This window comes from Desulfonatronum parangueonense (genome assembly GCF_054656975.1).
This window is the reverse complement of the sequence record NZ_BAAHXH010000003.1, coordinates 2,735,371-2,793,041: the sequence shown is the minus strand read 5'-3', so window position 1 is coordinate 2,793,041 and position 57,671 is coordinate 2,735,371. Positions and strand designations below refer to the sequence as shown.

The window sequence follows — 57,671 nt, the reverse complement described above, 5'->3', positions numbered from 1 at the left end:
TTCTTCTCCACTTGGAATCGGATCAGAAAGGCAGCCGGAATCCCCGACGTTCGCCTGCATGATCTCCGGCACAGCTACGCTTCTTTTCTGGTGAACAGCGGCAGATCCCTCTACGAAGTGCAGAAGCTACTGGGGCATTCGCAGATATCAACAACGCAAAGGTATGCACATCTTACATACGGCACATTGTCCGAAGCAACGAAGATTATGGACACGCTGGTGGGTATATGATGGGTGAATATTTGGGGTGAACTATACGAGATAATTCACTTTCGTTTGTTAATACCCACCCTACGCTGGTGGGTATATGGTGGGTGGAGATCGTGCTACTGAAGGGGCAGGATAAATATTATTAAATTCCGAGATGTTATGATTTTGCAGTGAAAGTATGTGCCCAAGTTTGGTGGGTCGAGCAGTGGGTGATGAAGGTGGATATCTACGATACCAGCCGACATCACCCTTTTTTGTTAACAAATCGATGGCGGGCCGGGTTGTATGTGGGTCCGCTAACAAGGAGGTTGATGATATGAACGAGAAGCAGTTGTATACGCTGAAGGAAATCGCCGATGAGTTGCAGGTGAATTACAAGACTGTAATCTTTTGCAAAAATCAATTTCACGATTTCATAATGGTCAAGAATGAAGGACGAACTCCGAAGTATCCCCACGAATATTTGGACTTTTTCAGGTTGGCATTTGCCTTGAAAGACGAAGGATACAACATCCACGACATAAGACGACTATTATCGGGAACGCACCCCAAACCTCCCGATTTAAATGGATGGCTTGAGGGATGGGTGCAGCGGCTTAACCCGGGATGGACGGATGGACGGATGGATGGACGGATGGAGAAATGGACGGATGGATTGATGGATGGACGGATGGAGAAATGGACGGATGGACGGATGGATGGAGGGACTGACGGAGGGATGGATGGCCAGAGTGGTGAAAGGCAGATTGGGGAAGTCCTCGTAAACCAGCTCAACGACGCTACACCGACATGCACCTCACCTCCCTCGGCTCCCCGTCAATCACATACAGACCTCCTCGAAACCATCCAAAACCAGATCGAATCATCCCTCGCCCGCCTCGAATCCCGGCTGCTCTCCGAATTCTCCGAGATCATCCCCCAGGTCAATTCCGCGCTGACGCAATACTATAAGGTTGCCGTCGAGCTTCAGGCCAGAATCGAGAAGGTGGAATCCGAACTTGGCATCGTAGCCCAGACCACTGGAACGGAGTTGGACCTCGAAAAGATCCAGGTGAAACTGGAGCATGTCGATGTTGATGCCGCCGGTGATGCCGGTGATGCCTCCGGTGATGCTGGTGGTGCCGGCCCGAAACGCAAAAGGATCAGAACCTTCAAAGACCCAAAGGAATATTCCGATAGCCCTGACCTGGACCTTGTGAAAAAATCAATCCACGAGGGCAAGCCCGAGAGGGAAGCCGTAACTCACTGGATACAGGCCATGCAGGCTAAACACCCCGAACTGACCTTTGCCGACATGGTCAGGATTCTCGACAGTGCCGGTGTGCCGACATTGACTGCCAGGAAAGGCTGGAATCGGGGAACTCTGAGGAGCTTGATTATGGCGCGGTAGCAGTCAGAACCAGACTGACCAGCGGGGCAGGGCAGGAGCCGGGGACAAAATGGATGCCCTGGCTTCGGAGCGGTGAGGTGCGGAATGGACTGGAAAGACAATGCCGGGGCGGTTATCTGCCTCGGTTTTTTTTTTAGCAGTCGCCATTATCGCGCCAAGGAAGGACCTCTACGCTCTGAGGGTACTCCGACAATCGAATCCTTCTTTAACATACTGTAATAAAATAAGAATAATCCATAAGCCAAAAAATTTTAACATATGGGTTGACATATGAAATACATATGTTATCTTGCCGAGACGTTTTCACCCCAAACCAACATCGGGAGAACAGCATGCAAAAAAAACTGCCCAAGAATTTTCCAGACCTTCTGAGGAGGACACGTGAGAAGTATGATCTGGAACTTGATGATGTAGCACGCATGTTACAGGTATCACAAAATACATTGAACCGCTGGGAGAAAGGGATTGTAATTCCGACAGGTGATAACAGAAAAAGGGTGGAGTTGTGGATTATCTTGGCGAATGAACCTCATGTAGAGAATATCATCCATAACATGCTGAAGGAACCAAGTGGAGTGTTGAACCTCGGAGGTTTCTTTGGAACCATGGCCGGAGTATCAAACATGGTTGACAGAATGTGCAAGGGGGTTTTGGAAGGAATGGTTGCCCCCGAAGGGGCGCTGATGAAGGCGCTACACGAGTTTCACAAAGGATGGGAACCAAAAAAGAAGAAGCTAGAAGAACTCTGTTTATGAATACTTTTCACGGTGGGCTGGGCATCCACTCAACATCTAACAAGGAGGAACACATGGAAATGATAGCAGAAGGTGCGAAGGTGCTCACAATGGAGCACCCCTCATGGGACGAGTTTATAGATAATCTGAAAGATGTGGCCATGAGCAATCACATCTTCGACGATTACGAATGCTCCCCTAGTACCACTGACTTGGACATTACTCGAACCCTTTTGAAAAAAATGGAAGGTATCGATGTCTGCGGAACTTTGGATTACATAAGGGAAGGCGGCTCTTACTGCGATTGTGAACTACTTATCAGACAGGGAATCGGACGATGCGGCAAGTTTACAGACAAGGTTGATCGCGGAAAGCACAAAGTTGCCGACCGGCCTGTTGAGGAGAGGAAGACGGGAAACGCAGAAATAACAGACAACCAAGGAGGTTCGATGGAAGAAATTGAAACACAGGCGGAAAGTGCTGAATGTGCGGGCTTGGAAGCCCCGGCAAAAGATTTGCAGTCAAAAGAGGAGCCCACGAACGTCGAAGCGGTGCAAGCGAATATCTCAGCTGTGGAAAAAATCGCCCATGATCCACAGCTTGTCAAAATACGCATCAACTTGGTCAACGAACTGGGCGTGGAGGGGGAACGTGGCAATATCGGGATTTGCGCCATGGTTGCGGACAGCCGCCTGATGAAGCATGGAAGTGCCGGTACTGGACCGCTCGGCCTGATCTTGGACGGACCATCAGGTACTGGTAAAACGCATACTAAGGATAAGACGCTCGAACTCTACACCAAGGGCGTGGATTACGAAGAGCTCACCAGTGCCACTCCCCGGAGCTTTTTTAACTTGGAGGACACGCTCCAGCATATGGTGCTCGATATTACGGAAGCAGACTTCTTGAAGTCCGATAAGAAACTGGTGTGCGTTATCCGGCAGTTTCATTCCGCTGGGAGGATATCCCATCAAAGGGCAACTGGTTCTGATGAGGGTCTAACCACAGAGAGACCTTCTGCTCGTGGGTCAATAGCCCTAATGACTTCGACTACGGAAGGCTCTGTTGAACCGCAGTATGATAATAGGTCAATCGTGATACACACCGACACATCAAGGCAGCAAGGCCGAGCAATATCAAACAGGCAAGCCTTGGCCGTTGCCGGGTTGGCTAATAATGTGCCTGAAGAGACGATCACGGCTTGGAAGGAGTTTCACGCATGCTTGGAATCCTTTGACGTTATTATTCCTTTCGCCCCTAGGATCAATGAGTTTATAGTGGATCAGGTTCATTCCACGTCGGTCAACAGAACCCTCGCGCAGTTGTACTCGGCCATCATGGCCACAACCATAGCTCACCAGTTTCAGCGCTTCCAGGACGAGCAAGGCCGCCTGATTGCGGAAATCGCCGACTATGCCATTGTCCAGCAGCTGCTCAATACTGCTTTCATTGAAAGCATGGCCGGCGGCAGTGCCGCACAAACCGACCCCAAGATTCAGGCGATCAGGGCTGCTCAAATGATCAGACCGGGAGACCTGGCCGCTGAACTTGGATTAGCCAAAAGTGCCATAACGAAATGGCTCCACACGGATACCGGAAAACATGCCGTCGAATGGTGCGACGAACATGGCCACCGATTTGAAACTCGGGAAGCCTTGAATACGGCAAAACATCGCGGCACTGCCTATCTGCGGGCCTTGGGTGGGTTTGGACTGCCCTCCGCTTATGAGGTCTCAGGAGATCCCGAGTGGCAGGTCGGCGGGCGGCTCTACAATCTTTACGACCTGGAACTGAACGGACCAAGATCATAAAGCTGAAAGGCATCAGTGATCACACCAAGTACAGGTCTGATGAAATGACGTGATAATGCCCTGGGGGTGCGCCGACCACCCCCGGGCACTTCTCAAAGCGCTCAGGCCGGTGAACAGGTGAACACCTACCATCAAGGCGCGCATTTACAGGCTTCGCGCCGTTTACTCCATGGTCATCGCAACCGCAACAGGTGAACACGTCCATGGTCAGCAGGGTCATCCAGAATTTTTAGCAACCCTCGAATATCACAACCGAATTATTTCAAATCAGCAGCCGCATGTGGCGCGTGTTCACCTGTTCACCCCAGTTCAGAGATCTTTGCGACCTGCGCTTGCGTCTGCTCGGAGTACGGAAATCTCCACGCCAAAAAATAAAACCCGTATATGGAGGTGGTCGAGATCAGCAGGAAGCCGAAAGCTCCAACCGAGGATACCGCCCCAGATCAGGGAAACAGGTGAACACCACAGCTCAGCCCTTAATTTCACTGGCTTCAGGTGTTCCCGAGGCAATAGAAACACGAGTAAGCAGGTGAACACGCCAAGCCTAAGGCATTGCCACCATGCGATGACGCAACCGCTTAATATCACAATAAAAGCCTGGAAGGCGAAATGCCATGAAGGAGAGGTGTTCACCTGTTACCCTGATCTGGAGGGTGTACTCCCCATTGGCCCAGTGAAGGACCGATCGAAGAAAGTCTAAACCTTATGTTCGGCCTTGATTTGCTGCTTGGACGGTGACAACAAGGGCCACATACTTGCGGTTGGTGGTTGCGGGGGCCTGGGCCTCGGTCATGAAGGGTCGGAAGCACATGGCGGCTCAGCCACTCTTTCATAACCTCGGCTTCTGGCTTGTTCGATCCGTCAATGAGCGCGAACACGTCTGCCCTGGAAATAATCAGGCAACCCTTCTTGAATCTGGAAATATCTAGAACCGGGTTTGATGCGGTTCTAGCCAGTAACCCCTTTAATAATTATGAGTTACCTTTCTGCGATCAGGGCAAAGGTCACGAACAGCATCGTACGCATCCGGGTACTCAAGCTTATCGGTCACTTCCTTGGCAATGAACCAAGGCTCGTTGTTGATCATCAGAACGGTCAGGTTTCCGAACAGCTCGTTCGAGAAACTGTGAACCTTGTTTTCGGCCACAGGCTGGAGGATGGCCATGGGGTAGGTTCCATAGTCCTGGATCGAGGGGACTACTTGGGTAGTGATCCAGTCCCAAAATGCTTCTGCCTCTGGCATGCCCGAGTTCCTGAGCAGGCTGAAAAGGTCTGTCCTATTGATCAAAGTTACGCCTGCCGGACTGTTTTTCAATATCGCCGCTCCGGCGATACTACCATATAACTCATTAACATCTTGATGTTTAATAAAATGATTCGGGCATCACTTTTCAGGGCGTTGGAACTCTCAATGTACTTGAGAAGCTTTATTCATGCCCACCAATGAACATGGTGTTCCCTTGATAATTCTCAGTGGTCAATTTTCCAAAAGTCTTGTGCCCAAAATTCTGAACTTCCTGTTCCACCTTGAGTTGTTCTTCAGTAGGTGGCGACGGGCCAAGCAGTTGTGCTGGTAGATGATTACTGGGGGGGGCTGGGCTTGGGTCATGAAGGGCCAAGCACATGGCGGTTCAGCCATTCTTTCGTCACTTTGCTTCCGGATTGATCGATCCGTCAATGAGCGCGAACACGTCAGCCCGAGAAATAATCAGGCAACCGGTTTTGAAATTAGAGATTTTTAAGGTCGCATCTGATGCGCCCTTAGCCAGTAAACCATTTAAATACTTGTGAGTTATCTTCCTGCGATCATGGCAAAGATCGAACAGCACCGAAAGCCCTGGGGTACTCAAGCTTGTCGGTCAGCTCTTTGGCGATGAACCAAGGCTCATTTTCAATCATCAGAACAGTCAGGTTTCCGAACAAATCGTTTGAGAAACTGTGGACCTTGTTCTCAGCTTCGATCTGGACCTATGAGTGTGATGTGTCGGAAACAGCTAAATGCCCCTCTCTTACAATCCATTGACAGCCATACATTTGTCCCATATCGGTCACTTCATAAACTTCTAAATTCATTAACAGGAGACAAACAATGGATGTTGAAAAGCTGTTGATTACGGTAATGGAAAAGTATCCAGGCAAAGATCCTGATCAGCACCTATCAACCATAATGGGAATTGGGGACAGTTAAATTATTGACAACTTCCTCAAACACCGACAATCATCCTTCCTGTCACCCTCAGCTCAACCTCTTCGCCCTTCACCACGGAGGTAAATCATGGCCCGAACATCCCGCATGCTCCGACCCGACAAGCCCACAGTTTACCATGTAATCTCCCGCTCCACTTTGCCCGGCTTTCCTCTGTCCGATGCGGACAAGGACCATCTTGTTCACTTGCTGCAAAAATACGCGACCATGTTCTTCGTGGACATCCTCGGCTATTGCATGATGGGCAATCACATTCATCTAGCCTTGCGGGTGCATCCGGAAACCGGCGTTGATGATCACGATGTGCGAGAACGATATCATGCTGAACGCGGCGAAGCGGCTCATCTTTCGGAAGCCGATTTGCCTGCGTACCGCAAGCGTTTGTGTTCGCTGTCGGAATTCATGCGTATGTTCAAGCAAAGCTTTGGCCGATACTACAACAAGAAACACAGGAGAAAGGGCTATTTCTGGGGAGACCGCTACAAGAGCGTGATCGTGCAAGAAGGATCAACGCTGGTAAATCTGCTGGCCTACATCGACCAGAATCCGGTTCGGGCCGGTATCGTGAACAAGCCCGAGAACTACCGTTGGTCCGGCCTTGGGTATCTGGTGCAGACCGGAAACAGGCATAACCTCCTTGATCTGGACCTGGGCCTGAAGGAGTGGAACGAACTTGATCCCAAAGAGATCATCCGCAAGTACCGACAGTTCGTGTATGAGACCGGCGCAATGGACACCGGCAAAGGCAAGCAGATGAAGAGGGAAGTGGTCGAAAAGGAGCGCAAGAAGAACTACCGCCTGAGCCGAGTGGACGTCTTCCGCCATCGTTGCCGGTATTTCACGGATAGCGGGATCATCGGCTCAAAAGAGTTCGTGTCCGAGGTGTTCGACGGGGTGAAGCACCTGTTGGATTCCAAGGATGAACGGAGGTTTACGCCGGTTGGGGGAGTGGAGGGGGTGTATTCGATGAAGCGTTTGGCTAACGCCGTTATCGGTTAATTGTTATTTGTTATCAGGTTGTTATGGCCTCTCACTCGCTCGAAGACTCGCTTGAGCCCGCAAAGGCCGCGGAGGTGAAGCCTTTGTTAACCAGGCGGTGAGTGGAGGCGATCTTGCATCGGCTCTTTTGATCCACTACGTTGCCTCCCATGAGCGAGATCAACAAAAAGCACGACACCTTCTTCCGGGAAACCATGAGCCACAAGGAGGTCGCCTGTAATGTCCAATAAAACGCCGCACACTTACCAGTGACCAAAAGTCATGAGTGGTGCCAGGTTTATTTTGTTGACTCGCGCTGCCTCCCCCGCTAATCATCACTTCACCCCTCAATCACCCCGACCAAGGAGCCTCTGATGGGCCGAATCCCTCGCTTCGTCCGCTATGATCAGCCGACCGTCTATCACATTATGTCTCGTACTGCCCTGGACGGCTTTCCCTTGCAGGACGTCGAGAAAGACCGCCTGATGGCCACTGTCGCCAAGCTGTGCAAGGTCTACTTTGTTGATCTGCTTGGCTTTTGCCTCATGGGCAACCACTTTCATCTGGTTGTCCGAATGAATCCTTCAGATTGGCTCTCCAACGAAGATATCGCCAAACGCTACAAGCTGCTCTATGGCGATAACGCCACCATCATTCCCTGCCAGGTCGATGAATTCCGAGACCGTCTCACTAATCTTGGCGCTTTCGTGAAGGACATCAAGCAAGGCTTTTCCAAGTATTACAACAAACGCAAGAAACGGCGGGGCACGTTTTGGGGAGAACGCTTCAAGAGCGTGATCGTCCAGGAAGGTGAAACACTGGTGAACCTGCTTGCCTACGTGGACCTGAACCCGATCCGCGCCGGAATCGTGGACAAGCCCGAGGACTACCGTTGGAGCACCCTGGGCTATCTGGTGCAGCGCGGCAACAAAGACGGCCTAATTGATCTGAACCTTGGCATGCACGAGTGGAATGAGTTCAATCTCAGCGAGATTATTCGGAAATACAGGCAGTTCGTTTACGAAACCGGGGCCATGGACGCAGGCAAAGGCAAGCGCCTTGATCCTGAACTGGTCAAACGCGAGCGCAAGAAAGGCTACAGACTCAGCCGCACCGACGTTTTCCGCCATCGTTGCCGATATTTTACCGACTCCGGCATCATCGGCTCAAAAGAGTTCGTGTCCGAGGTGTTCGACGGGGTGAAGCACCTGCTGGATTCCAAGGATGAGCGCAGGTTTACGCCGGTTGGGGGAGTGGAGGGAGTGTTTTCGATGAAACGATTGGCTAACGCTGTTATTAGCTAATGTTTTTTGTTTTTAGTTAGTTGAAAGGTTTTGTAGGAAAGTAATGAGTACGTAAATTTGACAAAATATTTCACCTGGTGATATATTTTTTCTGTGGGCACGATATTCAGGACGCGAACATTTTCCCGTTGGATGCGCAATGCGGACCTGACAGATTCGATGCTTTGTCAAGCAGTATCAGAGATATCGCGGGGTTTGCTTGAAGCAAGTTTGGGCGGAAATTTAGTAAAGAAACGTATCGCTCTACCTGGACGGGGAAAACGGGGCAGCACGAGAACTATTGTTGCCACAAATCATGAAAATCGCTGGATATTCTTATATGGTTTTGAAAAGAGCGATCGTTCCAATCTCAACAAGTCTGAACTCAAAGCTCTTCAGGAATTGGCTAGCGAGTATTTATCTTTAACTGCCCAGCAATTGCAATTGGCTGTCAAACAAAGGAAGTTATCCGAGGTTGTTTATGAAGACAACAAAGCAGAAAAGCAGAATTCTTGAAGAAGTTCATGAGATGGCGAGCGACTTGAATGAAATCGGCTTGATCGATAAACGCCGCATGCGCGAATTCGACGCCTTGTGCAATTTGCACGTTGCGAAAATGTCGCCGCAAAAAATCAAAGAGGTCCGCGAAAGAGAACATGTAAGCCAGGCCGTCTTTGCTGCAGTGCTCAACACCAGCCTTTCCATTGTCCAAAAATGGGAGGTTGGCGATAAAAACCCCAGTGGCCCTTCTCTTAAATTGTTGAACCTCGTAGAGCAAAAGGGCTTGAGCGCTTTGCTCTAGTACTGCTTGGCGGAAGTTGTAATGTCCAATAAAACGTCACATCTTTTCCAGCGACTAATCTGCACAATTTTATAAAATCATAATATTGACGTCCAGTAGATCGCGCTCATTTCTCCTACGTGATCATAGAATATCATCGATTCGCGATTGCTTACTTTGCAGTCAAGATAGGGTTTCCTTATGAAGATATCATTCGCAGCAAGCACATGTCTTCCTCTTCTGAATCTCAAAAATAAATGTAGATTTCCCAAGGATATTTGACTGACTATTGGTTCTATTGAAATACGACAGAGACCGACCGAAAATACTGAACACAGTGAAGGGGAAGCCATCGAGCTTCCCTTTCTTTTTGGTGATAACCTGAGAAGGGGAATTACTATCATTTTAAGTATGCACTCTGAGTCGTTTTAATCAGAATTTCCGTATATCCACAGACACGCAGATCAATAGGTCCTGTAATGTCCTTAACGGAACACCTTTTCAAATGCCCAGGATGCATAGCTTCAATCAATCCCAGTATATCGCGTTCATTTACCCTGCATTATCACAAATTTATCACAAACCCAGGCCTACAGCAATTTCCGGCATAAGGTACTCTATCAAGCTGAATTTGGTGCACTTAAAACGCAAATATGGGCCTCGATATTTCCTTAACAAGCAAACATCAAGGGCAAATTAAATATCGTTCATCAAAATTCCGTTTATTTCTTTGTCCTCGATGCCCAGGTAGTGCATGGTCACAGCCGGACTGGAATGATTGAACCTCTTGCAAAGCAGTTCGAATCCGATTCCGTAATGAACACGCTGAACGTAGCCGAACGTTTTACGCAAGGTGTGCGTACCGTAGTTGCCACGCAGATTGATCAGTGCACACCAGCCTTTGATAAGCCGGTTGGCGGCGCTCACGGTCAGGGGCTTACCCTTTGCCTTGTGACTCTGGAACAGAAAAGCTTCCGGCTCTGGCTGCACGGTTTGGAGGTACTCCTGCAAAACCTTGTGCGTTGTCTTGTTGATCAGCAGCACATTTGTCTTGCCGGTTTTCTGCTCTTTCACGCTGACAACTTCGCCGGGTTGTAAATGCTGAACGTCCTTTACCCGCAACTGAAGCAGATCACCGATCCGAAGACCGTTGTTGATGCCCATGGTGAATAGCAGCAGGTCTCTGGGCTTGTCGGCCAGGAGTTTCTTGATGGCCTTGATGTCTTCCAGACGCCGGATGGGTTCGACCTTCGTTGATGATCCCTTCTTGGGGTGGTTGGTATTGGGCATGGAAGGATTATATCAAGTATTATGGTTTAAATTCAATAAAAATGGCAATTACCTTCCATAGTGAAGATGTCGCCGGCAAGGTGCTGTGATAAAATACTGAAATATTGAATTATTTTTCAACAGAAAGTCGTAATGCCAACTTTGGGCTAAAAGTTGGCATTACAGCTCAGCCGATCCAACCGCTCCCCTCCCCGGCCTTGACCATGTCTTGCTCATATGGCCGGGAAGCCTTATTGTCTCCACATGCAAGACATCACCAACCAGCCTCACGATATGTTCGTCGTGGAGATGCTCTCCAACGAAGAGGTTACACGGGAATTGATAGCCAAGCACGTACCCCAGGAGATCACCCAATTCCTGGATCTGGACACCCTGGAGATCAGATCAGAGTCCTATACCGACGAGATGAAGCGGGCTTTTACAGATATCGTCCTCAAGCTCCAACTGAAGGACAGGCCAGACCGTGAGGCGGAAATCTACATCCTGATCGAACATAAAAGCCGCCCAGAGAAGTTCGCTCGGCTCCAGATACTGAAATACAAGCTGCGCAAGTGGCTGGAAACCCTCAAGGCCGAAGAAACTCCGCAATACTTGCCAATCATCATTTCGATGGTTTTTACCCACGGCGAACGAAAATGGTACTACAGCCCAGACTTTGCCGACTTGTTCGACTGCCCTTCGGACTACTTCCGGCAGTTCATTCCCAGCTTCCGCCACCTGATCCACGATTTGAACGATCTGGATAAGGAGCAACTGAAAGAGCAGACTTTGCTGAACGTGGTTCAGCTGGCCATGAAGTTCTTCCATTCCCTGGAATTAAAAGAGCATCTTGGCGACATCTACTCCCCGCTGGCCAAGATCGAAGACCCCGAAAAGCGGAAACTGTTCACGATCTTGGTGAGCATGTATCTCATGTCGCCCGCAACGCACGTAGACATGAAAGATATCATCGAGGTTATTACGAATTTCGAGCAAAAGGAGGAAATTGTGCAAACCGTTACCAAAAAAATCAGGGCTGAAGAGAGAGAGATTTCCTTGAAGAAGGGACGCGAGGAAGGCGAACTGAAAGGCATCCGCACCGCTCTCCTTAACTTTGCATCATCCAAGTTTGAGTACGTTCCTGTGGGCTTCTCCCAGAAGATTCACGCCATTAAGGACATCGACGTGCTTAATTCACTTTCTCACAGCCTTGCTAGGGCCGAATCCTTGGAAGCTTTCGAGGCCCTGGTAGACAAGGCCACCAAACAGACCTCCCACTAACTCCGCATCACCAAAAGGGCTTCCCATTCCGGCGAAGCCCTTTTCCTTCACACTTGAGTACTGTCCGCGTAAAGTGGACAAAGTACTTCATTCTCAAAAAGCCTCTCCTTCAACTATCTGCCCTTCCCGCTGTAATATCCAATAAAGCAGTACCTTTCCAGCACTCGATCAAGTCCCGTCATTTCATAAAAATACTGCCATCCTGTGCTATAGATCGCGCTCATTTTCTCTGCTCGATCACAATATTCCTGATCCAGGGTTACGATACAGCCCAAAAACGGTATCCAAGATATGCCTGCCGATCTTGGTCGCAACAATTCATCGGCGCATCCTGATTACACGAATCGCCATCACTTAAAGCCCGTAATCCTCTTTTTTCTACATCAGATTTTCCGTTTACCCACAGATACGCAGACCCACAATAGACCTCCCTCAATTTGCCCTTTACGGCAGTCCGGTGCTGCCTGGTGCAGTCAGAGGACAGGCAAGCCACCTGCAAGCTCGTCAACGCCGTAATATCCGGCAATGATTTTTGGTGGCAAATATCGCCAGATGATCATTCCATCCTGGCCTGGTGTCTTGCCGTCTATGCTCTGACTTCACTCGAGAACGGATAATGAGGTCACAAACAAAGCAGGGAGCCAGGGAATGAATGTGTGAAATCAATTGCTCTGGAAGGTGACCACGAAACTGGCGGAAATCGTCAAAAGATAATCGAGCAGAAGTGGGGAAATCATCGAAGCGACAGCTAATGATCCTGGTTTGATTGATGTTAAAAAAAAGTTTTTGAACTATATTGACAAATACCTAAAAATATGGTACGATAAACGTATTGAAAAGCGGTTAATACCTAAATCTTAATGGGTAACAAAATTTATAATAATGTTAACCAAAGGCAACGATGACTAACATGTAATCAACATAGACAAAACTGAAAGAAAAGCAAATAAAAATGATGGTGATGGATGTTGGTTCTAGTCGTTCCATTTCATGTCAGCGAAGCATGTGATGCGTTGTTTGACCTAAAAAACAGCATTTGCAAAACGAACTCTAGATTTTTTTTGTTAACGCTCGGACAATTAAGATAAAATATTTATTTAACAATTATCAATGGGGAAGATTATGGGACAGATGACGTAAAATCAAATTGAAGTCACACATTATATTACATAAATACCATATATGTGAAGTTGTTTTATCACATAGCGGTGGAGTGTTTTCTATGAACAGTGCTATCATATTTGTAAGTATTTTTTAATCTTATAGCTTAAGATTGCATCCAATGCAAGGATTTATAGAAAATAATTATCAGAAAATGGAAAGTCACAATTATATAAATTCAAGCACCTGTCACACAGGATCAACTGTAATGCCCAATAAAACGCCGCCCCTTTTCCAGTGGCCAAGTCACATAATTTTCTAAAAATCATGCAACCCAAAGCCAGAATATCGCGCTCACTCTCCCTGCTCGGTCATAGATTTTTCACGATCCAGGAACGCGAGCAGCTCAAATACCACCACCCAAGCTATCCAACCCATACATTTGACGCAACAATCCCTCGGCTGCCGTGCGCCGATCCGATGGCTTCGAACAATTTCAGGCTTTTGCCATATGCCCAGGCGTAGCTGTGATGCAGGCCGTTCAGCCAGGAATACGAAACCAGCTTGCGGCCCGCAAAGTCTTTCGACAGAATCTTGCTTGGGCATTTCTCTTGAGCACGTGACTTCACCGGAGGGAAGCCAGCCTTGGCCATATGAGGCCGAGCCGTATTGTAGAACACCTTGAAATCGTTCAGCAGCCGGTTGAGATGCGTCTCACCCAGCGGGATAATGTAGTCCAGCAACTCTTCTTGAAGCGTTCGGTTGAAACGCTCCACGATCCCGTTCTGCCACGGACATTTGTAGTCGATGCGCAGAACCTTGACACCCATGTTTGGAAGGGTTTGGTTGACCACAGGCACGAAAATGCTGTCCCGGTCAACAACCATGAATTTCGGGGCCGTGTCGAACGGAAAGGCTTCCCGTAGCTGCTGAGCAACCCATTCCGCCGTTGGATGGTAGGTTGCAGCCATCCAGATCAACTCACGCGTTCCATGGTTGATGATGTTCAAAATATACATCGGCTTACAGCAGATATTGAACACCTGCTTGAAATCCATGCCGCACGTAAAATGACAATGCAGGAAGGTTTCCCAGCCTGGGTCTTGCTGGCGCTTAGTCGGCTTCCCTGGCGGGTTCGACTTGTAACCTGCTTTTTTCAGGATTTTCCTGACTGTATTTGAGTGGATCGACTTATTCAATTGGCTTTTGATTATGTTTGCTATTCTGCGTGGAGAATAGCCAGGGTCTTCCTTCTTGAGGCAAAGCACCAGGTTCTTGATATCTTCCGGCACTTCTGGCCTGCCACGCTTGGCGATTGGCTTTGCCGACTTTCGTGCCCAGATCAAAGCTTGGCGTTTTTTCCACCAACTGACCAAGGTATTGGGCCTGATCTGGATGAACTGCGTCAAACGAGATGATATTCTGTGCAGGAAGGCAAGGATCAGTTTCTGAAAACCAGAGAGCGCGGGACGTATTTTCGACAGCTTCACGTTCCACGGCGGCTTGGTTTTCTTGGCGTTCTGGTTCGAAAATAGACGGTTCGTGAAGCCAGCCAGAGCAATCCGCATGGCATACTTCTCATATTTCAACCGAACACGCGCAGCCACGTCCATCCGATACCGCCGAGAATGGCACAAGCCAGCAGAATAGCCGCACAGAAATACCACTACCCAGACAAGAGACTCCACAGATGCTCCGGAAGGTCAAGTTGATTTTGAAGACCATCTTGCTTTGCTCAAAAGGCTGGCCTACTATCGGCATTTATGAGCGAGATCAACAAAAAGCACGACACCTTCTTCCGGGAAACCATGAGCCACAAGGAGGTCGCCGCCGACTTCCTGGCGAATTACCTTCCGGCCAAGTTTTTAAAGCATGTCAGGTTGGACACGCTGTCCATCACCAAGGACAGCTTCGTGGACGCGAAACAGGCCGAGCATTATTCCGACCTGCTCTATCAGGTCATGCTGAGCAACGGCTTGCCCGGATTCGTGTATTTCCTCTTTGAGCACAAAAGCTATCCGGACCGGTTCGTGGTTCTCCAGCTGCTCCGGTATATCATCGAAGTCTGGGAACTGTATCTCAGACAGAGGCCGCAGGCCAAAACCCTACCGCTGATCATCCCTGTGGTGGTGAGCAACAACAAATTTAAAGGTCCAACAACTCGACTAAATGAAATTATCGCTACACAAGACTCAGATTTCGATGCTTATGTGCCAGATTTTAAGCTAGCATTTGAAGATTTTTCACCTGAAAATGAAATCGACATGATTGGCAAAAAGTACCTTAATCTTTTTGAACAGAGCTTAACCCATATATATTTTAGGGATTTTAAAAAGTTACTTTCACCATTTACGGAGTCTCTCAAAATATTGGAGCAATTGGAAAGCGATGCAACCAGTAGAGAATGGTGTAGATGCCTCTCCATATTCACACTATACTCAATGGGAGCTAGTGATTCTTTCGATGATTTTTTTGGAATGATATTTTTAAAGAAACCTTGATTCGACCATGCCTCAAGAATCCCACGACCATAATTTCAAAAACGTCTTCCTGGACTTTCCCCGCGAGTCCCTGGAATTGTTCTACCCGCAGGCTCTTGAACTGTACGGCGAGCTGCGGGAGATAATCTTTGTCCGTCAGGAGCCGCGCAAGCATCATCTGGCTGATCCCGGCTTGGCCCTGGACATGCCGATCCTGTTCCGATTTGCTCGTGGGTCCTTGCTGCTCTGGCTGGTGGAGTTCCAGGAGGACAAGGGCAAATTTTCCATCTACAAGCTGCTGCGCTACGCCACGGACCTGATGGAAGCCCATCCTGACGCAGTGGTCATTCCTACTGTCCTTTTCACGGACCGCAAGGCCTGGCGCAAGGACGTACCCCGCAAGCTGGAAAGCCGTCTCGGCACAGCTACCTTTCTCCACTTCGAATACGTGCACCTGAAACTGTTTGCCCTCCAGGCCAAGGACTACTACAATGTGAACAACCCGGTGGCCAAAATCCTCATGCCAAAGATGCAATATCCACAATCCGAACGCCTTGAAGTTTTGCGCCACGCCTACCTGGGCCTCTACCAACTGGCATCACGGGCACATTTTGAAAAATATGTCGATTTCATCGACGTTTACGCCGATGTTCAGCCGGAAGAGCAAAAAGCCCTTTACGACGACATCATCGAACACAAGGAGACAGCCATGCTCGCACAATACATCAAAAATCTTGGTCGTGATGAAGGCCGTGACGAAGGCGAAGTCTTGGGCCGCCAAGCCGTTATTCAACGCCAACTCACCAAACGTTTCGGCCAAAACACCCTCGATAGCCAATTCCAGGATCGACTCCACAAAGCCACGCCGGAACAGCTCGACCTTTGGGCCGAGAAACTTCTGGACGCAAAAAGCATCGACGAGGTGTTCAGGGACAACTGAGCCGTATGGACAAACATAGAATTTGTGGAAGGGGAGTCGCCAAGGCTTCCCTTTCTTTTTACGCGATTAACTGAGAACGCCCATCGTCTTCATTTGTGAGCTGGGCTTCAATCCAAGGGGAAGCCCTCGAATATTGTTGCAAACAAATACTGCTTTTCCTCGTAAATACGTTCCTCAGATTTGCCTTTTACGGCATCCAGGCATCTCCCGGCACGGCCTTGGCGTACCAAAGGGTATAAGTTGCCGTAAAATCGATCCTCGAGCCCTCTGCCTGCATGTGACTGATTGCGGCCACTTTCGATCACCAATCTGCCTCACTTCTCTTCTCTTTTTCAAAAATACCTGCCTGAAGTTGTTATAAGCTCCAAAGGGACCTCTCTAGCATCCCAAGGAAACCATCACCAAGCCGTTCTGGAAACCATCCAGGGCGGCTTTAACTTTTTCAGGAGGTATATCTCATGCCCAAGGTACACTTGCGTCCGGCGTTTGTTGCTGATCCACCTTTGCCAGAAAACAAAGCCAAGATCGATTACTTTGACACTCAACTTCAGGGCTTTCTGCTGGAAGTGCGCAGTACCGGCACGTCCACATTCTACCTGAGGTACAGAGACAATTCCGGAAATCTGAAACAGATCAAAATCGGCACACCGCAAACAATCGGGGTTGAAGATGCTCGCAATATCGCAAAGACAATGAAAAGCCAGTCAGTGATCGGATTTGATCCGCACCAGGCCCAGACAAAGCTGAAGGCGATCCCGACATTCCGTGACTTCGTGAAGAATAATTACATTCCGTACATCAAAACCTACAAGCGGACCTGGGAGTACGATCAGACTGCCATCGAGCAACGCATGATGAAGCTGTGGGGCCAGAAGAAGCTCAGCGACATCAGCAAGCATGACCTGGTGGACCTACAGAACAAGCTTTCCGCTGGAGGCCTGAAACCGGGTTCGGTAAATCGCAACATGGCCATCGTGAAATACATTTTCAGCCTGGCCGAACGCTGGGAGATTATCGACAAGTCACCGGCCCGGCACATCCCAAAGTTGGCGGAGAACAACCAAAAGGAGCGGTACCTTTCCGTCGAGGAGATGCAGCGCCTGCTGACCGCGCTCAAGGAATGCAACAGCGATGTTGTGCCGGATATTGTTGAGTTACTGATGGTTACCGGGGCCAGAAAATCCGAAGTTGTCGAACTGGAGTGGAAGGAGCTGAACCTGGAAAAAGCCACATGGACGCTTCCCGCATCACGGAACAAAACCAAAAGGCCCAAAACCATTCCCTTGTCCAACAGAGCGGTCGAAGTGCTGACACGGAGGCAAAACAACGGCTCCAAGTATGTTTTCCCGAACCCCAAAACCGGCAAGCCCTTGCAGTACTTCTTCTCCACTTGGAACCGGATCAGAAAGGCAGCCGCAATCCCCGACGTTCGCCTGCACGATCTCCGGCACAGCTACGCTTCTTTTCTGGTGAACAGCGGCAGATCCCTCTACGAAGTGCAGAAGCTACTGGGGCATTCGCAGATATCAACAACGCAAAGGTATGCACATCTGACACACGGCACATTGTCCGAAGCAACGAAGATTATGGACACGCTGGTGGGTATATGATGGGTGAAAATTTGGGGTGAACTATACGAGATAATTCACTTTCGTTTGTTAATACCCACCCTACGCTGGTGGGTATATGGTGGGTGGAGATCGTGCTACTGAGGAGGCAGAATAAATATTATTAAATTCCGCTATGTTATGGTTTTGCAGTGAAAGTATGTGCCCAAGTTTGGTGGGTCGAGCAGAGGGTGATGAAGGTGAATATCTACGATACCAGCCGGCATCACCCTTATTTGTTAACAAATTGGTGGCGGGCCGGTTGTAAGTGGGTCCGTTAACAAGGAGGATGATGATATGAACGAGAAGCAGTTGTATACGCTCACTGATATTGCCCAGAAATTGGGCGTCAATTACAAGACGCTCTACAACTATAAAGACGTTTTCAAGGAATTCTTGGTCGTTCAAGACCAAGGCAGACAGACACGATATTTGCCGATCAACATTGAAATTTTTAACAAAATTCTTGAGTTGAAATCCGATGGCGTCGCCAATGAAGATGTCTATAGCCTCCTAGACGATTGGCGCAGGCAGCATCCGGAGCACTACACAAGAGATGCTCCTTCTTTCTCTCCTTCCGTCTTTCCTTCTGTCGGTCCTTCTTTCCTTCCTTCTTTCTCTCGTTCTTTCGGTCTTTCTTTCTTGCCTTCCTTCGATCTTTCTGTCTTTCCTTCTGTCCTTCTTGATGTCCTTCCTTCTGGCTTTCCTTCTTTCTCTCCTTCTTTCCTTCTTTCAGGCACAGACACTCCAACCGTAGGAATGGAGGAGACAGAAAATAAGGCCAGACCTTGCCAACCTACTGTAGCTGAGAATCCGAAAGGCGGGAATAAATTAGAGAGTCAAGACTTGGAAAATTTTGAGAACAGACTACGCGACGAGATAGGCCAATCCCTCGCACACCTCGAATCCCGACTCCTCTCCCAAATCTCCGGGATCATCCCGCAAATCAACTCCGCGCTGACGCAGTACTATAAGGTTGCAATCGAGCTTCAGGCCAGAATCAAGAAGCTGGAGTCAGACCTCGGCGCGGGAGGCGAACACTTTATGGGAACAGAACTGGACCTTGAAAAGATCCAGGTCAAGATGGAGCATGTTGATTTTGACGACGCCGATAATGCCGGCAATGCGGAGCATAATGCCAGGGATGCCGTTCCAAAGCGCAAAAGGATCAGAACCTTCAAAGACCCAAAGGACTATTCCGATAGCCCTGACCTGGACCTTGTGAAAAAATCAATTCACGAGGGCAAGCCCGAAAAAGAGGCCATAACGGTCTGGATACAGGCCATGCAGGCCAAGCACCCCGAACTGACCTTTGCCGACATGGTCAGGATTCTCGACAGTGCCGGTGTGCCGACATTGACTGCCAGGAAGGGCTGGAATCGAGGAACCTTGCGCAGTTTTGTTCAGGACAGCAGCTGAACTTGAGGTTTGAAATGGATACTGGGGAGCCGACCTGAAAATGGAAAGCCGACTAATGGCCGCTGAGGAACATTGTTGTTGAGCGGTAGTACTCCGATCAGGCATTTGGTAAAAACAACAGATGGATAGGATAGGCTGTCCGGGTATCCGGCTGTTTTTTAATGTATAGGCACCCAACCCGTGGCCCTGAGAGGCAACCGGTATTGCCTGATACCTCCGAAAAGTGCCGGATACCCGGACAGCTATCGATATCCTCCGAAATTATTGTTGATCTGTGTTCGGACAACTGCTCGGAACGAAGCCGTGCAGCATAAATAAAGCAACGGCAAGTATTCCAATCGTCCCAGACCGGTACTAAAGGATGGCATAGCAACATCCTTTCAGGTTGTGGTTGGCAGGCGTTCGCTATTAATGCTCCTGCCCCGCCACTTCACCTACCGTCATCAAACCAAGGAGCATTCTTAAAGAGGCTGGATTTTTTCGGTCTCTCGCCAAGCATAACCATGCTGCTTACGCTCTGATTTAAAATCCGATCGTTATTTTTTAGGGGATCCGATAGCACTGCTCCCTGGACACCATGGCGTCATGCAACCATCCATGGGCTTCTGAGATTGGATGCAACGATTGCACCAATCGGTACCTCCTGAACCGGCCAAGCGCATCCAGGATTGGGTAGATTAAATCTACCCAATCCGTAACAGTTTGATTTTTTTTGTATAATACTTTGAAAATTTGTTCGGCGCTGCTTTTTTTTAGTCGGACTTCTTCCGTTTCAGAATCGAGGAACTCCGTGACAACGTGGTAATTGCCGAGTCGATTCCAGGGCTAGGGAGGACGCAGCTACGGCAACCCATTTCCTCCCTCCCCCTTTGAAATATTCTATAGTTTTCGCTGCTGCAAAGGATACCCACCTGATGGATACCCTTGCGTGAGCGCAGAGAATGATATTTCAAAGGGCATCTGGCAACCGCACAAGCGCATCCGGGATGGGGTAGATTAAATCTACCCCATACACAACCCTCTTATTTTTAAGTACTTCTCCGCCGATTTCCACGGCATGGCTTTTATAGGCGGATTTCTCTTCCGGCCATGGTTGAGAGGCTGGAGGCTGGTCTTCATTTTTTTGTGCACAGATGCGTCCTGTATTCAGATAGGCAAACCTGAAAGAAGCCGATCTCTGGACAAGACAGCAAAATTCGGTCGTGCCCGAAAGGACTTTATAAATCTGGCACATATAGAAGGGGCGATTCTGTATCGCCCCTTGCTGGATAACCGGAGAGTGTCATGCGGAAGTCGAATATTATCCGGGATGGTATCTTCTTTGGCCTGGTAATGCAGATGTCGGAAACGAATCGGGTTCGACACTCGCTTGAGGGGCTGGCGAGCCAGGTCCTTAGGAGCAGTGGAAACGGTGACTGCTGTTTGGAAATCTCAGGGTTCTGAAGAAAGATTCGGACATTTTCTTCTGCCTAAAGGACACGGGTCGTATGCTCGGTATGCAGAAGCCAAAAGTGTCCTTGAACCTCCTGCTCAAAAAGTACGAGGAAAATGGGCTAGATACCGAGGGGGTAAAAACTTTTTACCCCCTAAAGGATGCTCTTGGGCGTATGCGCGCTGCGTGCTCATTTCTTGAAAATGCTAATATTGCGAGTATATACACATGGGGCGATTTAAAATCGCCCCCTACTGCGAAAGCAGGAGGTCTGATGCAGGAATCAAAAATGCTCCAGGATTACCCATTCTTTGACCTGATCATACAGGGCCGGGTTCGCTTTTTTTGCCTGGGGGCGGGCAAGGCAAGTTACTGCCAAGGCAGTGGAGAAAAGTATGTGGAAAATTGAGTTGATATGGAGTGCCTGCAACGGTTGCACCCACTCAAAGATGGTCGTGGTCTGCTCAGAGACACATTGATGATCCCAGATGACCTGTTCTTCGATATCTTGTTGTACAATCCGGAGCTTGGGGGAGCTTCAGGTTATGAATGACGAGTCAGACATTTTTCTTCATGGTCGCGGACATGATCAGAATGCTCGGGATAGAATTCACCGACGACGCATTGAAAAATTGCAGAAAAGCATCAATTCAAATCAGAAGGATCAATGTGTCACTTCAAGTTACACCTTGAATGATGCTAATGGGCGTGCCCAAACTTGGGTTCGATAAATTCGCAAGATACAAAGGGGGTAGAAAATTTCTAGCCCCTTGAGGATGAGGGCGGCTTGCGCTTATGCATCCGGGACAACCTTGCCCCGTGAGAAACAGAGCAATGTGAGAATAGAAACCACGTCCTGCCAACTTGGACGGGATGATCCAGTCCCAAAAACGTTTGACTTCGTCATTTCCGAGTTCTTCACCAACCGAAAAAATGAAGTGGTACCGGTTCTTTGGACAGATTGAAAATGTCTTACCTGGTGATCAGGGTTCCGTCTGCCGGACTGGTTTTTAATAGAGCCGATGCGGCTCTATTACCATATAAATGCTCTGAATTCTATGACTTAATGCAACTTTATTGCAAAAACTAGAGAACCTTGAACCCAGGCGTATATTCCTGATGCTGAATAATGCTCCCCGATCCTATCCAACCGGTCCATGTGGGTTTCAAGCAACCGAGACATGGCGGCCAGGTTGAACCGGATCAGCTGCATGATGACCCGCTGAGAACAGGATAAGTGGCAATTCAGTTCCAAAAAATGTCGGCCATTTCCATCTTGGTGTGCCGGAGCAGGTTAAATACGTCTTTCCGAGAGATCAAAGTAACGGACGCATTCTCGGAAATGCCCAGTGCTCGGTGAGCACCCCTACCAAGTAACTTCTTTAAATATTGGGTTTTAGCACTACACGGTTGGGGCAGAATCGGATGATGGCTTCCGACTTGGGATCGTACTCAAAAATTTCAGAGTGGATTTGAATGTGACGGATTATCACATTCAGCGTGAAATTCTGGAATCTTGAGTAGCCCCTGAGTGTTCGGGTGGGTGGCCATGGTGTAGGTGCCGGTGTCCTGCAGGGTCGGAAGTACATGGCGGTTCAGCCATTCCTTCATCACCTTGGCCTCGGGTTTTGTGGACCTTTCAATAAGTGCAAACACGTCAGCCGAGAAATAATCAGGCAACCTTTTTTAAATTTAGAAATATCTAGAACCGTATGCGGTACGGTTTTAGATATCAATCCCTATAAAAAACGATGGCTTAACGTGTGCCGATCAAGGCAAAGATGCCTAACAGCATCATACGCATCCGGGTACTCAAGCCTGTCGGTCACTTCCTTGGCGATGAACCACGGTTCGTTGTTGATCATCAGAACGGTCAGGTTTCCGAACAGGTCGTGGAGTTTGGTCGGCCACAGTCAGGATGATACCCATGATCACTTTGGTCATCTCCTGAAGGATCAGGGCTGCCTCTGATGATTGGGAAAGGGCTTTGGATGGTTGAGGGTTTGGGTTGGTAACCATAGTGTAGGTGCCGGTGTACTGTAGGGAGGGGAGCACGTACTCATTCAACTAGGTTCGAAAAACTGGTTCTGGTTTATGTGACCCACTGATTAAAGCGAAAACATCAGTCATAGGGATGATAATGCACCCGCCCCGGAAATTGAGTAAAAGTTTTTTTTTGATGTCTCCATTTAGGAGCAATCAAATAATCACATAATTCTCTCTAGTTACGGTCATGCTTCCGAACAGGTGATTCGAGAAACTGTGGACCTTGTTCGCGACCATGACCTGGAGCTTACCCGTGATCATCTTGGACATCTCGGTAATGATGGCGGCTGTTTCTGGGGGTGGTGTGAAGAATCGAATTTCGTTTTAGGCCTGGGCTTGAGTGTTGGGATGGGTGACCCTGGTGTAGGTGCCGGTGTCATGGATCGATGGAAGAACGTGCTCGATGATCCAGTCCCAGAACAAATTGGCCATGGGCATTGTGGAGTTCTTGACAAGCCTGAAAAGGTCTGAACGCGTGATAAGATTCAACCCGGAATTGGTGATTTCCACCCCGGCGTTTCACCGGCCTTTCCAAATAACCTCTTTAAATCTTTAGGCTCGTACAAAACACGAGTCTGGCAATGGTTGATAATTGCATTTGTGGGGTCTTTGTATTCGGTTCGCAACTTGCGAGCCACCTCGATTCCGACGAACTTGATCTCGCCGTCGATCAGGAAAGTAGTGAGGTCTCCGAACTATACATGACGGAAGTTCTGGACCTTGTGTTCGGCCTCGATCTACTGCTTGAACTCATGTTCCGATTTGTACTTGTATCCGAATCTGAGTCTGCTCCGAGATGATGATTTTTTGGGCGGTCTGAGTGTTCAGGTAATGACCATCGTCTTGGATGGAAGGCAGCACCACGGTCGAACCCCATGACCAAAAAAAACCTTCAGCATTCGGAAGAGCACAGTGTTAAGGAGCGAGAAAAGATAGTCGTTGTGATTAATGAAACCCCGCCATGACTATTTTTAATCATCGTTGACTTAACGATGGTGCCATATAAGAATTTGATTGTAAGGAAAAATCTATTCTTGCAAAAAGTAGACAGAGCGTTTGCTGTTCCTTTTGTACCCAAGCACATTTAGAACTTCCTTTCCAATAATTTAATTTGGTTATCATGGACAATCGTAACTGCTCAAAAAGGTCGGGCGGTGAGGTTAGCCGTGAAGGAGTGTCTCCGGGATGGAGTTTCGTGATTCAGCTACTGGGGCCACGCTCCAACCGGAACTTTTCCTGAGTGCGTTACTCCGCTGCCGCACTGGGGTGCGGCGCTCCCTGGATTTAATCGTTGATTGCCACAAGTTTTTGAGCAGTTACATCTCATCGCATTTGTGTTGATTTGCGTGTTGATATTGCATAGGAAACATACCAGACGGGACGGCTTCTCTCGTAGGAATTGGCGGAGGTCTGGTGTTTCAGGTGTCTGTCAAACTGGCTGCCAACCTTGACTTTGCACAAACAGGAGAACTCAATGAAAATAGTCTATGCGATAGCATTTGCTGTCCTTGTGGCAACCTGTATGCCCGCCTCAGCTTTCGTCGTCGTCAACCAGTCCGTCAATGAAACGGAAGTGCTGAGCGCCCAACAAGGTTGGTGTGACGCGTTGGTCGCCATAAGTTCCACCTATGCCAAAAGCGGCCACTCCGAAGCCAAGGCGTTGGCTGAGCAGGTCATTGATCAGGCCTACGGCTATCAGATGGGCGTCGTACTGTTTAAACCAACGTTGACAATCAACCCGCAGACTTTTCGCCCGACGCGCTCTGGAGCGTTGTCCTATTTCGTCGGTGGAGATCCAGCGTTTCCCAACGACAGCGGCTTTGCCCTGAAAGGTTGGACAAATTGCAAACCTGACAATGCCGCCATCTTCATCACCGGAAACAGTGCCATCACCATGGGCAAGGTTCACTTGACGGACAAAAACGGCATGGTCACCACGGTGGACAAGACATGGGGCTATGTCAAGGACGACGCGGGGACACTTCGTATTGTCCTGCACCATTCGTCATTGGAGTTCAGCGTCGAGTAGCGGAATACAGATGTGGTGCCGAAACATGATGATTGCACGGCCAAACCGTAAACAATAAATGGCACAAGTCTTCCGGCAGCTTGAGAACCCTGTATCCGAAGCCGCTTCACGACTCAGTTCAAAACAAGGCGTTGCTCCCTTTTTCTTGCTCCACTTTGCTTCTACGAAAGCTTGGCCGTATCCGTCAATTGTCGGCCGTTCGTCCAGGGGAAGCATCTCCCCGCTGAACCGAAACCTGTGATAATTATCAAACCAGTGAATGTTCGTTTGTCTTCATTTGAGCGATTGGCCGCCTATTTTTGGGTAGGCGGCCATGACACCTGAGGCCGTTCTTCCATGGTCGAGGTTGTTCCGGGCTTCCGCCCTGGGGTTGTTGCACAAGTACCAGGCGATTGTGGATACGCCAGAGATGGACTATGAAATCCGGGGTGTGGTGGCCAGCGTGATACGGAAACTGCGTTGACAACGCGGTTTTGTAACTACTGAGCTTTCTAGGAAAAGAGGTTTACTTATTAGCACAAACTTGTGCCAAGCATGACCTGGATTATCGGTTTTACTCCAGATGAGCTGAGTAGTTACTTAAATTTTAACTTTGAAATTGATTATTCAAATAATTATCAACAAGCAACCATTATGGAGAAGGTGATTCGCTCGATCAGGGCGTGGAGAAATGAAATGGGCGGAACTTTTCCTCGATTAGTAACTGCTCAATAACTCCGGGCATGCCACTTTTTTTTAGTTGCTAAGCAGGGCTAGGCACAGCATTATTTTTATGCCATAGTCACCACATGATTTTTTTGTGGCCAAAGACACCTCATATTCCTGAAGTGAGTGAAGAAGAGAAATCGCCTCTGGTTCTCGCTCTGCTTGAGGTCTGCACTTGTTTGAAAGAGCGGGTTTATTTGCAAGCTGAGGTTATTCAGACTTTGAAGGACGAAATCGCGATTCTCAAAGGCGAAAAAGCCAAGCCGGACATCAAGCCCTCGCGGTTGGGGAAGAAAAGTGTCACCGATGAGCAGGACGGCGACAAGCCGGTAAAACGTCCAGGATCGCAGAAGCGTAAAAAAGACCTCGTCGTTCACCGGACCAAGGAGATCCATCCCGAGGATATTCCGGAAGGCAGCAGGTTCAAGGGGTATGAGAAATATTATATTCAGGACATGATCTTCGTCCCATTCAACACCTGCTATAAGTTGGCTCGCTATGTCACGCCTTCGGGAGACAGCATCATCGGCAAAATTCCAGACGGCATTGCACAAGATCACTTTGGCATCGACCTGATCAGGTTTATTCTTTATCAGCGCTATCAAGCTCGTGTCACACAACAGTTGATCCTGGAGCAACTTCTGGAGATCGGGATCGATATTTCAGCCGGGCAGGTCAACCGGATTCTCACTGAAGGCCATGATGCCTTCCATGCCGAAAAGCAGGAAATTCTCATAGCCGGTCTTGAGGTTTCCGATTATATAAACGTTGACGATACGGGTGCCCGGCATCAGGGCCGAAACGGTTACTGTACGCATATCGGCAACGACATGTTTGCCTACTTTGAAAGCACGGACAGCAAGAGCCGGATCAATTTCCTGACCGTGCTGCGGGGCAAATACACCGATTATATGCTCATCCCGGAAGCCATCCTCTATATGCAGGCCCAAAAGATGCCAAGGACGATCCTGCAAGCCTTGACCGACATCGGGAAGAAATGCTTCTCGACCAAGGAAGAGTGGGAGAAATTTTTGGTCGATTCAGAGATCATCAAGTCGCGTCATGTCAAAATCGTCACCGAAGGAGCCCTGCTTGGCAGCGTTTTGGAACATGGCATCAACAAAGAATTGGTGATCGTCAGCGACGATGCCGGTCAATTCAATATTCTCCTGCATGCCTTGTGCTGGGTTCATGCCGAGCGCAACATCAAGAAGCTCATCGGATTCACCGATGAACAGCGCCATGCTCTGGAATCCATGCGCAACCAGATCTGGGATTTCTATGACGATCTCAAGGCGTACAAAGAAAACCCGGAGCAGAACAGAGCAGAAGAACTGAAGCAGCGCTTCGACGAAATATTCTCCACCCAGACCTGCTTTGCCAGCCTGAATCTGGCTCTTTCTAAAATACGGTCCAACAAGTCTGAACTGCTATTGGTCCTTCAGCGCCCGGAAATCCCACTGCACAACACCGGCAGTGAAAACGACATCCGTGAATACGTCACCGTACGCAAGATCAGCGCAGGTACACGTAGCGACCTGGGGCGCAAATGCCGGGATACCTTCACCAGCCACAAGAAAACGTGCAGGAAGAATGATATCCCTTTCTGGGACTACCTTGGAGACCGCCTTTCAGGCCTCAACATCATTCCCCGTCTCGCGACTTGATCCGAAGAAGGGCCTTCTTCGCTCCGGCCTGATAAGGCGTCCATGATGCGCTATTGTGGACGCCTGTTTTCTCAAGACGAACTGACGGCCATCCGTTCGCTCATCGCCGCCAATCCCCAAGCCACGCGTGCGGCACTCTCCAGGATCGTCTGCGAATACCTGAACTGGCGACGCATCGACGGCCGACTCAAGGACATGACCTGCCGCGTCGCCATGTTGCGGATGCAGGACCACAACCTGGTCCGTCTGCCCGCCCCAAGAAATACGAACATCAACGGGAAAGCTCATCTTTACGTCACGAAGCAAATCCCGGAGTTCAATCCTCCCCTGTGCATTCCCGCTAATGCCTTCGGCGATCTGCGCATCGAGCCGGTCCAGAACAAAAAACAATCCCTGCTGTGGAATGAATATGTCCAGAAATTTCATTATCTCGGGCATGCCCCCATGCCCGGCGATCAAATCAGATACTTTGTCCGCTGGCATGATCAGGTTGCAGCGTTATTGTGCTTCAGGTCCGCAGTCTGGAAGACCGCGCCCAGGGATCAATTTATCGGCTGGAACTACGAGAAACGCAAAAAGAACTTGCACCTTGTCGTCAACAACGCCCGTTTTTTGATATTACCCTGGGTTGTCGCCCCAAACTTGGCCTCACGCATCTTGAGCATGTCACAAAAAAGGATCGCCCAGGACTGGATGGACCGCTATCAATATGCGCCCGTACTCATCGAAACCTTCGTGGAAACCCCAAGATTCCACGGAACCTGCTATAAAGCCGCAAACTGGACTTACCTGGGCACTACAAAAGGTGTCGGCAGACTTGGAAACTCACACAAACCTACGCTCCCGAAAAAAAGCATCTGGGTTTATCCGCTCAAAAAAAAGTTCCGGCAGATTCTTTGCCAAGATGCTCAGTAGCCTTGACTGAACCAGTCGCTGCCCGGAGTTATTGAGCAGTTACGGACAATCCTTGTAAACGTTCTGCCTCTATCTGCTCCTTGGACGGTGGCTGCGGGGGGACCACGTAGTTGTGCTGGGTATGTGTTGAGGGGACCTAGGCCTGGGTCATGAAGGGCCGGAAGCACATGGCGGTTCAGCCATTCTTTCATCACTTTGGCTTCTGGCTTGGTCGATTTATCAATAAGAGCAAACGCGTCTGCCCGTGAAATAATCAGGCAACCGGTTTTGAAATTAGAGATTTTTAAGGACGGGTTTGACCCGTTCTCAGTCAATAACTTCTTGAAATACTTATACGTTATCTTCCGACGATCTGGGCAAAGGTTCTTGATGGCATCGTACGCCTTCGGGTACTCAAGCTTGTCAGTCACTTCCTTTGCGATGAACCAGGGCTCGTTGTTGATCATTAGAACGGTCAAGTTTCCGAACAAGTCGTTCGAGAAACTGTGGACCTTGTTCTCAGCTTCGATCTGGACCTATGAGTGTGATGTGTCGGAAACAGCTAAATGCCCCTCTCTTACAATCCATTGACAGCCTTACATTTGTCCCATATCGGTCACTTCATAAACTTCGAAATTCATTAAACGGGAGACAAGCAAATGGATGTTGAAAAGCTGTTGATAACGGTAATGGAAAAATACCCAGGCAAAGATCCTGATGAGATTCTTACCATCGTTGAGAGACTAAGACTGGGCATCAAGGCCATTGAAAAGAAAGCCATGAATCTTGGCGAGCGGGAGATTTATGACGTAGAGGTGAAGCAAACACCAGCCTTAACGGCGTCTGCTCCAACTGAAGAACTTGCCCCCAAAGAAGTAGACAGGATGGCTGATCTGAAAGCTCAGTACAAAGGCAACTGGGCCAAACCGCCAAAAAAATGTATTGACGAAGAAAAGATTTACTGCGCTATTTGCGGAAAAGGTTACGATATCTTGACAAAGACGCATATTAACACTCATAGCAACATGAGCGTCGATGAATACAAGCAGCTTTGCGGATACAAGCCTGGGGACAAACTTATGTCCAAAGACTATCTTGAGAGATCAAGGCACAAGATGAGAAAAGGCGGGGAAGTATACGAGAAGCGGCAGCAATCTATGGCCGAAAAGAAAAAGCAGAAAGATGATGCTTCTTCTGGCGCAGGTTCATAATTCTAGGCCTTCATGGCAAACGCTAGTCCCACAAACATAGTAAAATAAATAATCAGGCCAGGGACTCCCCAGAACCAATAAAACTGCAGGGTGTTTAAAATCATCATATTTCTTGATTCGCTGATGATTTCTTCATATTGAACAATAGAACCTTGATTGGCATTGAGCCAGTCGCTTACCATTTTCATTGGCATTCCTCGCTATGATAAGCCTCTTCTTAAGAGGCTTTTTAATTGTTAATGTAAATCCCGTAGGCTATCACTAACGGACAACATCGCCTACGATGGCTTGATTGGCCATCACGTTCACATGCTTGACTGTAACCTCCTGTTTGCCATGCTGACCTTTGAGCCTCTGCAAGGACTTCAAGGTATCCGAAAACTGCTTCAGCAACCGTTGACCAGCCTTGTTGTGCCTGTCTGCGTTTTCCGGAGAGTAGACACTATTTGCACTTTTGAACTGCTGCATTGCCTGCAAGTGAAGTACGATCAGTTGGGCGATAACAATACCCTCTAGCGCCGATTCCGGAGCAGCTTCCTTCACAAAGGCAAGATACTGCTTTCTCTTGTCGTCCGCCGTCTGGTGAGAAGCTGCGGAGAAAACCGGCCACGCTGAGTTCAAAATAAACATATCGACAAGATCAGACTTTGCTCCAGCCAGGCTTGTCTTTGTATTTCCAGCTAGGTTTGCCAAGGGCGTTTGCTGAGGCTCAGCACTCGTAACATATTCCACAAGCTCGTTGCCTTCCGGCTCATCCACACCCAATATCTTGGCCAATGATTCATCCGGTTCGGGTGGGGGGTTTTCATGAAGGCCTGTTATTCGAGAATTACAAGGTTCACTAAATAGCTCCAGCAACGTATCTAGCGAGAATGAAGAATCCTGGTGCATGTCTTTTGTACTCATTACGACACTGGCCTTATTATTTGCAATTCTCCTGATTCAATTTTCTGCAAAAGCCGATGGCAGTCTCGAATCAATGAATCCATAGCCTCCCAGTCTTTTTTAGCCCATTGACTATAGTAGCCGTGTTTCTTGGAATTTGTATTTCCTACAGGCGCTCCTACTTTTCGAATTACCCGAGTTTCAGTTGCAAATTCTGCAGAGTTATCTGAATTCAAAAAATCCATTTAATTCTCCTTAATAAAATATCTTTATAAAATCCTATATTAAATAATGTGCTTTAGGATAGTAATTGTTAAGTAGAAACAATTACGAAATTAATCCCCCCCCCCCTACCATAACTCCATTATATGGTTGACTCTGGTTATTTCTGCCAGTCTTTTCGAATACGAATGTCGACAAGACCTGTGGTATCTGCCGAAGGGAATATTCTCAGCATGCCGGCAATCATTGACTGTTCAAGGATATCTTTGGCCTTTTCGGCATCCTTTTCGGCAGCTTCCAGAATTATCTCGTCATGGATTACATGCACCAGTTTGGCATCCACACCTTCTAAACGGGAATATAGTTCAATAAGGGTGGCCAGAAGTACTTCAGCCTCTCCACCCTGGATGGGCGTATTCAATATCAGGCTGCTGCGGTCTCCTCCGTACCATCCGAGGTTGCGTATGCGGCCTGACGGAGTTTTTACAAGAGTAGGACGATTACGAAGCAAGGCCTGACGTTTGGTATCGGCCATCCATTTCGCAAGGCCAGCATAATGTTCTTTAAACGCTATCTGGTGATCAGCTGCTTCCTCGACTGATGTTTCGATTCCATAATCTTCGGTAAGGCATTTCGCCAATCCCATCGCGGTTTGTTGAAAAACAAAACCAAAATTGATCGCTTTCCCAATGCTTCGGAAGGGCATAGCCTGTTCAGGCCCTTTGCCTGAGACTGCCATGGCTGTTTGTAAATGCACGTCCTGGCCTTCAGCAAATACTTGCTTCATCACTTCGTCTCCGCTGATTATGGCTGCAATGCGCAACTGGACCTGATTGACGTCGCCAATTATATACTTGCTGCCTTTTGGAGCATAGAACCTACGACGGGTCACGGCGTCCTTGGGTACCGAGTGCAAGCCAGGCTTTGAACATGAAAATCGACCAGTGACAGTTCCTGCAATATGATATTGCGGGTGAAGCCGTTTGGTTTTTGGATCTCGGAATGAGACATAGGGGTCATAGCCTTTGGTATTTTCACGGTAGAGTATGCCGTTTTTTTGCATCTCGCTTACGGCAAATTGTGCGTCTCTCATGAGTTCATACAAGTTTTCTTTGTCATTGAAAGTCAGTTGAGGGCACAGGTAACCATATAGTTTGTGAATTATCTGAACCTTCTCAAGCTCGGCAAATATGACCTCCTTTGAATTTGTAAGCGACGGAATTCTTAATGGTTTCAAGCCTAATAAAGGGACCAGCTTGTCTAAGGTGATGGCTTTTGTAGGTATATTGTGGAGAGCGTTGTACATGAGCTGAATAGACTCTATATTCCGCGCAACATTCTGTTTCACATTAATTCGAGCAAGTACATCTACACCGTTAAAGCAAACTACCGTTTTTGATAAAATCGGTTTTAAGACCTTCATTGGCAGATAGTTCATATTAAAAAGAGCCAATTGATTATTATCAAAACACATGGCAGCATATTTATCTTTAAAGCCTACCTTGCTCGAGGGATTAGTAAAAATATTAAGAGCAACGAGTGCGCATTGAGATACTGATTCTAAGTATGCTTTTGCACTCTCCTCTGAACGGATAACTTGCACCTGACTTTTAGATGTAGAGGTTGATTCACAAGGCGAACCATGTAAAATTGATTGTACCCAGTCACGAATATTGCCACCCATTGAAAAGTAATCGCCTGGGTCTTTGCCAAAAGGCGGGATAATAATCCTGCTTTGATCATAAACCTTGGCGTGAAATTGAGCAGCTTGTTGCCCTGGCTCATCGTTATCAAGGCATAAAAGAACTAGGTCTGAATTCTTGAGAAGATCGTGAACATGTTTGTCAATGAGATTGTTTGTACTTCCAAGAGCTATCGGTCTGATCAAATCGCCAGCATGCTGATACATCATGATCGCATCCAAGGCACTTTCGACAATCATGAACTTGTTTAAAGAAGCATTATTGTTTGGCAATAGATATGGATGAGCATTGCCTCCTGAAAGATTGGAATATTTCTTGCCGTCTTCCTCAAAGAAGTGCCTGACCTGCACATGATAGAGCTGATTGTCACGATAATAAGGTATGATAATGCCGGGCTCCAATACCTGATTCGTCTCTGATGCATGATGTTTGAAGAATCTGGTTTTAAGCTGACAATGTATTCCGAGTTTGAACAAACTAGCCGTTTCCACATCAATGCCACGATCTTCAAATATTGCCTTATTGTTTCCATTCACTGCTTCAACGCAGTCCTGCACGTAATCTAAAGCTACTTCCTGCCACTGAGGATCGATAGCCTTAAACGGCGGAAAATGTGATCCCTTTATAGACGAAGTATGAATGGCTTTGACCTTTTGAGACATGGCTGGAGACTTTTCTCCCATAAGATTATCATATAAATAGTTGCCATGACCTTTAAATCCGCACTGTCTGCAGTAAAAAAGTCCATTCACGCTGATTGCGTCCGGCTTATTAACAGGCATGGGACTATAGCAGAACCTATCATTCCCCCCGCAAAGTGGACATGGACATACATACGAGTTTGAACTCTTGACGTGCTTAACATTGAAATTTTGAGCCAGCATCTGAACAATTGTATCGCTCTTATCCGTAATTTCTTGTTTCATGATTTCCTCTCCGGATTTATAAAAATGGTTACTATCACTAAGGCCTGGATGGTCGGCGGCGATATATTTTGCAGGGTTGTAGGGTTGCATGGTGTTTCAATAATTTCTATATTTATACAAATTGCCTGTATAACATATATTAAAATATAAAATTAATATATAGAAAACCATGCATACCCTGCAGAACGACAAGCCAGACCCACGAGATTGTATTGATATTAATAGGTTTAGGAGGTCTGCAGGGTTGAATGTCGATCCTGCATTGACCCTGCACAACCCTGCAGAAGAATACTGAGCTAAATATCGCAAAAATCCTTCACTTCCTCAGCCAGACAAGTTTCTAATTCATTTGGATGCACTTCAGATATCCTTTCGAGGTAGAGTTTATAATCATTCGTAAAATCCATATAATCATCACTATCAAGAATTTCTCTGGCAACATCACTGATGATGTCTGCGTTAACATAACACCAGCAGTTTTTCACCCTTACGTCATGTTTTCGCAATCCTAACCTTTGCATATGCTGTGAAAACATTTTCTCACTGGCTATGTAATAACCATTAAATTTACACCATTTAGTGTAAAAATTATAAAGCTTTCGCGCAGAAAGAAAAAAAGGATCTTTTCTGTCACCTATCATAAGGCAATCATCCACAAAGAGCTTGTAATTGTCAGTGGACTCTTTATATTCCCTCAAGTTATCATAAATACAATCAGGAACAGCAAGAGTGTTCATTTCTTGGTACTCCAAAGCACCATCAACCAGCCATTTCAAGATTTCAGGTAACTCCCCGAGCAGACGATCTCCGAGATTCTTGTCAATAGCCTTTTCATGAGGCTTCTGAGGATTTTCAACATAGCTCCACTTGAAATGAATAGGTATAATCCTGTTCCAGGTAGCAGGGTCTTGAGCTACATGGGGAAGATTATTAGTCAAGAGAAAAATTGTATAAGTAGGATAAAATCGTATATGACTGGCTGAGTGGGCAGCTCTTGCTGAAATTTGCCCATTTCCTGTGAGCCTTTTAACTGTACCATTATCCAACTTCTTGTTCTCTTCAATTTCATCAGCAATAACAATTAATTTTCCACACAGATCAACCAAGTGGCTGCTATGCCCGGAAGCTGTGCTATCGGCCTTGGAACTCAACAAAATCTTTGGGTCGATGTTTCCCGCGTATTCTTGAAGCAGTTTAACCAGCAACGTCATTAAAGTGGTTTTGCCATTAGCTCCTTCCGGACCATATAGAATGATGAACTTCCTCTCTTTACAGGTGCCAAGTAATGTATACCCAAGCAGTCTTTGGATAAACTTAACCATCACCTTCTCATGTTTCTTCTTGGCTTTGACATAGGCCTTGTAATTTCTTCTGAAGGCTATGATAAGCTTTTTATAATCAGGAGTAGACTTATCAGGCAAAGCTGGCTTCTCTCCGTCATACTCAAAGATATCCTTCAGAAACTTTAGGAACTCATTTGGGGTGCCGGCATTAGGATCATAATTCATATCGCAGTAATTGAAGATATAATCTTCCGGCCTTCCCTCACGAAAGATTCCAGTCCGGAGTTCAATTACACCATTTCTACAGGCAAAAACACTGTTCCATGCATTCTCCTTATCTATAAATGCCAAGCCATTTTCACCTGTTGCCGCCAACTCTACCACTCTTTTCATCGAAGTAGATATGTTGAGCTTCTTTTTCTTTTTCAAAAGAAGATCTCCATTATTACCAAATCCGCCAAAAACGTTATGGTGATACTCATATTGAGTATACAATTCAGAAACAGCACACAAAGCCTCATTTTTTTCATCAACTTCCCAGTGAGGTCCTTTGTACTTGTACCATTTTTTATGCAGAACTCGATAAATAAACTTTCCTGAATATAGATGCTTGTATAAATTTGCATCGCCAACATCATCATTAAAAAATGACTCACGAACCAATTCATTTACAGATTCAGCGACAACATCCTTAGCATCAAAATCAGTCAATTCGAACTCAACGATTTCATCAACAGAAGTAGTAGTATTCATGATAATCCTCTCTATGGTTAAAGGTTATAATTTGAGTTTCTGGTTAATAAGGTCATTAACGATCAATGACGGTTCCACATCCAAGGCATTTCCTATTCGTATAGCTTTCTGCACTTTCTCCTGGTCAAGGTTCATGTAAATACTCATAGCGTTCTTGATGAATTTTGATGTAGACATGTTTGAACGCTTTGCAGCCTTAGTAATTCTATCCTTAAGTTCTCTGCTAGCAACAAAAGTGTGTAGGTGTTGAGATGGCATTATTACTCCTAGGATTTATATAACTGGTTACTACTTTCTCGCCCGTAAAAAGGTGCTAAAGCCAATCTCTAGCACCTTCTAACGGGAGAGTTTCATGAATATATACCTACTAATAAATAATGCGCTTTTCAGAGAAATTTTTTAAGTAAATTTTGACGATATTTTGCTATTTTATAAAACTTTTTTTTCTAGGCTAGTATCAGTAATATTTCTGCCTATGCTTGAATATTTTTTTTCATCCCCCCTATTATATAATGGGCAAATAGTTTCATTTTGTTAAGTGAAAAACGATTTTTTTTAAAATCTTTTTTTTATTGCCTAACAGGAGTGTTTTTCTGCCCATTATTAAAGTATGTGCTCCTCGACAGCATTTGTTAAGTAATTTCCAGAAAAAAAATAAATCTTTTTCTTTTTGCAAATAATATTCTAAAATCACAGCTATTTATTGTTATAAGGTATTGAGTCAAATCCCTAGGTCAGAACGTCAAGCATTCTATTTAACGTCAATACGACCAACTCAGGACGTAATATTGAGGGAATGCTTTCGCAGGAGGGGATAATGAATGGCCAGCCTTGGATGTCCAAGAGCTGATCATGAATAGGGGAGGAGCAAACAGATTTTAAACTTATGTTTTTAAGCAAACCATACAAAGGAGGCATACCGTGCTAATGACTTCGCAGGAATTTCAAGCTGGCCTTGAAGAGGCAAGACAGGCCCAAACAGTTTCAACATTGGGCAATCGGGCGGAATATGTAGGATCGTCAGATATTGGCGGCTGCCCAAGACAGGCAGTTCTCCGGAAAGTGATCCCGCAGAAACATGATCTCCAAACGTTGATCCGTTTCAAGCGAGGTCACCTTGCTGAAGACATTGTGGCAGAGGCTTTGAGGGACTTTCGGCCTCAGAGGCAAGCAGAGCTGAACTACTATCTGCCTTATTGTACTTTGTGCGAATGGTTTGACCCATCCGGCAAGGTTACCCATTGTGCACGTTGCCAGGAGCCCTTGGACGTGGTTCCTCTCCGTGCGCACCTGGACTTTCTATTGCCAGGAAACAGAATTCTGGAGGTGAAGTCCTCGAACCAGCTGGAAATTCGGGAGGCCTGGGAACACCAGGTTCACTTTCAAATGCTGCTGCTCCACAAAAGCACTGGCAAACATGTCGAAGCGGCAATCATGGTTCTGGACGTGAATAAGGGCATGATGAACATGCAAAATAACTACGCCTACGATCCCGAAAGATCATATGGGTTGCTGCTTCGGGCAATCAATATCTGGGAAGGAGTAAAGGCGGCTTCCCAATCAGAAGCCCCAGAAAACCTGCCCCTCACATGCGAGCCCTCAGCTCTCTGTGGCTACTGCCCGTACTTGGCTTCATGCCCAGCACACTCAGGCCCGGAGCTTCCTCAAGAAGTATCGAACTTGCTTGAACAGTATCACCAGACCTCGGAAGCAGAGAAGGCCGCCAAAGCCAGGAAAGAAACCTTGCGCGACTACGTTTTAAAGCTGATCAAACCGGGAACCTACCAATCCGGCAACTTACGCATACGCTTTTCCGAACGATCCCGGACCACCACAGATCTGAAGCAGTTGGAGTTGCTGCTCGGTGAACTCGGACAAGATATTTCCGAGTACCAGAAAACCTCGAAATACGCCGTACTGGATGTAAAAGCTGCCTAAGCCCGCCCAGCCTATCCCCGGATTATTACGGATCATCCTGTAATAATCACGACTCAGCCTCTCTCTCATCCCACAATCATTACATAAAAGCCTGGCTCTGAACCCAACTCAGAGACACGGCACAGCTGCGTCCAAAGGAGGCATCAGCATGGATGCGCCTGCAAACATTCTGCACCTGCGCCATTCAAACAGCGGCAGGCCAAAAGACTGGATCGCAATTCCCAGCCATAACCATTTAGACATCTACTTCGGCAGCACCAGCAAAGGAATAACCGGCCCCAGGCAGTTCGGGGATACTACCGGCCTGACCAAGAAAACCATCCAGACAATCCGCCCTATCAGAGAAGCCAACAGCCGGGCCAAAGCCAAGCTGGCCAAGGGCTATAGGCAACTTTTCCCGGACAGGTCACAGGCTCGCACGCAGCAGCCCTCACAGCCAGACCCGACACCGGACCCGGTTGCTCTCTGGCAGCAAGGCACAAGCGAATCCAATAACAGTCAAGACCAAGGAGGTACTAATTCCATGAATATTCCAGCCACGCCAACAGACGTTCCAACCGTACAAAGCCTGTTCCACCAAAGTTTTCCACCCGTGTCCTGGACCGTTCGTGATCAGCATGAATGGCAGGCATACGTTCCCACACCAACCAACTATCACTTCCGGCCAGAGGTAACGGCTGACTTCTTGGGCTGGTGGTCCTTCGGCGGCCTCTCATGCTTAATTTCAGGCCCTACAGGCAGCGGCAAGTCCTCCCTGGTGAACGAAGTGGCCGCCCGAAGCAACCAGCCCGTATTCTCTGCCACCGGCCACAATAGGTTGGAGTTGATCGACCTGATCGGCCAGTACATCCCCAACGCTGGCGGAGGGTTCACGTTTGAGTACGGACCGCTGCCCATGGCCATGAAGTCTGGCGGCGTATTCCTGTTCGACGAGATTGATTTGGTGGACCCTTCAACCCTCGTCGGCCTCAACTCGATCCTGGACGGCAGACCCCTCACCCTATCAGCCAATGGCGGCGAGGTGATCCATCCCGAAGCCAGCTTCAGATTCATCGCCACAGCAAACACAACCGGCCAGGGTGAAGGCGAAGCAAACGGCTATTCCGGCACCTTGAAAATGTCCAAAGCGTTCATGAATCGGCTGAAGTGGACCTTCCTTCTGGATTATCCGGAGCCCGACGTAGAGATCGACATCTTACAGCAGCTGCTGGGCAACCGAGACATATCCGAGAAGATGGTGACTTTTGCCGGTGAGATAAGAAAAATCCACACCGCTGAAGAAAATCCCATCCCGGATACCCTCTCAACCCGCGAGCTTGTCGAGTGGGCCAAGGCCTCACTCTTCTTCCGGCAGGTTCCCCGTGTGAAGCATCCCATCGCCCATGCTCTCAAGTACACGGTCCTCAACAGGGCTTCCCAGGACGGCAAGCCGATCCTTCGGGAAGTATACCAGCGGATTTTCAACCAGGAATTGTAAAAGGAGGCACCCTCATGGCACAAGAACGCATATTCGAACAATCACTGGGGCTGATTTTGGACATATCCATCTGGTCTGGCAGCAAAAACCTTAAACCCGAAGACTTCGCCGGTATCGACCTACCTCCGGAAGAACTTGTCTCTCTTGGCAGCAAGCGCATCCACAACAAAGAAGCCTTCAAGCCCATCCAGGCAGTTCGAACCAAGGCGGTTACCTACCTCGAAAGCGTTGCTGTTTCGCTCTATGGCGGGAAAATCTGGATCACACCCGAGGCCAAGAAAGACGAGATCGAGGCGGCCTTGTCGGACATGGCCAGAGAGTTCCATACCGAGAAGGACAAGTTTCTGGCTGACTTTTACCGGGAACAAGACGCCTGGCTGGAGAAGAACTCTCAATGGGCCAGCATCTTGCGCCCGTATCTGGAGACGCCGGCAAGTATTGAAAAGAAGTTTGGATTCAAGTGGCGGGCTTTCCGGATGTCTTCTTCCGACAATGATCCCGGCTTCGCCCAGACCCTGACCAACGATCTGACCGGCACAATGCTTCGGGAGATCAGCATCCTGGCCGGTGAGACATACAACAGCCTCAAGGACCGGGACCGAGCCACCTTCAAGAACCTGAACCGTTTAGACAGGCTTGCCGACAAGCTGCGCGGGTTGTCCTTTGTAAATCCTGGAGTGTCCGTAATCGAGGCCGAGTTGCAAACCTTCCTGGATCAACGGGACTCTGGCGGCGTATTGACCGGCGCGGCGCTCTTCAATCTGACCCGTCTCCTGGTGCAGCTGAAAAGCCCGGACGTGCTTCAGGATATTCTGGCCGCCGCGGAGCAGGGTGACACATACCAGTTCGCCTACCCACCTTATCAGCAGCCTACCGCCATTGCGGCTTCTACTCAGCCGGTACAACCCACACCCAATCCCGACGGCTTTGTACCGCCAACCCCATCCATTTCTCAGCCCAGGTTGCCTACAGCCTGGTTCTGAATAGGAGATCAATGTGATCCCATACCAAGCAATTCATACGGAATTAACCAAAATGGCCGCCTCACAAGCGGCCATTTCTGTTTCTGGAACCCTTCCCAAACTCACTCCGGCACAGATGGCAGCCCTGGCAAGCGGCCTTGGCCGGAAGAACGGCGTGAAGGTGATCTTCGATAACCACTCGACCGCCAGCACAGATGGGAATGTGATCATCATGCCCCTTACTTCAAGGGAAAACTCCTGGATATGCAGAGGCTATTTGGATCACGAGTTGGGCCATGTCCGGTTTACAGACTTGGACCTGATTCCCAAATCAACTCCGTTCGAACGATCCTTATGGAACATCATTGAGGACATTCGCATCGAAAAAGCCCTCGGAGATACCTATCCCGGCATGGCAACGAACCTCAGCACCCTCGTATCGGAGTTACGCAGAACGAAGGCTGGAGTTTTTGAAGTTCAGCCCGACAGTCCGCCCGAAGCCGTAATATGCGGGTATGTCGGCCTGACCCTTCGGACTCTGTATCTGAAGCAGCACATGCTGGCAGACTTGGCGCTGAAAACTCGGGATCAGTTCCTGAATACGTTCAGCCCTGAACTGGAACGAGACCTGTTCGAGATCATAACCCAGATTGGCTCGGTGTCAGATACGGCAGGAGTAGTTGCCATGGTTAAAGAAATCGTAGCTCTGCTGGAGAAGCATAGGGACGCTGTCGATACTTCAGAGTCGGATTCGAAGGATGAGCACGAAGAGAAACAACCAAGCTCTGAGGATCAGGATGCTCCGGGTAGTCCCGGACAATCACAGCAAGGCCCTGACCAGCCAGATAATCCCAGCCAATCACAAACCGACCCCGCAGATCAGGACGATCAAGATAATCTAGACGATCCAGATAATGCCGAATCATCTGTACAAATCCCGGATAATCCTGACGATCGGGATAGTCCGGTGAAAGGCATGGATACTTCCAATGATCAAGGCAGTCCTGAGAAAAGCCAGGACGATCCCGGATCATCGCAGAGTATCCAGGATGATCCAGATCAGCTCGAACAATCCCCCACCGAACAAGTTCAGCACGAACAAAGCCCGGCTAGTAGTAACCCACCGGATCAATCATCCCCACCTTTAGACTCCGAAGGAGAACAATCCGATGCAGACCTTCCAGTACATAGTAGCCCTGATCCAGCAGATAATGACGATCATGCAGCCGACTCAGAAACCGGAGAAGAAGCAGATCAATCCGAGGCCGAAGTATCCGACACTGAATCCGTGGGCGTAGGCAGCGGCACCCAAACAGACCAGCCTCAGCCACAAACAGACTCCACCCCACTGCAAGCAGCAATAACCCAGGCCCTCGAATCGCAGGAAGAGATTGGAGACTTCGGCCAACAACTCAAAGAGATGGCTCTGAAGTCGGAGGTACTCAGCGGCAATAATCCCAGAGCATTCGGGATAGCCGAGGCAACTCCTCAATCCCAATTGCAGAGTTGCGGATACTTACCACAGCAGATCACGGCTTCTTCCGGCGTGGTGGCCAAGCTGTCCGCCAACCTCAAAGGCTTACTTCAGGCTCAGGGCCTAGCCAGGATCAGACCCAGCGCAGCAGGAACCCGCATAGCCAGGTCTCGATTACACCGGATCAGAACCGGCGAGAGCAAGCTATTCCTGAGAAACTCGACCCAGAAGCAAGTAAACACGGCTGTCCATTTGTTGCTGGATATTTCCGGCAGCATGAACACACGTCGCATGGCTGTCGCCAAGGATGTTGTGTTTGCCCTGGTAAAAGCCTTGGCAAACCAACGCGGCATTAATCTGGCTCTGACCCTTTTCCCGGCATTTTATCCCTACAACGCCAATCCTTCAAAGGACCACGCAGTTTATCCTGTGGCTCCCCTGATTGCCCACGGACAACGGCCAACCAGCACGTTGCCATGGCCAACCTCTAATTACGGCTGCACACCTTTGGCTGAGTCTCTGCGATACGTGCTTTCCGCAATGGTGCCTCTTACTGAATCCAGGAAGCTGGTTGTCCTTATTACCGATGGTGAGCCCAATGATTCCAGAACCACAAAGACCGCCCTGGACGAGGCCGAGACCCTCGGTATTGAAGTCGCAACGCTTGGCATTGAAGGGCTCGCTTACGCGGACCTGTTCCCCATCTGCGAAGTGGTCAACAGGGTTGAGGACCTGCCACAAAAAGCCTTCAAGCTGCTTGAATCGTTATTAACCCCGAACAAGGAGTAACTGCCATGATAACCACTATCAGAACATCCGCGTTCCGTACCTATCTGAAGAAGAAACCAGGCCCCGTAATGGTAATCAACAATTGGGGTCTCATTATTGCTGGAACCGTGGCCGTTCACTTGAGCCTACTGGAACCTGACCTGGCCATGATCTTCAACCTGACAGACGAGGATTTGCGGAAACAAGTGATCAACGCGGTCCTGAAGGTTGAAACCCATTCCATCACCTTCCACGACGAGATTCCCAAAGCCATCGCCACCATGGACCACCCGGCGAACGTAGTGCCCTGCACCAAAACTCCGCTGCTGTTCCAGATCGGTGAGAGCAAGAAATCACCGACCAATCTGCACGTATTCAAAAGCGAGTCGGCACCGGACGAATCTCGGCGTGTACTGCTGATCGACCAGACGGACATGGACCTGTTGGGCTTCCCCTCCAACGTGACGGCACCCAGAAACGGCACAATGCCCCTGATTGCCGATTCCACGCCAGCCCCCAAGCGGATAGCCGCTGTTTACTCACAAGAGGCTGTAGATGAGATGGCCCTGCATCTTGGTAGCCTGCTGTCGCTTATTCCGAAGCAGGCCGGAATGGGCTTGGCGGCGTAGGGCTGATTACTGACCAATCAAAAAGAACCACGGAAGATAGAAGCCGGTTCCTCAAAGAGAGGGATCGGCTTTTCCATTTTCAAAAGGGGAAAATCAATGAATCGAGTGAAAGAGCTGCTTTCGGAGCTGTACGAGGCAAGGCGTGACTGCATCAATCTCAGTCATCCTGAGTACGTGGCTGCTCACATGCTGCCATATCGGAACAAGAAAATTGAGTATTTCATACTGTTCCTGCTCGACAACAAGAACAACGTCATGGCCAGGAAAACCATCTCGCGAGGCACCGTCGATCAGACGCCCGTCTACATTCGTGAGATCATGCGCCAGGTCCTTATCAAGCAGGCCAGCGGGATCATCGTGGCCCATAACCATCCTGGTGGCGACCCAAAGCCTTCGGTTCAGGACCAGGAACTGACCACCAGAATTCAGAAAGCTGCCCAGACGCTAGATGTCCGCTTTCTAGATCACGTTATCGTAGCGAGAGATGGTCACTTCTCGTTTCAGGCTCAAGGCCTGCTCTAACCCCAAACGTAAGGAGACTCCATGTTTCAACCAGCACAAAGAACCCAATCGAAACTACGCCTGGGATTAATCGGTCCCAGCGGCAGCGGCAAAACGTACTCTGCTCTCAGAATCGCGCAGGGCCTAGGTGGAAAGATCGCCCTTTTAGATTCAGAACGCGGCAGCGGCTCACTGTACGCGGACCTCTGCCAGTACGACGTAGCCGAACTGATCCCGCCATTCACGCCAGAAAAGTACGTGCAGGCAATCAAGCTGGCAGCTCAAGCCGGGTACGAAGTTCTGATCATAGACAGCCTTACCCATGCCTGGGCCGGTGAAGGCGGCATCCTGGAATTTGTAGACAAGGCTTCGCAGGCAACCAAGAACAACTTTGCGGCATGGCGGGAGGCCAGCCCCAAACATAACTCTCTGGTGGATGCTTTGCTGGGAGCGCCCCTTCACATCATCGCGACGATCCGGAGCAAAACCGCCTGGGATGTTCAGAAGGATGAGCGCACCGGCAAGACCCGGCCCGTCAAGATCGGGTTGGCACCGGTCCAGAGGGACGGGCTCGAATACGAGTTCACAACGGTTCTGGAACTGTCAGTGGACGGCCACATAGCCACAGCTACGAAAGACCGAACCGGCCTGTTCGACGGCTCCTACTTCACGCCTTCGGAAGAGACCGGCCAGATGCTCAAGGCCTGGTTGTCAGGAAGCCAGATAATTCCAGACGTATCCCCGCCGCAGACTCAGCCAGATATCTCCGACACCAGCAAACCATCAGCCGTCAACAAACCCCGTAAGCCCAACGGCGATGGTCGAGCTGGGGCTTCACAGTCCTTCTTCCAGCCTGACGAGAACGAAACACACCCGCCACTCACTGACCCTCAGAAACGGGCAATCTTCAATCTCGCCAAACGGCAGGGTTACGATGAGGACTACCTGGACGTGATCTCCATAAATACGTTCGGCAAGGGCGTGAACTCGTTGACGGTGAAGGACGCCAGTTCGTTCATCCAGCAATTGCAGAAGGCGGCATAACCTTGCGCCAGCAATTCCAGACCGGCGCGGCAACCTCAAACCCCAGGAGAAGTCATGAGCATAGACAGCGGAAAGGATCAGTCCGGTGAAAACTGGACAGTTCTGATTGGCAACTTGGTTGGCATCGGCCTCGTGTTGCTGATTGAGTTTTTATCGAAATCCAAACGGTAACCACACCAAAACCAAAGAGGCCGCACCATGCGACCTCTTTTTTAGCTATTCATGAAGTGCCCACAGCAATTTCCGGTATAGTAAGCCTTGTCAAACAGATTTTGAACGCCTTAAAACGCAGATATAGGCCTCAATATTTTCGAAATACGCAAGCCATCAAAGCACATCATATATCGTTCATCAAAATTCCGTTTATTTCTTTGTCCTCGATGCCCAGATAATGCATGGTCACAGCTGGGCTAGAGTGGTTGAACCTTTTGCAAAGCAGTTCGAAACCGATTCCGTAATGCACCCGCTGAACGTAGCCGAACGTTTTGCGCAAGGTGTGCGTACCGTAGTTGCCACGCAGATTGATCAAAGCACACCAGCCCTTGATCAGCCTGTTGGCAGCGCTTACGGTCAGGGGCTTTCCCTTGGCCTTGTGGCTCTGGAACAGAAAGGCTTCCGGCTCCGGCTGCACGATTCGGAAGAACTCCTGCAAAACCTTGTGCGTTGTCTTGTTGATCAGAAGCACGTTTGTCTTGCCTGTTTTCTGCTCTTTCACGCTGACAACCTCGCCAGGCTGTAAATGCTGAACGTCATCCACCCGCAGCTGCAGCAGATCACCAATCCGAAGACCGTTGTTGATGCCTATTGTGAAAAGCAGCAGGTCCCTGGGCTTGTCGGCCAGCAGCTTCTTGATGGCCTTGATGTCTTCCAGACGACGGATGGGCTCGACCTTGGTTGATGATCCCTTCTTGGGGTGGTTGGTATTGGGCATGGAAAGATTATATCAAGTATTGCGAATTTGAGTCAATAAAATTGGCAATCACCTACTGAAATGAAAGTATCACAGGGCGGGCACAACATTAAGCTGCTACTTTTATTCGTTATTTCGAATCAAGAAATCACAATGCCAACTTTTGATAGTAAGTTGGCATGGCATTAGGCCGCTGCCACCTCACTCAACCTGTTCATGCCTTGCTCATCTCGCCAGGAAGCTATATTCTCGCCACATGCAAAACAAGGTCACCCAAGCCCATGATAAGTTCGCGGTGGAGATGCTCTCCAACGAAGAGGTCACTCGAGAACTTATCGCCAAGCACGTCCCCCAGGAGATCACTCAATACTTGGACCTTGGCAGCCTGGTGGTCAGATCCGAATCCTACACAGACGATTTGGAACGGGCTTTCACGGATATCGTCGTTAAGCTCAGGCTGAAGGACAAGCTAGAAAATGAGGCGGAAATCTACATCCTTATCGAGCACAAATCCCAGCCGGAAAAGTTCGCTCGGTTACAGATCCTCAAGTACAAATTACGGAAATGGCTGGAAGCCCTAAAGGCCACTGAAACACCGGAATACCTGCCGATCATCATCTCGATGGTTTTCACACACGGAGAACGGAGGTGGTACTATAGCCCAGACTTCGCAGACCTGTTTGACTGTCCTTCGGACTACTTCCAGCAATTCATCCCTCAGTTTCGTCACTTGATCCACGATCTGAACGTTATTGATGAGGATCAGATCAAAGAACAGACCTTGCTGAACGTGGTCCAACTGGCCATGAAGTTTATTCATTCCAAAGAATTGAAAGACCATATTAAAAACATTTACGCTGCGCTGGCCAAGATCGAGGACCCAGAGAAGCGAATGCTGACCACAATTCTGGTGACAAGATACATCGTTGGAGCCAGTGGATATGTAAAAATAGATGACCTTATTCCATTGATCCCGAAAGCAGACAAAAAGGAGGGAATCATGCAAACAATAGAAGACCAAATACGCGCAGATCAAAAAGTGATTTCTTTGCGTGAGGGCAAGCTTGAAGGCCTCCGAGAAGGCGAACTCAAAGCCGCCCGCACCATGCTCCTGAACTTCGCATCCTCCAAGTTTGGGTTCGTCCCTGTGGGCTTCTCCCAGAAGATTCACGCCATTGAAGACATCGACGTGCTTAATTCACTTTCTCACAGCCTTGCTAGGGCCGAATCTTTGGAAGCCTTCGAGGCCCTCGTAAACAAGGCCACAAAACCGACCACCCACTAACCACACAGCATACAGGGGCTTCTCAATTCGGAGAAGCCCCACATATCCATCCCGCCGCCACTACTCCGACTTACGCCACTTTCCCCAGCGGCACCGTATTCACTGCGTCCCGCAACGTCTGGTCAGCCAGGTGAGCATACCGCTGTGTTGTTTGCAGCTGACTATGGCCCAACAAATTCGCCACTTCGTAGATTCCACGCCCTGCATTGATCAAAAAGCTGGCAAAGGAGTGACGTAGGTCGTGCATACGCACATCTTCAAGGCCAACTCGCTTTCTTGCAGCATTCCATGCGTTAAAAATCGATACAAACGGCTTCCTGGTTCTCGGGTTGGCAAAGGCATACTCGCATCCGTCGATTCTGGGAATTTTGGCCAACACATCAAGAGCCGCGTCTGAAAGCGGCACAGTTCTTGGCTTACCTGACTTCGTTACCGGAATCCGCCAAGTCTTACGCTCCAGATCAAAATCGTCCCATTTAGCGTCCAGCATCTCTCGCTTCCTGGCACCTGTCAGAACCAGCATCAACACAATGGGCTCCAGCATTGGATTCTCGCACTGTTTGACTGATTCCGCCAGTTTTTCCAGCTCTTCGGAGCTGAGGAACCTCTCCCTTTTGTTATCGACATTGAACAAAACCACATCCCTTGTAGGGTTGGCATTCACTCCAGGCGTGTTCCACTTGATCGCCAAGTTGTAGAGATACCCGAGTATAATTACCAATCTGTCCGCAGAAGCAGGTGCGGCACCCGCAGCCAATTGTTCCTGGTGAAGCCCGGAGATGTCTTCCCTTCTGATTTGATCCAGATGCATACTCCCCAACTTTGGCAAAATATGAATCCGAAGCAAAGCCTCGTCTGTGCGCCAAGATTTTTTATAGCTTTTAACGTACGGCATGTATTGCTCCTGCGCAAATTCACTTAAAGTCGGAACTTCACGCATGATTCGTTGCTCTTCAAGCGGGTCTTCTCCCATAGCGATCTTTCCAAGATACTTTTGCGCTAGAGCACGAACCTGCGTAACGCTTAGATCATCCACCCTGCCCAGTTTCATCTGCTTGGTTTCGCCGCGCTTGTTCTGATAGCGAAGGAAATAGGTTTTGGTTCCTGTCGGCCGAACTTCAAGCATCAGTCCCCTGCATTTCTCATCGTAAAATCGCAGCTTTCCCTTACTCTCATCGCACGAAACTTCCTTCACGAAACGCGCCGAAAAATCTCGTTTTGCCATTACCCGCTCCTTTCAAGAGGTTAATGGTAAAACATGCGCAAAAATAAATATTTTTTAAGTACTGTTACTTTTACTGTTCTTGACTGTTAATTTTAATGTTACTCGGACTGTTACTTAGGCTGTTACTTAGAATGTTATTTAGAATTTTTGCATTTCTAACATCGAGGTAAGCAGGACAGAATTCACAAAAGGGTATTTCAATCTGGCGTTGATGCTAAACGCTCCATGAAACGCACCTGACTCGACTCAGAAAAAGTTTGCTTCGGCAATTGGAAATGTCGAAGTCCGAAATCAGCAATTCCGAATCCATGGAGACAGCTTCGAAGACGAGTTCGTAATGCCAGGCCACGATGCTTCCTAGGTCGTGTCACCAATATGGATTTATTTAAATGATTGGATGATCGAAAGCTAAGCAAAAAAGAAGCCCGAAGAGGGAAGTTCAGAGGGCAATCAGCAGGGAAAAGTACAAAATTCGATTACGTTTTTGGGCATATCGCAGTCTTTTTGCGTCCAGCAATATAACATCAAATAGCTGTTATCATAAAACTTTTTAATTGTTTGTGTGCTGTTATTTTGCCAATTTCGCAGAACCAAAATTGGGCATACCGCAGTTTTTTCATTACAGCTACAATTTATTGCTCATTATCCATTGATTTTATTGAATTTTCTTTGCATCAGGTCCAGGAGCCGGACTGAAGGTATCATCATCACCCACCAGAAATTGGCCGATTTTCGAAAAAGTGCCTGAATAGCACAGAAAGCATACCAACAAACCCTACAAACTCTATAAACTCAACAACCCCCACAAACCCTATAAACTCAAGAAACCCAACAAACCTAACAAACCCAATGCTTCTCTCCCAAGCCAACTCCGCCCTCCGTTCCGGCGAACTCACCAAGGCCATCCCGCTCTACCTCGACGCCCTGCGTAATACCCCAGGCTTGTCCCAGACAATCACCGGGAACATCGCCCTGGCTCGCAAAAAGTACCGCGCCCAACGCCAAGGCCAGAAGCCATTGGTGCTGCTTTGCCTGCCGGATAAGACGATTGATGCAGCAGCACTGAAAGTATTGTCACAGGCCTATCAGGTTTTTGGCGCTGTCGAGTGTGTCGCTGGAACGCGGTCTGGTGACTGGACTGAATTGCTTGGTATTCCTGTGCATAGGGTTACAGCGGATGGGTTGGAGCAATTTGTTGGGGAGCATCCTTGCGACGTAGTTCATATTGTCGGTGGGGATCAGGACTGTCTTGCTCTGGCCGCTCTGACCAAGTTGGTTTGGGGAGCAGCGGTGATCGGGCAGGGGAATGTTGGTGTAGGGAGCGTGGATGCGTTTGTTGATAAGGGGATGGACGCTGGGAAGTTGGAGGGGATTGTACTGGAAGTGTTGGGAAGGCCGTTTGCGGTCGGTCAGGGTTTGCTGAATGCAATCACCAGAAGAGCCGTACTGGAGATGTACGATGACCTGGCGATACCTCCTGCGCCTCACTCATCACGCATTACGCATCACCCATCACGCATTGCGCCCCAAGGCACTCCAATCGCCCTTTTCTGGAAGCAAAACGACACCACCATTTACGGCCGCAGGCATGACATGGTCATCAAGTACCTCGCGTCTCGGCCGGACATCTCCAAGGTGATCGTTTTCGATCTGCCCATTTCTCATGCGACGCTGAATTTTTTCAATACGGGCAGCGCCCTGACTGAATACAAATTGGCCTACGAAAGAACCCAACTCAAGATTCATCAGCGGTTGGATACGGACAAGATCGCCTACCGGGTGTACGTTCACGACGATTCTCCAACAGTTACCCAAGATTATTTAGCATTTATTCACGACGTTTTTTTTGAACTCGGACTGCGGCCCCAGGACGCCGCGTTATGGTTTTATCCATATATTGGCCACGCTACGGAAATAATCGAACATTTCAAACCAGCCTGTGTCGTCACGGATGTCGTGGACGATCAACGGGCCTGGCCTGATTGCTCAGAGCAAAACAAGGCTCTGTTTACAAAAAATTACCAAGATTTATTGGCTCGGTCTGCCTTCGCCTTTTGCAATTGCCTGCCTGTGAAGATGTCCATGAAGCCTCTTTTTCCAAAGATTCGCCTCGTGCCCAATGCCTGTGATGCCAATCCCCCAGCAGAGCCAGTTGATCATCCCTTGCATGCCCGCATCTCCCGCAAGAAACGGCCAGTGCTCGGGTTCGTCGGCAACTTAGAAGAAAAAATGGACATCCTGTTGTTGGAAAAAATCGTCCGGTCTTTTCCCGACATGGATATGTTGCTCATCGGCTCTACACACATCAACCCGGATATACTCGTCCTGGATCGACACGACAATGTCCACTTCCCTGGCGTTGTGCCCTATGACCAAGCTGGAACCTGGATCTCTCTTTTCGATGTAGCCCTGATTCCGCATCTGAATATGGACATGACCAGGAGCATGAATCCCTTGAAGCTTTACAGCTACTTGGCCTGGAACGTGCCGGTGGTCTGCACGGACATTCCGAATATCGACAAATCGTCAGGCATGGTCTTTCCGGCTTCGTCGCATGAAGAGTTTATCGCCCGGTTACAGGACATCCTGGAAAAGCGGGTTGATCTGCCGGATATCGGATTCTGGCGGAAGAAAAACACCTGGCAATCGAGATTTGAGGCCCATGTGGATGAGATTGTGAGGCATGTTTGCCAGCAAGGAGCGGGTAACTCTGGAAAAGGACACAGAACATCTAATGCGAGGGCTACAGATTGCCTGGCAACCAAGACTGTCCATATGCTTTCCCATACGCCTATTCGTTCTGCACCCAATGGGTTTGTTCCTGTTGAGTTCAGTGCTTCCTACTCAGCGCCTTATGCGTCCAGATAACCGATAGCTGATAACGTTTTCATGCCCTCCCTCCTCACCTACATCCGCTCCTTCGTCAATCGTTTCCGAAACAGGGAAAGCCAGCCTGTGCTTCAAGACGAGAATGCGGTTAGCCACGCCCAGCCCGTGCCCTACGACGAAAACCTTCTGGAGCGTTCCCGTACACAGTGGCAGTTCGGTGACTGGGAAAGCCTGGTCAAGTTAGAGCGTGATGCATTGCAGCACCATCCGGACCGAGCCAAGCTGGCTTTACTTGCTGCTGCCGGGCATGCCCAAAAGGGGAATTTGGATCAGGCACGTAGCTTTACCCGGCTGGCCAAGGATTGGGGGTGCGGGAAGCAGTTGATCAGTCAGGTGTTGATTGCCGGGGTGCATAACAGTTTGGGCAGGGCGGCTGCTTTGGGTGGGCAACAGCCGCGTGCGCAAATGCACTTCGAATCCGCCATTCAAACAGGTACTCCTGGCGGGGATTCGCGGTTACTTACCCAAGCAAGGATTCGCCAGCAATTGGATCAGTTGGGCCTGGAACTGACCGCCAACAATCAACTGCGTCTTTCGCCTCAGTATCTCAAGCTTGTTTCAGATGACAGTGTAGATACGCAACTCATTGAGGAGTCCTGCAAAAAAACTGCGGACAAGACCGAATATCTCAATAAGACAGGGGGAAAAAATAATAAAGAAGGCAAATTCGATACCGGAATCGATAATATTTTTCCAAATGCTGAGGTGGCGTTTGCCCGGAAATCAACGCCGGATGCTAGCCCCTTGTCAACCCAAAATCATAAAATCGAAAACAAGAAAAACCCTCAATCTATAACGAGTGTCGACGCTGAAATCGATGATATGATTAACGATTTGCAGCCTTTTTTTGAAGGAAAATTTATTACTTATGTAGATATCGGAGCATGTATAGGTGATGTGTTTAAAAAAATATACAATTCAAAAGCATTCAAGATTCGAGAGGCACATTTGTATGAACCGAATCCAATTAACTATAAAGAACTAATTGCTAACATCAAGAACTATAATATTTCTTCACTACATGCTTATAATTTTGCTATTGGGTCGCAAGAAAGTGAAAAAAATTTTACTGCTGCGGGACCTATGACTAAATCAATAGACTTGTCTTTCTATACTGATAAATATACTAATACGTTTAGTGTTAAAAGCTACTCGTTGGATACTTTATCGGAGGCATATACCGATAGTCATATCAACATATTAAAAATTGATGTTGAAGGTGCTGAAATTGATGTTCTGAAAGGTGCCAACAAATTACTAAGTAAGCAAAATGTTGACGTTATATATATTGAAGTTGGTTTCAATACCCACGGAACGCAACAAACTTTTTTTGGAAAAATAGATAATTTTTTACAGAATTACAATTATAGAGTATTTAAGATATATGAGCAGAAGAATGAATGGTTGCAGGATTCACCATTATTGCGACGATGTAATTTTGCTTATATGAGTCGTCAGTTTGCTGATGCAAATCCATTAAAGAAGACACAAGAAATTGCAAAGCTTAATAAAGAGATCGCTAAATTAAAGAGTAAATTAAAAAATGATGCTAAATAATTAACAAGAGCTCCTTTTTAATTCTTTTCTACGGTGTAATTCATATTTTACAACGTCAATCGTAACCAATGTCTATCAGTGTTCTAAAGCTTACGTGGATATTGGGGTGAACTTGATCGTAAGTCTATAAAAGCAATGTCGAGCAAATACTTTTTTGCGGCGGTCAATCAATCTTTGTGGGTAGAGCCGGATATAAAATAACATTTTGCGATATTTTCAGAAACGTTATGGCTGTGCCTTTGTTGCTTTTGTGTATGCCCGTTTGACATAAATCCGATGTACATACCAAATATAACATAATTATGTCCATAAATATCAAAGAAAATCTTTTGTCACGTGCAAATGGTCTTTTGAGAAGTGGAAGCTATCAACAAGCTCTGTCACTTTATCAGAATTATATAAAATCTAATCCTGAATTCTATAATTATATTAAATATAATATTTGTTTATGTGAAAAAAAAATTAAAAATAATAAACCATTGGTTACTGTTATAGTTCCTGTTTATAATGTTGAACAGTATTTGGAAAAATGTTTGGATTCAATTTTAGGTCAATCACTCTACAACATTGAAGTTGTGGTTGTTGATGATGGATCCACGGATAATTCCCAAAAAATAATTAAGAAATATGTCGAAAAGGACGCTCGCGTTATTAGTATCATCAATAGTCACGCATCAGGAAACTCTGGAAGTCCAAGGAATCAAGCTCTAGAAATGGTAAAGGGGGAGTATATTGCTTTCGTGGATTCAGACGACTGGATAGACTCGCATATGTTGGAAGATCTCTATCGGAAGGCTGTGTTAGAAAACGCCGACATAGCCTTGTCGAAATCATTTTATCGGGAATTAAATACTGGCGAGTCAATTATAGTTGAAACAACCAACAATTATTTCGATCTCGAAAAGCAGCCTAACAGGAAAAAGCTATTTCTTAATTCTCATTTTCCTATAGTCTGGCATCGTGTGTATAAAACTGAGTTTGTTCATAGCAATTTTATTCGTTTTGGTGAGACCAAGACATCTGCTGATCTGCCTTTTGCCTTTAAATCTTTAATAACTGCAAACAAAATAGTTTTCGTTGACAAGCCCTATTATCATTATCGTTTTGATCGTCCTGGTTCTACTATTGGAAAGAGAAAAGGTCCGGCTTCATTTGAACTATTTGACTCATATAAAATCATAATTGATTTTTTAAAAAGAAAAGGATTATATGATGAATTCATTTCGTATGTTATCAATAAAGCTTTAGGCGATTACAGGTACAACTTAAAATTTTTGAATAAAGAATATCACAACGAATTTAATGCATTAATGTCAATTTTTGTAAAAGAACACTGGAAAGTTGACGAAAACAAAGATAACATCTTTTCAAGTAATACTCTAGATTCTTTAAATAAATTATATTTTTCTAAGCATAAAAAACAAAACCTTCGCTTGACTAACAACAATCCAAAATTATCATTGTCCGTTATTGTTCCTGTATATAATAGTTCAGAATATATAGAAAAATGCCTATCCTCCTTGTTGTGCCAATCAATTCGAAATTATGAGATTATTATTGTAAACGATGGTTCTACAGATAATTCTCTCGTAATAATTGAACAGATAATTCATAATAAAAGCAATATTAAACTGGTTAATTGCTCTAGAGCAAGTGGTAGTCCTGGTATAGCAAGAAATTTAGGTATAATTTCTGCAGTTGGCAAGTATATCGGATTTGTTGACTCTGATGATTGGATTGAATCTTGCATGTATGAAAAATTATGCAATAAAGCTTTAGAAAAAGATTTTGATATTGTTTCTGCTGGCGCTTTTTTTCTTGAAACCCAAAAAGGCCTTTCAGAGCAAAAAAGTATTTCTTTTCCCGAGATTAATGAGTCAACGTCAAATAATTTAGATCTATTTAAGAGTAATTATTTATCTAATATTTGGAATAGAATATATAAAAGGGCCTTAATTAAAGATTACGGTATTTATTTCCCGCATATATACTTAGCAGAAGACTTTTGTTTTTCAATTGTTGCATACAGCTTTGCTAAGAATACAACTGGTTTAAAGCAAGCTTTTTATCATTGGCGATTCAATCGTCCTGAATCTACTACTGACATTAGAAGAAGAGAGAAAGGTTTTCTTGCACTAGATACTTTACCCAAAGAGATAAAATATTTTTCTTATTTTGGACTTTATGAGAAATACAAAGCTCATATTTTACACAAAAAGCAAAATTCTCTTTTTTGGAATTATAACCGTTTGGCTACCGAGTATAAAGATTTATTTTTAAAACGAATGCGAACCATTTTGTTGTCTTATGCTCAAGATTTCGACCTTAGATTGTTTAACGAAAATGAAAAAAAGCGGTTTTTGCTTTTGAATCTCCCTTGCAAAAATGATTTTGAAAGTGTAGTTAATAAGATTTGTCAGGAATGTTTTCAAGAAATTGAAATCCAGAGATTAGATAACTTGTTATGGGGTGGCCAGTTTGAATATGCGAAGCACCAAATGCTTCGATATATTGATTTAAAAGATTATAACATTAATTTACGTCAAAAAGCAGCACGAAAATTAGCTATACGTTTGAGTTTTGAAGGTGATGTGGAAGGTTGTGATTTTTTATTAAAGCAAGCTTCACAATTTCTTCCTTTAAATAAGCAACCAAAAGAGTTGTTCTTAACAATGTTTTTTTTCTATTTTAAAATGGGAAGATATGTTGAAGCAGAGCAAGCGATATGCGATATTGATAAGTCAAGTATTGATGCAAATGTAATTCTAGCTAAATCTAATTTAATTCATGACGATAAACAGAGGCTAAATTTAATAAATACAGTTTTCAAAAAAAAAGGTTACGCGACATTAAAGAAAAATAAACCATTAGATAGCCTTTCATTAAACAATATCGATTCTTATGCACCAAATCCTAGTGTTGAAGACATAGGTACTGTCAGTGTAATTATGCCTGTCTATTGCGCTGAAGGGTATATTGAAATGGCTCTTAAATCTGTGTGCAACCAATCATATTCAAACTTAGAAATTATTGTTGTAGACGATTGCAGTACTGATTTTACTCATCTTTTGGTCGAAGATTTGGCAAAGCAAGACAAACGTATTAAGTTTTTTCGTATGTCAAACAACAGTGGAGCATACCCTGCTAGGAATTACGGGTTGACTCAGGCTACTGGTCAATTTATCACTACGCATGATGCAGATGATTGGTCACACCCACAAAAAATTGAAAAACAGTTATCAACATTGCGACACGATCCCAATTTGGTTGGGGTTGTGTCGTACTGGGCAAGAGTTACTCCTGATCTGAGATTTACCAGTGGGTGGAGATTGGGTTCTACTGTAATTGAGTTTAATCATTCCTCTTTCTTATTCAAAAGGGAGGTATATGATATTTTGGGAAATTGGGATCCTGTACGAGTAGGTGCTGATACTGAGTATATATGGCGTGTAGAATCTTATTACGGAAAATCATCTATTAAAAGAATTCTCCCCAATTTACCTCTATCATTTGCATTAGATGATGAAAATTCACTTACTCGCAGAAAAGGAACTCACGTGTCAAGTCTTTATTTTGGATTGAGACATTATTATCGTGAGATATCAAGATATTATCATGCTCATTTAAAGAATCCTGGAAAGAAACTGGCTAAAAATGAGATACTTGATTTGGTGCCAAGAGAATTAGTAGAAGTTAACTACATATATCCTTATTTTGATTTATATGTCATTGGTGACTTTCGTTTAGATGAACATGTAAAAATTGTGAAAAAAATCAAAGATAGAGCTAAATTGAAGTTAATAGGATTGACTCATTACCCTAACATCAATCTTAAAATTGGAGGTGATAAGCATTACGATGGTTTTCATTTTTGTGATTCATTTTTTGAGCTAATTAAAAATCAAAATGTCCAGATTGTGCTTCCTGATGCCAGAATACAATACAATGAACGATTAGATCTGAACCGTTGGCTGGAAAAAGACATGTGGATATAAGAACGTCACACACGCTAGGACTTGGCTCATGTGATCAAAGAAATGCTTGATGAGCGTTATCCAGATGCGCTTTAGGTACGTTTGGTGATGGACAATTTAAATACACATAACATTGCTCCCTATATGAAATATTCGAGCCGGCAGAGGCCAGAAGATTTGCGGAGAGACTTGAAATCCACTACACACCCACGCATGGCAGCTGGCTGAACATGTCCGAGATTGAGCTCAGCGTTCTCACCCGGCAATGCCTAGATCGACGTATGCCGGAAATTGAGACCATGCGTTCCGAAGTCGAAGCCTGAAAAAAAAATTGCAACAACAGGACGAACAAAAATCAATTGGCAATTACTTACATCCGATGCGCGGATTAAACTGAAGTGACTTTATCCGAATATTTAGAGGTTACAAGATACTAGCACTATGATGAAAATTTTACATCTCACAATTTATGGCAAGGTACAAAAAGTTGGGTATCGCAAGTGGATATCAGAAATAGCAATTAATAAGGGTATAAATGGTTGGGTTGCTAACTTAAAAAATGGTGGCGTTATGTGTTTGATTATCTTAAATGCTACTAATGATATTAAATATTATTATGATATTTTTAGCAATTTTCTTTCTTTTTCAAGAGCAAAAGTGTCAAAGTTTAACATGGAAATTATAACAACAGATATTGATTTAGAAGTTCGTGAAAAATTTTATATACATTCTGATATTTACTCATACCAACAGTACTACTTTGAAATACTTGTTTTTAATAGTACGGAAGAAGAAGGTATAAAATATTTGAAGAATATTGTCACATCCTCCCATGATTCTGCATTATCAGAAACAAAATCTTATATCCGTATGGCTAGGGTTGCAAAAAGACTTAAATGGATTTCTTGTTATGAATATATATTGCAAAACATAAAGGTTGATAATATCAGAGAATTTGACATGCATGGAGAAATGTCCATCCATTTGGGCAACTCTTTTAGAGCATCCCAAACCATTTATTCAAAAGTGAACAGTTATGTTTCAAAATATGTAAAAACATCTCCGTCAAAAATCATTAATAACAAAATTAAAGCTCGTTATATTGCGCAAGACTTAAAAATTAATGTTCCCAAAATATATTATGAGAATATACCTATTAAGGAATTTTTGAGCAAATCTCATGACTTTGAATCTTACGTAATAAAGCCAATGCATGGAATCTTACGTAATAAAGCCAATGCATGCTGCTTCATCAAATGGAGTGTTTATAGTAGAAAATAATTGTTCAGAAAAAATTGAAAATAATTTTAAAATCTATGCTATAAAAGATAAGAAATCTATGTCAAGTTTTGACAATTTGATTGTTGAAATAGATTCAATTCTTAATAAAAATATTATAAAAAAAGATAGGTGGATTGTCGAGGAATATATAACACTTTCTGGACAACCAGCAAACGATTTAAAATTCTATTGCTTTTATGGTGAAGTAGCACTTGTCAGGGAGAGACGCCAAAGTGATTTAAAAAGCTGTTGGTATAATGATGCAGGTGCTATTGTGGATGCTGGGATATATGAACAGTATAAAGGTAATGGAATAGACGTAGATTTTATACAGATTGCTGCAAATATAAGCAAACAAATACCGCTTCCAAGCATTAGGATTGATTTTCTTAAACAGGAGTTTAGCAGATCGCACCTAGATTTTCTAAAATAACTCACAATTCCGGTGCATTATCCGGACAATTCCTGTAAGACCCCATTGCTCACTTCGTACCCCATAGCTTTCATTATC

The 57,671-nt window shown here is 46.8% G+C and carries 47 protein-coding genes (2 of these 47 only partly in view); 34 read left to right on the top strand and 13 right to left on the bottom strand.

The window, feature by feature from the left end; all coding sequences use genetic code 11:
* The 4 genes from ACYQ15_RS12815 to ACYQ15_RS12800 all read left to right on the top strand — a co-directional run.
* Positions 1 to 231: the final stretch of a site-specific integrase gene (locus tag ACYQ15_RS12815; protein WP_459937904.1), read on the top strand. The gene continues 921 nt to the left of window position 1, outside the view; the window shows 231 of its 1,152 coding nt (coding positions 922–1,152); its start codon lies off the left edge, out of view; the stop codon is at positions 229 to 231.
* 184 nt (positions 232 to 415) lie between these two features.
* Positions 416 to 1,600 carry a MerR family transcriptional regulator gene (locus ACYQ15_RS12810; RefSeq protein ID WP_459937903.1) on the top strand — a complete coding sequence of 395 codons (1,185 nt, stop codon included), beginning with the start codon at positions 416 to 418 and terminating at the stop codon, positions 1,598 to 1,600.
* Between the two features lie 332 nt (positions 1,601 to 1,932).
* Positions 1,933 to 2,355 carry a helix-turn-helix domain-containing protein gene (locus tag ACYQ15_RS12805; RefSeq protein ID WP_459937902.1) on the top strand — a complete coding sequence of 141 codons (423 nt, stop codon included), beginning with the start codon at positions 1,933 to 1,935 and terminating at the stop codon, positions 2,353 to 2,355.
* Between the two features lie 53 nt (positions 2,356 to 2,408).
* The gene (locus ACYQ15_RS12800) at positions 2,409 to 4,145 is read left to right on the top strand and encodes a hypothetical protein (protein WP_459937901.1); all 1,737 of its coding nucleotides are present in this window, start codon (positions 2,409 to 2,411) and stop codon (positions 4,143 to 4,145) included.
* A gap of 964 nt (positions 4,146 to 5,109) precedes the next feature.
* On the opposite strand, the gene ACYQ15_RS12795 is transcribed toward ACYQ15_RS12800, so the two are convergent.
* Complete coding sequence (locus ACYQ15_RS12795; protein WP_459937900.1) at positions 5,110 to 5,388, bottom strand: BRO-N domain-containing protein; 279 nt, start codon at positions 5,386 to 5,388, stop codon at positions 5,110 to 5,112.
* Positions 5,389 to 6,420: 1,032 nt separating this feature from the next.
* On the opposite strand from ACYQ15_RS12795, the gene ACYQ15_RS12790 reads away from it, so the two are divergent.
* From ACYQ15_RS12790 to ACYQ15_RS12775, 4 genes are all read left to right on the top strand, one after another.
* Complete coding sequence (locus tag ACYQ15_RS12790; protein ID WP_459937899.1) at positions 6,421 to 7,350, top strand: transposase; 930 nt, start codon at positions 6,421 to 6,423, stop codon at positions 7,348 to 7,350.
* 353 nt (positions 7,351 to 7,703) lie between these two features.
* Positions 7,704 to 8,633 carry a transposase gene (locus tag ACYQ15_RS12785; RefSeq protein ID WP_459937898.1) on the top strand — a complete coding sequence of 310 codons (930 nt, stop codon included), beginning with the start codon at positions 7,704 to 7,706 and terminating at the stop codon, positions 8,631 to 8,633.
* Positions 8,634 to 8,726: 93 nt separating this feature from the next.
* Positions 8,727 to 9,128 (top strand): type II toxin-antitoxin system RelE/ParE family toxin, encoded by a 402-nt coding sequence (locus ACYQ15_RS12780; protein ID WP_459937897.1) that lies wholly within the window; start codon positions 8,727 to 8,729, stop codon positions 9,126 to 9,128.
* Complete coding sequence (locus ACYQ15_RS12775) at positions 9,094 to 9,414, top strand: helix-turn-helix domain-containing protein (protein WP_459937896.1); 321 nt, start codon at positions 9,094 to 9,096, stop codon at positions 9,412 to 9,414. The genes ACYQ15_RS12780 and ACYQ15_RS12775 overlap by 35 nt, the downstream gene beginning before the upstream one ends.
* A 675-nt stretch (positions 9,415 to 10,089) precedes the next feature.
* Here the strand turns inward: ACYQ15_RS12775 and ACYQ15_RS12770 are convergent.
* On the bottom strand, positions 10,090 to 10,683 hold the full coding sequence (locus tag ACYQ15_RS12770) for a site-specific integrase (RefSeq protein ID WP_459937895.1): 594 nt from the start codon (positions 10,681 to 10,683) through the stop codon (positions 10,090 to 10,092).
* Between the two features lie 243 nt (positions 10,684 to 10,926).
* Here ACYQ15_RS12770 and ACYQ15_RS12765 point away from each other — a divergent pair, with 243 nt between their 5' ends.
* Complete coding sequence (locus ACYQ15_RS12765; protein ID WP_459937894.1) at positions 10,927 to 11,943, top strand: Rpn family recombination-promoting nuclease/putative transposase; 1,017 nt, start codon at positions 10,927 to 10,929, stop codon at positions 11,941 to 11,943.
* Between the two features lie 1,526 nt (positions 11,944 to 13,469).
* Here the strand turns inward: ACYQ15_RS12765 and ACYQ15_RS12760 are convergent.
* Positions 13,470 to 14,657 carry an integrase core domain-containing protein gene (locus ACYQ15_RS12760; RefSeq protein ID WP_459937893.1) on the bottom strand — a complete coding sequence of 396 codons (1,188 nt, stop codon included), beginning with the start codon at positions 14,655 to 14,657 and terminating at the stop codon, positions 13,470 to 13,472.
* Between the two features lie 150 nt (positions 14,658 to 14,807).
* Here ACYQ15_RS12760 and ACYQ15_RS12755 point away from each other — a divergent pair, with 150 nt between their 5' ends.
* The 5 genes from ACYQ15_RS12755 (at position 14,808) to ACYQ15_RS12735 (ending at position 21,331) form a co-directional block, all read left to right on the top strand.
* Positions 14,808 to 15,545: an Rpn family recombination-promoting nuclease/putative transposase gene (locus ACYQ15_RS12755; RefSeq protein ID WP_459937892.1), complete on the top strand. Its 738-nt coding sequence runs from the start codon at positions 14,808 to 14,810 to the stop codon at positions 15,543 to 15,545.
* A 7-nt stretch (positions 15,546 to 15,552) separates the two neighbouring features.
* Complete coding sequence (locus tag ACYQ15_RS12750; RefSeq protein ID WP_459937891.1) at positions 15,553 to 16,464, top strand: DUF4351 domain-containing protein; 912 nt, start codon at positions 15,553 to 15,555, stop codon at positions 16,462 to 16,464.
* Between the two features lie 458 nt (positions 16,465 to 16,922).
* Positions 16,923 to 18,074 (top strand): site-specific integrase, encoded by a 1,152-nt coding sequence (locus tag ACYQ15_RS12745; protein WP_459937890.1) that lies wholly within the window; start codon positions 16,923 to 16,925, stop codon positions 18,072 to 18,074.
* 294 nt (positions 18,075 to 18,368) lie between these two features.
* Positions 18,369 to 19,490: a MerR family transcriptional regulator gene (locus tag ACYQ15_RS12740; protein WP_459937889.1), complete on the top strand. Its 1,122-nt coding sequence runs from the start codon at positions 18,369 to 18,371 to the stop codon at positions 19,488 to 19,490.
* 1,487 nt (positions 19,491 to 20,977) lie between these two features.
* Positions 20,978 to 21,331: a hypothetical protein gene (locus tag ACYQ15_RS12735; RefSeq protein ID WP_459937888.1), complete on the top strand. Its 354-nt coding sequence runs from the start codon at positions 20,978 to 20,980 to the stop codon at positions 21,329 to 21,331.
* A gap of 1,961 nt (positions 21,332 to 23,292) precedes the next feature.
* Here ACYQ15_RS12735 and ACYQ15_RS12730 read toward each other — a convergent pair.
* Positions 23,293 to 23,478 carry a BRO-N domain-containing protein gene (locus tag ACYQ15_RS12730; RefSeq protein ID WP_459937887.1) on the bottom strand — a complete coding sequence of 62 codons (186 nt, stop codon included), beginning with the start codon at positions 23,476 to 23,478 and terminating at the stop codon, positions 23,293 to 23,295.
* Between the two features lie 964 nt (positions 23,479 to 24,442).
* Here ACYQ15_RS12730 and ACYQ15_RS12725 point away from each other — a divergent pair.
* The 5 genes from ACYQ15_RS12725 (at position 24,443) to ACYQ15_RS12705 (ending at position 28,284) form a co-directional block, all read left to right on the top strand.
* Positions 24,443 to 24,997, top strand: a complete 555-nt coding sequence (locus tag ACYQ15_RS12725) for a hypothetical protein (RefSeq protein ID WP_459937886.1) — start codon at positions 24,443 to 24,445, stop codon at positions 24,995 to 24,997.
* A 313-nt stretch (positions 24,998 to 25,310) separates the two neighbouring features.
* Complete coding sequence (locus tag ACYQ15_RS12720) at positions 25,311 to 25,460, top strand: hypothetical protein (RefSeq protein WP_459937885.1); 150 nt, start codon at positions 25,311 to 25,313, stop codon at positions 25,458 to 25,460.
* A gap of 71 nt (positions 25,461 to 25,531) precedes the next feature.
* Positions 25,532 to 25,711 carry a hypothetical protein gene (locus ACYQ15_RS12715; RefSeq protein WP_459937884.1) on the top strand — a complete coding sequence of 60 codons (180 nt, stop codon included), beginning with the start codon at positions 25,532 to 25,534 and terminating at the stop codon, positions 25,709 to 25,711.
* A 212-nt stretch (positions 25,712 to 25,923) separates the two neighbouring features.
* Positions 25,924 to 27,369, top strand: a complete 1,446-nt coding sequence (locus ACYQ15_RS12710) for an IS66 family transposase (protein ID WP_459937883.1) — start codon at positions 25,924 to 25,926, stop codon at positions 27,367 to 27,369.
* Between the two features lie 42 nt (positions 27,370 to 27,411).
* The gene (locus ACYQ15_RS12705) at positions 27,412 to 28,284 is read left to right on the top strand and encodes a Druantia anti-phage system protein DruA (RefSeq protein WP_459937882.1); all 873 of its coding nucleotides are present in this window, start codon (positions 27,412 to 27,414) and stop codon (positions 28,282 to 28,284) included.
* On the opposite strand, the gene ACYQ15_RS12700 is transcribed toward ACYQ15_RS12705, so the two are convergent.
* Positions 28,278 to 28,730 carry a BRO-N domain-containing protein gene (locus ACYQ15_RS12700; protein WP_459937881.1) on the bottom strand — a complete coding sequence of 151 codons (453 nt, stop codon included), beginning with the start codon at positions 28,728 to 28,730 and terminating at the stop codon, positions 28,278 to 28,280. The two genes, ACYQ15_RS12705 and ACYQ15_RS12700, sit on opposite strands and share 7 nt — an antisense overlap.
* A gap of 192 nt (positions 28,731 to 28,922) precedes the next feature.
* Here ACYQ15_RS12700 and ACYQ15_RS12695 point away from each other — a divergent pair, with 192 nt between their 5' ends.
* Positions 28,923 to 29,474 (top strand): MucR family transcriptional regulator, encoded by a 552-nt coding sequence (locus tag ACYQ15_RS12695; protein WP_459937880.1) that lies wholly within the window; start codon positions 28,923 to 28,925, stop codon positions 29,472 to 29,474.
* A 2-nt stretch (positions 29,475 to 29,476) separates the two neighbouring features.
* Here ACYQ15_RS12695 and ACYQ15_RS12690 read toward each other — a convergent pair whose 3' ends face one another.
* The 5 genes from ACYQ15_RS12690 to ACYQ15_RS12670 form a co-directional block, all read right to left on the bottom strand.
* A complete protein-coding gene (locus ACYQ15_RS12690; protein WP_459937879.1) occupies positions 29,477 to 29,662 on the bottom strand; it encodes a hypothetical protein in 186 nt (61 codons plus the stop codon).
* 73 nt (positions 29,663 to 29,735) lie between these two features.
* The gene (locus tag ACYQ15_RS12685; protein ID WP_459937878.1) at positions 29,736 to 30,380 is read right to left on the bottom strand and encodes a hypothetical protein; all 645 of its coding nucleotides are present in this window, start codon (positions 30,378 to 30,380) and stop codon (positions 29,736 to 29,738) included.
* The gene (locus ACYQ15_RS12680) at positions 30,380 to 30,604 is read right to left on the bottom strand and encodes a hypothetical protein (protein ID WP_459937877.1); all 225 of its coding nucleotides are present in this window, start codon (positions 30,602 to 30,604) and stop codon (positions 30,380 to 30,382) included. Before ACYQ15_RS12680 ends, ACYQ15_RS12685 begins: the two co-directional genes overlap by 1 nt.
* 137 nt (positions 30,605 to 30,741) lie before the next feature.
* Positions 30,742 to 33,300, bottom strand: a complete 2,559-nt coding sequence (locus ACYQ15_RS12675; protein WP_459937876.1) for a DNA polymerase — start codon at positions 33,298 to 33,300, stop codon at positions 30,742 to 30,744.
* Between the two features lie 206 nt (positions 33,301 to 33,506).
* Positions 33,507 to 35,246: a DNA primase family protein gene (locus ACYQ15_RS12670; protein WP_459937875.1), complete on the bottom strand. Its 1,740-nt coding sequence runs from the start codon at positions 35,244 to 35,246 to the stop codon at positions 33,507 to 33,509.
* 927 nt (positions 35,247 to 36,173) lie between these two features.
* On the opposite strand from ACYQ15_RS12670, the gene ACYQ15_RS12665 reads away from it, so the two are divergent.
* The 7 genes from ACYQ15_RS12665 to ACYQ15_RS12635 all read left to right on the top strand — a co-directional run bounded on the left by ACYQ15_RS12665 (position 36,174) and on the right by ACYQ15_RS12635 (position 44,039).
* Positions 36,174 to 37,184, top strand: a complete 1,011-nt coding sequence (locus ACYQ15_RS12665; RefSeq protein WP_459937874.1) for a hypothetical protein — start codon at positions 36,174 to 36,176, stop codon at positions 37,182 to 37,184.
* A gap of 148 nt (positions 37,185 to 37,332) precedes the next feature.
* A complete protein-coding gene (locus ACYQ15_RS12660) occupies positions 37,333 to 38,661 on the top strand; it encodes an AAA family ATPase (protein WP_459937873.1) in 1,329 nt (442 codons plus the stop codon).
* 14 nt (positions 38,662 to 38,675) lie between these two features.
* Positions 38,676 to 39,644, top strand: a complete 969-nt coding sequence (locus ACYQ15_RS12655) for a DUF3150 domain-containing protein (protein WP_459937872.1) — start codon at positions 38,676 to 38,678, stop codon at positions 39,642 to 39,644.
* 13 nt (positions 39,645 to 39,657) lie between these two features.
* Positions 39,658 to 41,886 (top strand): vWA domain-containing protein, encoded by a 2,229-nt coding sequence (locus ACYQ15_RS12650; RefSeq protein WP_459937871.1) that lies wholly within the window; start codon positions 39,658 to 39,660, stop codon positions 41,884 to 41,886.
* A 5-nt stretch (positions 41,887 to 41,891) separates the two neighbouring features.
* Positions 41,892 to 42,494, top strand: coding sequence for a hypothetical protein (locus ACYQ15_RS12645; RefSeq protein WP_459937870.1), 603 nt, complete (start codon positions 41,892 to 41,894; stop codon positions 42,492 to 42,494).
* Between the two features lie 96 nt (positions 42,495 to 42,590).
* The gene (locus ACYQ15_RS12640; RefSeq protein WP_459937869.1) at positions 42,591 to 43,016 is read left to right on the top strand and encodes a JAB domain-containing protein; all 426 of its coding nucleotides are present in this window, start codon (positions 42,591 to 42,593) and stop codon (positions 43,014 to 43,016) included.
* 21 nt (positions 43,017 to 43,037) lie between these two features.
* Complete coding sequence (locus tag ACYQ15_RS12635) at positions 43,038 to 44,039, top strand: ATP-binding protein (RefSeq protein ID WP_459937868.1); 1,002 nt, start codon at positions 43,038 to 43,040, stop codon at positions 44,037 to 44,039.
* Between the two features lie 337 nt (positions 44,040 to 44,376).
* Here the strand turns inward: ACYQ15_RS12635 and ACYQ15_RS12630 are convergent, their stop codons facing one another.
* Positions 44,377 to 44,970, bottom strand: coding sequence for a site-specific integrase (locus tag ACYQ15_RS12630; RefSeq protein ID WP_459937867.1), 594 nt, complete (start codon positions 44,968 to 44,970; stop codon positions 44,377 to 44,379).
* Positions 44,971 to 45,205: 235 nt separating this feature from the next.
* On the opposite strand from ACYQ15_RS12630, the gene ACYQ15_RS12625 reads away from it, so the two are divergent.
* On the top strand, positions 45,206 to 46,234 hold the full coding sequence (locus tag ACYQ15_RS12625) for an Rpn family recombination-promoting nuclease/putative transposase (RefSeq protein ID WP_459937866.1): 1,029 nt from the start codon (positions 45,206 to 45,208) through the stop codon (positions 46,232 to 46,234).
* Between the two features lie 70 nt (positions 46,235 to 46,304).
* Here ACYQ15_RS12625 and ACYQ15_RS12620 read toward each other — a convergent pair whose 3' ends face one another.
* On the bottom strand, positions 46,305 to 47,459 hold the full coding sequence (locus ACYQ15_RS12620) for a tyrosine-type recombinase/integrase (RefSeq protein ID WP_459937865.1): 1,155 nt from the start codon (positions 47,457 to 47,459) through the stop codon (positions 46,305 to 46,307).
* A gap of 849 nt (positions 47,460 to 48,308) precedes the next feature.
* Between ACYQ15_RS12620 and ACYQ15_RS12615 the strand changes: the two genes are divergently transcribed.
* The 6 genes from ACYQ15_RS12615 to ACYQ15_RS12590 all read left to right on the top strand — a co-directional run bounded on the left by ACYQ15_RS12615 (position 48,309) and on the right by ACYQ15_RS12590 (position 57,593).
* The gene (locus ACYQ15_RS12615; RefSeq protein WP_459937864.1) at positions 48,309 to 50,327 is read left to right on the top strand and encodes a glycosyltransferase; all 2,019 of its coding nucleotides are present in this window, start codon (positions 48,309 to 48,311) and stop codon (positions 50,325 to 50,327) included.
* Between the two features lie 21 nt (positions 50,328 to 50,348).
* Positions 50,349 to 51,905, top strand: a complete 1,557-nt coding sequence (locus ACYQ15_RS12610) for an FkbM family methyltransferase (protein WP_459937863.1) — start codon at positions 50,349 to 50,351, stop codon at positions 51,903 to 51,905.
* Between the two features lie 302 nt (positions 51,906 to 52,207).
* Positions 52,208 to 55,900: a glycosyltransferase gene (locus ACYQ15_RS12605; protein ID WP_459937862.1), complete on the top strand. Its 3,693-nt coding sequence runs from the start codon at positions 52,208 to 52,210 to the stop codon at positions 55,898 to 55,900.
* Positions 55,901 to 56,028: 128 nt separating this feature from the next.
* The gene (locus ACYQ15_RS12600; RefSeq protein ID WP_459939582.1) at positions 56,029 to 56,202 is read left to right on the top strand and encodes a transposase; all 174 of its coding nucleotides are present in this window, start codon (positions 56,029 to 56,031) and stop codon (positions 56,200 to 56,202) included.
* A 118-nt stretch (positions 56,203 to 56,320) separates the two neighbouring features.
* The gene (locus tag ACYQ15_RS12595) at positions 56,321 to 57,160 is read left to right on the top strand and encodes an acylphosphatase (protein ID WP_459937861.1); all 840 of its coding nucleotides are present in this window, start codon (positions 56,321 to 56,323) and stop codon (positions 57,158 to 57,160) included.
* The gene (locus ACYQ15_RS12590; protein ID WP_459937860.1) at positions 57,141 to 57,593 is read left to right on the top strand and encodes an ATP-grasp fold amidoligase family protein; all 453 of its coding nucleotides are present in this window, start codon (positions 57,141 to 57,143) and stop codon (positions 57,591 to 57,593) included. The genes ACYQ15_RS12595 and ACYQ15_RS12590 overlap by 20 nt, the downstream gene beginning before the upstream one ends.
* Before the next feature lie 17 nt (positions 57,594 to 57,610).
* Here ACYQ15_RS12590 and ACYQ15_RS12585 read toward each other — a convergent pair whose 3' ends face one another.
* Positions 57,611 to 57,671: the 3' portion of an IS1634 family transposase gene (locus tag ACYQ15_RS12585; RefSeq protein WP_459937859.1), read on the bottom strand. 1,655 nt of this gene lie beyond the right edge of the window; 61 of the gene's 1,716 nt are visible here — the last part of the coding sequence; its start codon lies off the right edge, out of view; it ends in the stop codon at positions 57,611 to 57,613.

Bases quoted from the DNA above. Each gene is read 5' to 3' on its own strand.
- ACYQ15_RS12630 (WP_459937867.1), bottom strand. From the start codon at position 44,970: ATGCCCAATACCAACCACCCCAAGAAGGGATCATCAACCAAGGTCGAG.
- ACYQ15_RS12705 (WP_459937882.1), top strand. From the start codon at position 27,412: ATGATGCGCTATTGTGGACGCCTGTTTTCTCAAGACGAACTGACGGCC.
- ACYQ15_RS12720 (WP_459937885.1), top strand. From the start codon at position 25,311: ATGACACCTGAGGCCGTTCTTCCATGGTCGAGGTTGTTCCGGGCTTCC.
- ACYQ15_RS12675 (WP_459937876.1), bottom strand. From the start codon at position 33,300: ATGCAACCCTACAACCCTGCAAAATATATCGCCGCCGACCATCCAGGC.
- ACYQ15_RS12775 (WP_459937896.1), top strand. From the start codon at position 9,094: ATGAAGACAACAAAGCAGAAAAGCAGAATTCTTGAAGAAGTTCATGAG.
- ACYQ15_RS12620 (WP_459937865.1), bottom strand. From the start codon at position 47,459: ATGGCAAAACGAGATTTTTCGGCGCGTTTCGTGAAGGAAGTTTCGTGC.
- ACYQ15_RS12610 (WP_459937863.1), top strand. From the start codon at position 50,349: ATGCCCTCCCTCCTCACCTACATCCGCTCCTTCGTCAATCGTTTCCGA.
- ACYQ15_RS12690 (WP_459937879.1), bottom strand. From the start codon at position 29,662: ATGAAAATGGTAAGCGACTGGCTCAATGCCAATCAAGGTTCTATTGTT.
- ACYQ15_RS12800 (WP_459937901.1), top strand. From the start codon at position 2,409: ATGGAAATGATAGCAGAAGGTGCGAAGGTGCTCACAATGGAGCACCCC.
- ACYQ15_RS12715 (WP_459937884.1), top strand. From the start codon at position 25,532: ATGACCTGGATTATCGGTTTTACTCCAGATGAGCTGAGTAGTTACTTA.
- ACYQ15_RS12660 (WP_459937873.1), top strand. From the start codon at position 37,333: ATGGATGCGCCTGCAAACATTCTGCACCTGCGCCATTCAAACAGCGGC.
- ACYQ15_RS12695 (WP_459937880.1), top strand. From the start codon at position 28,923: ATGGATGTTGAAAAGCTGTTGATAACGGTAATGGAAAAATACCCAGGC.
- ACYQ15_RS12635 (WP_459937868.1), top strand. From the start codon at position 43,038: ATGTTTCAACCAGCACAAAGAACCCAATCGAAACTACGCCTGGGATTA.
- ACYQ15_RS12735 (WP_459937888.1), top strand. From the start codon at position 20,978: ATGCTCGGTATGCAGAAGCCAAAAGTGTCCTTGAACCTCCTGCTCAAA.
- ACYQ15_RS12625 (WP_459937866.1), top strand. From the start codon at position 45,206: ATGCAAAACAAGGTCACCCAAGCCCATGATAAGTTCGCGGTGGAGATG.
- ACYQ15_RS12595 (WP_459937861.1), top strand. From the start codon at position 56,321: ATGATGAAAATTTTACATCTCACAATTTATGGCAAGGTACAAAAAGTT.
- ACYQ15_RS12655 (WP_459937872.1), top strand. From the start codon at position 38,676: ATGGCACAAGAACGCATATTCGAACAATCACTGGGGCTGATTTTGGAC.
- ACYQ15_RS12785 (WP_459937898.1), top strand. From the start codon at position 7,704: ATGGGCCGAATCCCTCGCTTCGTCCGCTATGATCAGCCGACCGTCTAT.
- ACYQ15_RS12755 (WP_459937892.1), top strand. From the start codon at position 14,808: ATGAGCGAGATCAACAAAAAGCACGACACCTTCTTCCGGGAAACCATG.
- ACYQ15_RS12740 (WP_459937889.1), top strand. From the start codon at position 18,369: ATGAACGAGAAGCAGTTGTATACGCTCACTGATATTGCCCAGAAATTG.
- ACYQ15_RS12605 (WP_459937862.1), top strand. From the start codon at position 52,208: ATGTCCATAAATATCAAAGAAAATCTTTTGTCACGTGCAAATGGTCTT.
- ACYQ15_RS12615 (WP_459937864.1), top strand. From the start codon at position 48,309: ATGCTTCTCTCCCAAGCCAACTCCGCCCTCCGTTCCGGCGAACTCACC.
- ACYQ15_RS12745 (WP_459937890.1), top strand. From the start codon at position 16,923: ATGCCCAAGGTACACTTGCGTCCGGCGTTTGTTGCTGATCCACCTTTG.
- ACYQ15_RS12790 (WP_459937899.1), top strand. From the start codon at position 6,421: ATGGCCCGAACATCCCGCATGCTCCGACCCGACAAGCCCACAGTTTAC.
- ACYQ15_RS12805 (WP_459937902.1), top strand. From the start codon at position 1,933: ATGCAAAAAAAACTGCCCAAGAATTTTCCAGACCTTCTGAGGAGGACA.
- ACYQ15_RS12765 (WP_459937894.1), top strand. From the start codon at position 10,927: ATGCAAGACATCACCAACCAGCCTCACGATATGTTCGTCGTGGAGATG.
- ACYQ15_RS12725 (WP_459937886.1), top strand. From the start codon at position 24,443: ATGAAAATAGTCTATGCGATAGCATTTGCTGTCCTTGTGGCAACCTGT.
- ACYQ15_RS12665 (WP_459937874.1), top strand. From the start codon at position 36,174: ATGACTTCGCAGGAATTTCAAGCTGGCCTTGAAGAGGCAAGACAGGCC.
- ACYQ15_RS12770 (WP_459937895.1), bottom strand. From the start codon at position 10,683: ATGCCCAATACCAACCACCCCAAGAAGGGATCATCAACGAAGGTCGAA.
- ACYQ15_RS12760 (WP_459937893.1), bottom strand. From the start codon at position 14,657: ATGGACGTGGCTGCGCGTGTTCGGTTGAAATATGAGAAGTATGCCATG.
- ACYQ15_RS12670 (WP_459937875.1), bottom strand. From the start codon at position 35,246: ATGAATACTACTACTTCTGTTGATGAAATCGTTGAGTTCGAATTGACT.
- ACYQ15_RS12700 (WP_459937881.1), bottom strand. From the start codon at position 28,730: ATGATCAACAACGAGCCCTGGTTCATCGCAAAGGAAGTGACTGACAAG.
- ACYQ15_RS12640 (WP_459937869.1), top strand. From the start codon at position 42,591: ATGAATCGAGTGAAAGAGCTGCTTTCGGAGCTGTACGAGGCAAGGCGT.
- ACYQ15_RS12685 (WP_459937878.1), bottom strand. From the start codon at position 30,380: ATGAGTACAAAAGACATGCACCAGGATTCTTCATTCTCGCTAGATACG.
- ACYQ15_RS12680 (WP_459937877.1), bottom strand. From the start codon at position 30,604: ATGGATTTTTTGAATTCAGATAACTCTGCAGAATTTGCAACTGAAACT.
- ACYQ15_RS12795 (WP_459937900.1), bottom strand. From the start codon at position 5,388: ATGCCAGAGGCAGAAGCATTTTGGGACTGGATCACTACCCAAGTAGTC.
- ACYQ15_RS12750 (WP_459937891.1), top strand. From the start codon at position 15,553: ATGCCTCAAGAATCCCACGACCATAATTTCAAAAACGTCTTCCTGGAC.
- ACYQ15_RS12645 (WP_459937870.1), top strand. From the start codon at position 41,892: ATGATAACCACTATCAGAACATCCGCGTTCCGTACCTATCTGAAGAAG.